General features: G+C 50.2%; 36 protein-coding genes, 5 tRNA genes and 1 rRNA gene. 16 read left to right on the forward strand and 26 right to left on the reverse strand.

From position 1 onward, the window contains the following. Positions 1–13: 13 nt before the first annotated feature. From ACFFJP_RS19545 to dnaQ, 7 genes are all read right to left on the reverse strand, one after another. Positions 14–90: transfer RNA gene (locus ACFFJP_RS19545), tRNA-Asp, on the reverse strand. A 42-nt stretch (positions 91–132) separates the two neighbouring features. Next, a tRNA-Asp gene (locus ACFFJP_RS19550) sits at positions 133–209 on the reverse strand. A 24-nt stretch (positions 210–233) separates the two neighbouring features. Then, a tRNA-Asp gene (locus ACFFJP_RS19555) sits at positions 234–310 on the reverse strand. Between the two features lie 17 nt (positions 311–327). Then, a tRNA-Asp gene (locus ACFFJP_RS19560) sits at positions 328–404 on the reverse strand. Between the two features lie 17 nt (positions 405–421). Beyond that, positions 422–498 (reverse strand) — tRNA-Asp (locus tag ACFFJP_RS19565). A 106-nt stretch (positions 499–604) separates the two neighbouring features. Further along, positions 605–2,101 (reverse strand): TIGR03503 family protein, encoded by a 1,497-nt coding sequence (locus tag ACFFJP_RS19570; protein WP_377248356.1) that lies wholly within the window; start codon positions 2,099–2,101, stop codon positions 605–607. Continuing rightward, positions 2,089–2,790 carry a DNA polymerase III subunit epsilon gene (gene dnaQ, locus ACFFJP_RS19575; protein ID WP_377248359.1) on the reverse strand — a complete coding sequence of 234 codons (702 nt, stop codon included), beginning with the start codon at positions 2,788–2,790 and terminating at the stop codon, positions 2,089–2,091. Before dnaQ ends, ACFFJP_RS19570 begins: the two co-directional genes overlap by 13 nt. A gap of 65 nt (positions 2,791–2,855) precedes the next feature. Between dnaQ and rnhA the strand changes: the two genes are divergently transcribed. Continuing rightward, the gene (gene rnhA, locus ACFFJP_RS19580) at positions 2,856–3,323 is read left to right on the forward strand and encodes a ribonuclease HI (RefSeq protein WP_377248362.1); all 468 of its coding nucleotides are present in this window, start codon (positions 2,856–2,858) and stop codon (positions 3,321–3,323) included. A gap of 52 nt (positions 3,324–3,375) precedes the next feature. Here the strand turns inward: rnhA and ACFFJP_RS19585 are convergent, their stop codons facing one another. Next, positions 3,376–3,591, reverse strand: coding sequence for a YgaP family membrane protein (locus tag ACFFJP_RS19585; RefSeq protein WP_377248365.1), 216 nt, complete (start codon positions 3,589–3,591; stop codon positions 3,376–3,378). 73 nt (positions 3,592–3,664) lie between these two features. Next, entirely contained in the window at positions 3,665–4,408 is a 744-nt protein-coding gene (locus tag ACFFJP_RS19590; RefSeq protein WP_377248368.1) for a sulfite exporter TauE/SafE family protein, read from the reverse strand. Positions 4,409–4,573: 165 nt separating this feature from the next. Between ACFFJP_RS19590 and ACFFJP_RS19595 the strand changes: the two genes are divergently transcribed. Further along, positions 4,574–5,338, forward strand: coding sequence for a glycosyltransferase family 25 protein (locus tag ACFFJP_RS19595; RefSeq protein WP_377248371.1), 765 nt, complete (start codon positions 4,574–4,576; stop codon positions 5,336–5,338). Between the two features lie 134 nt (positions 5,339–5,472). On the opposite strand, the gene ACFFJP_RS19600 is transcribed toward ACFFJP_RS19595, so the two are convergent. Further along, a complete protein-coding gene (locus ACFFJP_RS19600; protein ID WP_377248374.1) occupies positions 5,473–6,030 on the reverse strand; it encodes a glutathione peroxidase in 558 nt (185 codons plus the stop codon). 267 nt (positions 6,031–6,297) lie between these two features. Between ACFFJP_RS19600 and ACFFJP_RS19605 the strand changes: the two genes are divergently transcribed. Further along, the gene (locus ACFFJP_RS19605) at positions 6,298–6,501 is read left to right on the forward strand and encodes a PA3496 family putative envelope integrity protein (protein WP_208932464.1); all 204 of its coding nucleotides are present in this window, start codon (positions 6,298–6,300) and stop codon (positions 6,499–6,501) included. An 85-nt stretch (positions 6,502–6,586) separates the two neighbouring features. On the opposite strand, the gene ACFFJP_RS19610 is transcribed toward ACFFJP_RS19605, so the two are convergent. Genes ACFFJP_RS19610 through ACFFJP_RS19620 form a run of 3 tightly spaced genes read right to left on the reverse strand, consistent with a single transcriptional unit; the run spans position 6,587 to position 8,545 of the window. Beyond that, on the reverse strand, positions 6,587–7,387 hold the full coding sequence (locus tag ACFFJP_RS19610; protein ID WP_377248377.1) for a DUF4198 domain-containing protein: 801 nt from the start codon (positions 7,385–7,387) through the stop codon (positions 6,587–6,589). A 31-nt stretch (positions 7,388–7,418) separates the two neighbouring features. Beyond that, on the reverse strand, positions 7,419–7,913 hold the full coding sequence (locus ACFFJP_RS19615; RefSeq protein WP_377248380.1) for a DUF2271 domain-containing protein: 495 nt from the start codon (positions 7,911–7,913) through the stop codon (positions 7,419–7,421). Positions 7,914–7,945: 32 nt separating this feature from the next. Beyond that, positions 7,946–8,545, reverse strand: coding sequence for a PepSY-associated TM helix domain-containing protein (locus tag ACFFJP_RS19620; protein WP_377248383.1), 600 nt, complete (start codon positions 8,543–8,545; stop codon positions 7,946–7,948). 141 nt (positions 8,546–8,686) lie between these two features. Between ACFFJP_RS19620 and ACFFJP_RS19625 the strand changes: the two genes are divergently transcribed. Further along, positions 8,687–9,463 carry a polyphosphate kinase 2 family protein gene (locus ACFFJP_RS19625; RefSeq protein WP_377248386.1) on the forward strand — a complete coding sequence of 259 codons (777 nt, stop codon included), beginning with the start codon at positions 8,687–8,689 and terminating at the stop codon, positions 9,461–9,463. A 62-nt stretch (positions 9,464–9,525) separates the two neighbouring features. Here ACFFJP_RS19625 and ACFFJP_RS19630 read toward each other — a convergent pair whose 3' ends face one another. Beyond that, positions 9,526–9,879, reverse strand: coding sequence for a DUF2750 domain-containing protein (locus ACFFJP_RS19630; protein ID WP_377248389.1), 354 nt, complete (start codon positions 9,877–9,879; stop codon positions 9,526–9,528). Between ACFFJP_RS19630 and ACFFJP_RS19635 the strand changes: the two genes are divergently transcribed. The 3 genes from ACFFJP_RS19635 to ACFFJP_RS19645 all read left to right on the forward strand — a co-directional run bounded on the left by ACFFJP_RS19635 (position 9,878) and on the right by ACFFJP_RS19645 (position 17,037). Further along, positions 9,878–10,027, forward strand: coding sequence for a hypothetical protein (locus ACFFJP_RS19635; protein WP_377248392.1), 150 nt, complete (start codon positions 9,878–9,880; stop codon positions 10,025–10,027). The genes ACFFJP_RS19630 and ACFFJP_RS19635 overlap by 2 nt on opposite strands. A 42-nt stretch (positions 10,028–10,069) precedes the next feature. Beyond that, positions 10,070–11,731, forward strand: a complete 1,662-nt coding sequence (gene ettA, locus ACFFJP_RS19640) for an energy-dependent translational throttle protein EttA (RefSeq protein WP_377248395.1) — start codon at positions 10,070–10,072, stop codon at positions 11,729–11,731. Between the two features lie 275 nt (positions 11,732–12,006). Further along, positions 12,007–17,037: an Ig-like domain-containing protein gene (locus tag ACFFJP_RS19645; protein WP_377248398.1), complete on the forward strand. Its 5,031-nt coding sequence runs from the start codon at positions 12,007–12,009 to the stop codon at positions 17,035–17,037. Between the two features lie 225 nt (positions 17,038–17,262). On the opposite strand, the gene ACFFJP_RS19650 is transcribed toward ACFFJP_RS19645, so the two are convergent. The 3 genes from ACFFJP_RS19650 to ACFFJP_RS19660 form a co-directional block, all read right to left on the reverse strand. Then, complete coding sequence (locus ACFFJP_RS19650) at positions 17,263–18,009, reverse strand: substrate-binding periplasmic protein (RefSeq protein ID WP_377248401.1); 747 nt, start codon at positions 18,007–18,009, stop codon at positions 17,263–17,265. A 115-nt stretch (positions 18,010–18,124) separates the two neighbouring features. Continuing rightward, positions 18,125–19,315, reverse strand: coding sequence for an amino acid aminotransferase (locus ACFFJP_RS19655; RefSeq protein WP_377248404.1), 1,191 nt, complete (start codon positions 19,313–19,315; stop codon positions 18,125–18,127). 90 nt (positions 19,316–19,405) lie between these two features. Continuing rightward, positions 19,406–20,083 (reverse strand): GAF domain-containing protein, encoded by a 678-nt coding sequence (locus tag ACFFJP_RS19660; RefSeq protein WP_377248407.1) that lies wholly within the window; start codon positions 20,081–20,083, stop codon positions 19,406–19,408. 195 nt (positions 20,084–20,278) lie between these two features. Between ACFFJP_RS19660 and ACFFJP_RS19665 the strand changes: the two genes are divergently transcribed. Next, entirely contained in the window at positions 20,279–20,680 is a 402-nt protein-coding gene (locus tag ACFFJP_RS19665) for a translation initiation factor (RefSeq protein ID WP_377248410.1), read from the forward strand. 578 nt (positions 20,681–21,258) lie between these two features. On the opposite strand, the gene ACFFJP_RS19670 is transcribed toward ACFFJP_RS19665, so the two are convergent. The 3 genes from ACFFJP_RS19670 to ACFFJP_RS19680 are packed head-to-tail and all read right to left on the reverse strand — an operon-like array spanning position 21,259 to position 28,734. Then, the gene (locus tag ACFFJP_RS19670) at positions 21,259–22,557 is read right to left on the reverse strand and encodes an amidohydrolase family protein (protein WP_377248413.1); all 1,299 of its coding nucleotides are present in this window, start codon (positions 22,555–22,557) and stop codon (positions 21,259–21,261) included. Positions 22,558–22,572: 15 nt separating this feature from the next. After that, positions 22,573–25,713: an amidohydrolase family protein gene (locus ACFFJP_RS19675; RefSeq protein WP_377248416.1), complete on the reverse strand. Its 3,141-nt coding sequence runs from the start codon at positions 25,711–25,713 to the stop codon at positions 22,573–22,575. A 15-nt stretch (positions 25,714–25,728) separates the two neighbouring features. Beyond that, complete coding sequence (locus ACFFJP_RS19680; protein WP_377248419.1) at positions 25,729–28,734, reverse strand: bifunctional diguanylate cyclase/phosphodiesterase; 3,006 nt, start codon at positions 28,732–28,734, stop codon at positions 25,729–25,731. A gap of 139 nt (positions 28,735–28,873) precedes the next feature. Here ACFFJP_RS19680 and ACFFJP_RS19685 point away from each other — a divergent pair, with 139 nt between their 5' ends. Then, complete coding sequence (locus ACFFJP_RS19685; protein WP_377248422.1) at positions 28,874–29,329, forward strand: c-type cytochrome; 456 nt, start codon at positions 28,874–28,876, stop codon at positions 29,327–29,329. A 115-nt stretch (positions 29,330–29,444) separates the two neighbouring features. Here ACFFJP_RS19685 and ACFFJP_RS19690 read toward each other — a convergent pair whose 3' ends face one another. Continuing rightward, positions 29,445–30,137 (reverse strand): cytochrome b/b6 domain-containing protein, encoded by a 693-nt coding sequence (locus tag ACFFJP_RS19690; RefSeq protein WP_377248425.1) that lies wholly within the window; start codon positions 30,135–30,137, stop codon positions 29,445–29,447. A gap of 58 nt (positions 30,138–30,195) precedes the next feature. On the opposite strand from ACFFJP_RS19690, the gene ACFFJP_RS19695 reads away from it, so the two are divergent. Both ACFFJP_RS19695 and ACFFJP_RS19700 read left to right on the forward strand, forming a co-directional pair. Continuing rightward, positions 30,196–32,550 (forward strand): penicillin acylase family protein, encoded by a 2,355-nt coding sequence (locus ACFFJP_RS19695; RefSeq protein WP_377248428.1) that lies wholly within the window; start codon positions 30,196–30,198, stop codon positions 32,548–32,550. Positions 32,551–32,717: 167 nt separating this feature from the next. Further along, positions 32,718–33,878 carry a chorismate mutase gene (locus tag ACFFJP_RS19700; protein ID WP_377248431.1) on the forward strand — a complete coding sequence of 387 codons (1,161 nt, stop codon included), beginning with the start codon at positions 32,718–32,720 and terminating at the stop codon, positions 33,876–33,878. Positions 33,879–33,919: 41 nt separating this feature from the next. On the opposite strand, the gene ACFFJP_RS19705 is transcribed toward ACFFJP_RS19700, so the two are convergent. Beyond that, positions 33,920–35,326 carry an MBL fold metallo-hydrolase RNA specificity domain-containing protein gene (locus ACFFJP_RS19705; protein ID WP_377248434.1) on the reverse strand — a complete coding sequence of 469 codons (1,407 nt, stop codon included), beginning with the start codon at positions 35,324–35,326 and terminating at the stop codon, positions 33,920–33,922. Positions 35,327–35,454: 128 nt separating this feature from the next. On the opposite strand from ACFFJP_RS19705, the gene ACFFJP_RS19710 reads away from it, so the two are divergent. Together ACFFJP_RS19710 and ACFFJP_RS19715 are read left to right on the forward strand one after the other, a co-directional pair. After that, positions 35,455–36,339, forward strand: coding sequence for an LOG family protein (locus ACFFJP_RS19710; RefSeq protein WP_377248437.1), 885 nt, complete (start codon positions 35,455–35,457; stop codon positions 36,337–36,339). 131 nt (positions 36,340–36,470) lie between these two features. After that, positions 36,471–36,704, forward strand: coding sequence for a hypothetical protein (locus tag ACFFJP_RS19715; RefSeq protein WP_377248440.1), 234 nt, complete (start codon positions 36,471–36,473; stop codon positions 36,702–36,704). Between the two features lie 264 nt (positions 36,705–36,968). On the opposite strand, the gene ACFFJP_RS19720 is transcribed toward ACFFJP_RS19715, so the two are convergent. Further along, positions 36,969–38,564: an isocitrate lyase gene (locus tag ACFFJP_RS19720; RefSeq protein WP_377248443.1), complete on the reverse strand. Its 1,596-nt coding sequence runs from the start codon at positions 38,562–38,564 to the stop codon at positions 36,969–36,971. A gap of 204 nt (positions 38,565–38,768) precedes the next feature. Here ACFFJP_RS19720 and ACFFJP_RS19725 point away from each other — a divergent pair, with 204 nt between their 5' ends. After that, complete coding sequence (locus ACFFJP_RS19725) at positions 38,769–39,707, forward strand: LysR family transcriptional regulator (protein WP_377248446.1); 939 nt, start codon at positions 38,769–38,771, stop codon at positions 39,705–39,707. Positions 39,708–39,805: 98 nt separating this feature from the next. On the opposite strand, the gene aceB is transcribed toward ACFFJP_RS19725, so the two are convergent. Then, positions 39,806–41,398, reverse strand: coding sequence for a malate synthase A (gene aceB, locus ACFFJP_RS19730; protein WP_377248449.1), 1,593 nt, complete (start codon positions 41,396–41,398; stop codon positions 39,806–39,808). Positions 41,399–41,648: 250 nt separating this feature from the next. Here aceB and ACFFJP_RS19735 point away from each other — a divergent pair, with 250 nt between their 5' ends. Next, a complete protein-coding gene (locus tag ACFFJP_RS19735; RefSeq protein ID WP_377248452.1) occupies positions 41,649–42,269 on the forward strand; it encodes a DUF2726 domain-containing protein in 621 nt (206 codons plus the stop codon). 205 nt (positions 42,270–42,474) lie between these two features. Continuing rightward, complete coding sequence (locus ACFFJP_RS19740; RefSeq protein WP_377248455.1) at positions 42,475–42,666, forward strand: hypothetical protein; 192 nt, start codon at positions 42,475–42,477, stop codon at positions 42,664–42,666. Between the two features lie 251 nt (positions 42,667–42,917). On the opposite strand, the gene ACFFJP_RS19745 is transcribed toward ACFFJP_RS19740, so the two are convergent. Both ACFFJP_RS19745 and rrf read right to left on the reverse strand, forming a co-directional pair. Next, positions 42,918–43,553, reverse strand: coding sequence for a LasA N-terminal domain-containing protein (locus ACFFJP_RS19745; RefSeq protein ID WP_377248458.1), 636 nt, complete (start codon positions 43,551–43,553; stop codon positions 42,918–42,920). Positions 43,554–44,122: 569 nt separating this feature from the next. Further along, positions 44,123–44,224 (reverse strand): 5S ribosomal RNA (gene rrf / locus ACFFJP_RS19750); the annotation flags it as partial.

Genomic DNA, 44,224 nt, shown 5'->3' on the forward strand with positions numbered 1-44,224 from the left:
CAGCTCAGTAAAGTGGCGGAGCGGACGGGACTCGAACCCGCGACCCCCGGCGTGACAGGCCGGTATTCTAACCGACTGAACTACCGCTCCGCGCTGGAGTGAGCTACTGCTCAGGACTAACTGCTTCTGTAGTGGCGGAGCGGACGGGACTCGAACCCGCGACCCCCGGCGTGACAGGCCGGTATTCTAACCGACTGAACTACCGCTCCGTACAGAGAAGCTTCCGATGCAAGTGGCGGAGCGGACGGGACTCGAACCCGCGACCCCCGGCGTGACAGGCCGGTATTCTAACCGACTGAACTACCGCTCCGAAGAAGCATCGAAAAGTGGCGGAGCGGACGGGACTCGAACCCGCGACCCCCGGCGTGACAGGCCGGTATTCTAACCGACTGAACTACCGCTCCGAAGAAGCATCGAAAAGTGGCGGAGCGGACGGGACTCGAACCCGCGACCCCCGGCGTGACAGGCCGGTATTCTAACCGACTGAACTACCGCTCCAAGCCTTGCATTACAGCATATCAGTTGGGGATGCTGCGTTGCGGCGGGAATAATACGGTTCTGCCCCAGACCCGTCAACTTCTTTTTTGTCGGATCTGATTAAAGCTTAATCATCCGGTAACGAAAGGTCTAAAATATCATCAGAGGCTTTGTTTTTCGATGATTTTTTCACCGCTGCGGTACCATCAGCACCAGAGCTTTGTTCCATAGTTGCCATCTTCAAATCGTCAGTACCAGCTTTTTTCCGCTTCAGTAAGGCCGCCGGGTTCAGTTTAGCCAACAGCATGCTGACGGTTCTTTGCGCATTCGCGTTCATCGTCAGCACAATAGCGCCGCCACCGCCGATCAGGATCAACAAGTTCACACCAATCACCAAGCCGAGTGGAAACTCAGCCGGCGGCTCTGCCGGAGTTTCGGTTTCAGTTTTGGCTGTCCCGCTAGCATTCGCCATGGCTGCATCTGCTGGCTTTGCCGCTTCTGCAGCAGGCACTTCTGGTACCGCGATCTTCGGTCCAACCGCAGCAAAAGTGTATTCCGGAATACTAATGACAAATTCGCGGCCGGTTTTGGTTTTGCCAAACAGCATTTGCTCAACTCGATAGGTACCGACACCGGCATTGGCCACCCGCAGTGTCCGTTTATCCCCTTGTTGTTCACCGAGGGAAAAACTCTGCACTTCGCCATTCGGATAACGCAGCCGCCCCTGCACTATTAAAGAATCCGGATTGATCGGTCCTTCAGTGACCTGATAGGTCACCAGATGCGGTTCATCCGGCAACAGGCTCTCGACGACTTCGGTTTTGATTGGCGTGCGGATCACCAGCACCGGGTCCTGCATCAGCTCCCGTGTATACAAAGGTGTTTTCACCAGATACTTCGGCAACCATTCACCGGCCGGGACTTTGAGATTAAACTCGCCGGTAAAAATAGCGTCACGCGGCCTTTCATCATAATTTTTGCCATCATCAGCAAATGAAGTGAAATTCAGTACTGTGGTATTGGAATTGTCATAACCAGGTTTTTGCGTACTGAACAGCAAAACATCCAACTGCAGAATATCGCGAAAATCTTTGACGTTTACTGGCTTGCCGCCGTTGCTAAGTCTGGCAGTAACTTTAAAGATTTCGCCAACCATCAGGTCTGTTGGCAGTGTATCCACATCCAGACCAATCTCCGTCAGTACCATGATCCGGCTTTCCGGCAGGATCTCGCCAATAGCCTGCCAGGGGCCTGGTGTCGGCTTGGTCATTTTGATCAGGTCATAGGTTTTATCATCAAACCACTGCATGCCATTGTCTTTCGCCGTGCGCGCATAGACTTTGCTGCCATCCGGCCGCACTAATACCACTGAAGGCGCACCTTTTTTGCGGAAAAATACCAGCGTCACTTCGTCGACGGCAAAATCGATACGAAAGCGGTTACCGAGTAGCGGAATGCTATTCGTACCGGCGATATCCTTCAGCTCTGTGATCACTTGTTTTTCTGCGGGTGCAGCACCAGCCGGTGCTGCAACTGCTTCAGTTTTACTGGTTTGCGCCAGGGTTTGCGGTGCCAGCAACACTACACTGAGCAAGAATGGAGAAAACCACTTTAACTGCGCCACAAGCAAGACCCACCTTTTTTCTGCACTAAATCCAGTCGTTTTTCATGGGCAGCCACCTCGTCCACCGTCGCACTGACCACTTTTAACGCACCGCGACGCACCAAGCCGATCTGCTGCTGGTTGTTTTGTTCATTACCACTGTTATTGGCCAGATTCAGGCTGACCTGCCCCCCGGTCATCGCCAGATAAACATCTGCCAGGATCTCAGCATCAAGCAAGGCGCCGTGGAAAGTACGGTGACTGTTGATAATGTCGTAACGCCGGCACAAGGCGTCGAGGTTGTTTTTCTGACCCGGGTGTAAATCCCGCGCCAGCTTCAGCGTATCGAGGATCGCGCAGACGCTGTCGACCGGCGGCAATGGCGCAGCCAGTAACTTAAATTCGTGATTGATAAAGCCGACGTCAAACGCGGCATTGTGGATCACCAGCTCAGCGCCCTGAACGTAGTCAAAAAACTGCTGGGCGATGTCACGAAAACGCTGTTTGTCAGCGACAAATTCGTTGGTGATGCCGTGGATATTAATCGCTTCCTGCTCAATAAACCGGTCCGGGTTTAAATACACATGGAAGTTATTGCCAGTCAGGCGACGGTTGAACATCTCAACACAACCGATCTCAATGATGCGGTGCCCTTCCTGCGGGTTGATACCTGTGGTTTCGGTATCGAGGATGATCTGACGTTTTGCCATGAAGAATCGTTTTTCAGCGCTTTTTGCGCTAGAGTATACGCCGTTTTTAACGCTGGGAAGCCTTGATGCATAAAACTGTTGAAATCTACACCGATGGCTCCTGCCTCGGCAATCCGGGCCCTGGTGGATATGGTGTGGTGATGAAATACCAGCAGCATCTCAAAGAGTTATCCGGTGGTTTTATTGAGACCACCAATAACCGGATGGAACTGATGGCAGCCATTGCTGCTCTGGAAAGCCTCAAACGCCCTTGCTCAATTGATATCTCAACCGACAGTCAGTATGTTCGTCAAGGCATCACGCAATGGCTGGTGAACTGGAAGCGCAATAACTGGCGCACCGCCGCCAAAGAACCGGTCAAAAACAAAGATTTATGGCAAAGATTGGATGCCGCCTGCCAACCGCACGAGATCCGCTGGCATTGGGTCAAAGGTCATGCCGGCCATCCTGAAAACGAACGTTGTGATGTACTGGCGCGTGAAGCAGCAACCAGTCAGGCCACACAACCAGATCCGGGGTTCAGCCGGACCTGATTTACCTTTCCCAACAAGCCGGTTCAGACAAAGCCTGTCAGCACGCTGATACTCACCGCACTGAGCAGGCTTGTTGTGCTTCTGTTTGCATGCCTAACTTCTTCATCACCATCACCGCCGGACAAAAACCGGTAAAAGCGCTCTGAACCATGTTGGCACCAACAAAAACGGTCAGCCAGACAAAGTTCGGGTGAACAAAATACGTCAGTACGACAGATAGCAACACCATACTTCCCGCAAACACTAATAACGCTCTTTCGACAGTCATAACCACCTCCATTAAATTAATTAATTCTAATATAAACGATAAAACTTGTATTGTCTGTGCGTTAGCTTCGTGCTTACTGCCAATGCTGTAACAATAAGGCTATGGCCAGTACCGGTAAAAATAATGCGAAGCCGCGCCGGAATTTCTGCTGCGGTAAGTATTGCAGCACCATCAGACCAACCAGACTCCCCACCACACCAATCAAACCGAAACTGCCGACCAGCGATAGATCCGGCCTCAGCAAAGGTTGGCTCCACCACATACTGATAAAACCGCTGCAACTTTGCAAAAACACCAAAGCCAGACTGGTTGCGACTACCCGCTGAGATGGTAAATCACTGATCGCTAACAACAATGGCACCAGCAAAAAACCGCCGCCGACGCCAATCAGACCTGTGATCAAGCCTAAAGCAGTCCCTGCCAGCATCACCTGCCACTGCTGTTGCAACCGCACCTGCAGCGGTTGGCTGCGCCACATATTCAGGCTGGCAACGAGCATCAGGGTCGCGAGCACGATCAACTGCAACAGCGCCGGCAGCCATTGACTGGCATAACCGCCGGCTGCAGCGCCCATAATGCCGGGCAGAGCAAGCTGCGCCAGCAGTTTCCCTGCGACCTGACGGCGCCACAAATAAGGGGTCACTGCGCCAAGACTAATCAGTGCAACAATGCCAAGCGCGGTGCTGATTGCCAGCTTCTCCGGCATATCCAGCAAAAAGATCAGTACAGGTACCGTCAGAATAGAACCACCAGAGCCAAATAGCCCAAGCGTCAGCCCGATCAGCAAAGCTGCCAACAATGGCATTCCCCAGCTCATGGGCGCTCCTTATTTCTTTAAGTTCTATACTAATAACTAAATTCAATAGTAAGGCAGTGCTTTACAGAACTCAAGCCACGCAAAATAAGCGGGACGTAAATTACGTGGAGTGCGTGGTTTAATTTGCTTACACTAGCACTTTTGCATTTTGTCGCAGGACTATTCATGACCCAATCCGCTATCGATCAGATCCCCGTGTTTATCATCAACCTCGACAGCTCCCCTGAGCGTTATCAGCACGCAGAACAGCAACTGCAAGCTCTTGGCATCAGTGCACAGCGCTTTCGCGGGGTTTATGGCAAAGATCTGAGCACTACAGAAGTGGATGCCTGTTATGACAAAACTGCTAACCAACAGTATTTTCGCCGCTCTTTGTCTCCGGGCGAAATTGGCTGCTATTTATCACATCGCGGCGTCTGGCAGTTGATGGTTGATCAGAATATTGATGTCGCGATTGTGCTGGAAGATGACATTGATGTTGAAGCCCGGTTTGCCGCAGCACTGGGACAAATCAACAAGCTGGATGGTTGGGACCATATCAAATTGTCAGACGACCGGGACACGCCGGCCTTTAGCCGCAAAGCAGTCGGTGATGGTTTTGAACTGGTCAATTTTAAACGGGTTCCAAACTGTGCAACCGGTTATGCCATCAGCCAAAGTGGCGCCCGGAAAATGCTGCAACGCAACAAGTTTTTTCGCCCGGTCGACTTAGACCTGCAGTTCGGCGCCGAACTAGATCTACAGTTGTTTTCACTGCTGCCCTACACCATTTGGCCATCCAGCAAATTCGATAGCGTGATCAATCAAATCAGCGGCGGCACCCGCAAGGGCGACACCACAGCGCTGCGCAATCTGAAGTATCGCTTACAGGTCGTATGGCAGCGCTGGCGCTATCAGTCCGGTGACCTGGATCTGGTCAAATTCAAATAGCATGCTGTGGCTGGCCGACTGGTCACTCGTCAGATTTGAAATAGCTATTTCAGAACTTTTATGTGTGATAGCAATGCAATTGACCAGAAAAAAGCCCGCGATCGTTGCGGGCTTTTTCATCGATCATGGTAATACTACTGTGCCAGCATCTTTTCTACTTCAGCGATAAATGCCGGGTCATCCGGACTTACTTTACTGCCAAAATGTTTGACCGTGGTTTCGCCTTTACTCACCAGATACTTGTTAAAGTTCCAGCTTGGCTTTTCACCGGTTTTGGCGATCAGTGCTTTAAACACCGGGTTGGCATCGTCACCGCGCACCGGGCTGGTGGAGAACATTGGGAACTTCACACCATAGTTGATATAACAAACTTCCGCCGTCTTGGCTTCGTCGTTATGTTCCTGCATGAAATCGTCAGACGGGAAGCCTAATACCACCAGGCCTTTGCTGGCATATTTCTCAGACAGAGCCTGTAACGCTTTGAATTGCGGTGTAAAACCACATTTACTTGCGGTATTGACGATCAACAGTGTTTTGTCCTGATAGGACTCACATAAATCAACGGTTTCTTTCGTGCGCAGTTGCTGCATCGAGTGATTCAGCACGTCACCACATTGTGCCGCGGCCGCTTGACCACTGACCAGACTCAAACCAAATAAAGAAAACAACGACACTAATTTTAAAGCACGCATAAATCCTCCTTTTTTCTGATGATACGCTGAATCGCAAAAAAAGATCGTCACTGCGATCCGTCACTGTTTAAATTTCAACCGAACGATCCGGCAGATCTGAAGATGGATCCGACCAGCGCAAGCTGAACTGCGATAAAGAGCAACTACTTAGCGCATCGATTTAATATTTTTATTATGACGATAAAAATATATCTCTTTAGCAGTCTCTGAAATAGGACTAAAACGATGGCGGCTTGAAAAAAGAATAACCCAGGGAAGTCACAAAATATGGCCGAAATGATTGCAGGGGACTATGGCACTGCCGATGCGGGCGCCGACATCAAGCTGGCAAAGATCAGCAATAAAGATGCTAAAAACAAACATAAAACTGAAGCCAGACGTCGGATCGATGATCTGATGGAGCAAAAACGCTTACGGCAGATGTTGGATTTGGACGACGAAGACGAGCTGGAAATCGACCTGGTCGGTTAACCGGCAGAAACAGCGGCCTGTGTCTTCAGACCGCTGCTTAAAAAGAGGAGCTTGCTCCTCTTTTTTTATCTCGCAAATGAAGACGTTACGGTAACGCCGCTTCAAAACTCAGGGTAAAACCTTCCCGGATCTTATCCGCTTTCTCTGATTTCAGCGGCGCTTCAGTAGACGCTTCCAGCAGGTAACGACCCGCATTAGCAGGGGTGAAACTAAATTGACCCGCTTTATCTGTCACCAGATGCTGGCGCGCCGGATCATTGCGGTATAACTCACCATCAAAAGACAGGTCCGCTTTGATGCCTTCAACCGGTTTGCCATTGAGCGTCAAAGTCACGGTAACCGCTTCACCGGCGACGATATCTGCCGGGTGCCGGTCAAAACTGAATTCCAAGCCCTGGCCTGTCGTTTTCAGTACAGCGTCGGTTGGGGCGTTGACGGTGACAAACGCCAAGGCGCGATTGCGGCCTTGGGTAGTCACCACGTCAGTCGCATCTTTTGGCAGCTCTTTCGCTGCTTTTTGCTTGTCACCCATCAGACGTTTCTGCTCACCACCCACTTTGTAACTGGTGAAATAACGCGGCTGACCGCCCATTTCCAGTCGGTAGGTGCCGGCAACTGCCAGTTCAACATCGGCAATCGACTTACGTTTGCCCTGCACAGCCGCCGTTGGTTTCGCGATGGAGCCATCCGGTAATACCACTTTAAAGCCTTCTACGCCAACGCCTTTATCAGCCTGAAACGTCATATTGCTGGCAAACAGATCGACGGTGACAAAACCACCGGTTTTTGACTGGACATAGTGGCTTGGCAGCACATTCATCGTATGCGCCAGCGCTGTCGAGGCAGCGAATAATGAAGTCAACGTCAGTAAACGAACTGTTTTCATTGTGAATTTCCTTTGTTGTAAAGCGGTAGACTCAAGGCGCTTTGCGGCTGAGCTGCACCTGACCGATCTCGTTACCGGCGGCGACACTGACGGCAACGGCAGTGCCGTCCCAATTAAATTTCTGCTTCACCAGCTGACGGCCACCATGTTCACGTGCCGCTTCAATCACCAGCTGATATTCGCCGTTTGGTACTGCAACGCCCTGATCGTCTTTGCCGTCCCAACGCAGCTGATATTGGCCCGGGCCTTTAGTGGCGCCGGTACGGGCGTCGACCAGCGGCTGGTCCGCGCGACCAGTTTTACGCCAGAAACGGCGTAAATCTTTGATCCAATCCGGTTTTTCCCGCCAGATCTCAATCAGACGTACCGATTTTTCGCTACTGTCTTCCACCCATACCGCAACATAAGGCCGATGGTATTGGCCTTCACTGATCTTTGGCAGTTGCAGTGCGATCTCCAGTTCGCTGGCTGTTGCCGGTAAAACCAGACCGGACAGCAACACCAGCGCCAAGCTGACTTTTCTCATCAAATCCCCAACCTCTGTAAAAAGACAGCCTGTTAATGCAGGGCCGCCAGATAAACCAACAACATCACACCGGCGCCGGTCAGTGCACATTGCACACCCAGCCAACGTCGCGCCGGCTGGCGCCACAACAAATAAAAGCCGCTCAGCGCAAATACCAGACAAGCGATGGCGACCACATCAATCAGCCATTTCCACGCAGTGCCGGCATAACGGCCTTTATGCAAATCATTCAGCAGCGCCAGATAACCACCAAACTCAGCCGTCAGCTCCACGACCCCGCTGTCCAGCGCAATTTGGGCATTGGCAAAACCGGCGGGTTGTTTAAAGTCGAGCTCAAGTAGTTGCTCATCCGGGTCATAACTAAACGCAAACACGGCGCCTTGGATCTGATGTTCCGCCCGCAGCCAATCAGCGATTTGTTTAGCCTGTTCTGCCTGCTGCAGCTGATCAGCGCTGAATTCAAGGCCTGTCAGCGCGGCTGGTAATTGCAGCTGTCGGCTGTCGCTTTGTTTGCCAGCGTCAAGCTGCCAGTCCGGATGATTCAGCGTGATGCCGGTCAGGGCAAAAAATACAAACACCACCAGCACGGTCATCGAGACATAGATATGTAACCAACGCAGAACACGCGACAACAGCTTTCACTCCGTTTTTCAATTGGCTGAATGTTACTGAGATTCATTCTTATTTGCAATAGAGCAGCAATCAAACTGTTCCGGAAAAAAAATTCGATCTCTGCCACACTGCAAGCTGAGCTTTTTGACAAGGAAATCCAGATGTCGGGTAAAAAGAATTCGCGCCAGGATGCTGAACAACAACTGGCAGCCCTGCAGCATCAACTGGTGTTGTTGCAACAAGCAATGAGCCGCCAGCAACGCGGTGCTGTAGTGGTGCTGGAAGGACCGGATGCGGCCGGCAAAGGCGGGATCATCCGCCGGCTGGGCTGGTGTCTGGATCCGCGCTGGTTGCATGTCTGGCCGACGAATGCGCCCAATGAACCGGAACGCACCCAGCATTGGCTGCAGCGCTTTTGGCAACGGGTGCCACAACAAGGCCATTGGGCGGTGTTTGACCGGTCCTGGTATGGCCGGGTGTTAGTCGAACGGGTGGAACAGCTGGCAACGCCGGAGGTTTGGCTGCGTGCGTACGATCAAATCAATGCCTTTGAACAGACTTTGCAGCAAGAAGGCTTTGTGCTGGTGAAAATTTGGCTGGATATCAGCGCGGAAACCCAACTCAAACGTTTTACCGAACGCTATCAGGATCCGGCAAAACAATGGAAGCTGACCGCAGAAGACATCCGTAACCGCGCGCGCTGGGAAGATTATGTGCTGGCCCGTGACGAAATGTTTACCCGTACTTCGACACGACACGCGCCCTGGCAGCTGATAGATGCCAATGATAAAGATCAGGCTCGTCTGGCGGTATTTCAGTTATTACAGCAAGAATTCAGTAAAAACCTGAGTATGACGCCACCCCTACTACCGGCAGCAGTCACGACTTTTTTTGCCGGCACCAGCCCCCACAGCGACGCTTCAGATCACAACGCATAAACTGCAATGGCCAGAAACGACAAAACCCGGTCAGGACCGGGTTTTCGCAAAACAACTGGCAATTATTGCAGCTGTGACAACGCTTCGAGAATTTCGCGTGGTTCCACTTCCGGGCCATTTAACTCGCTGTCCCAGTTCGTGCCGATCAACACGCCGTCGTCGTACATTTCTTTTAACCAGCCGTCACAGAAAATATCCAGCGGGATGGCTTCAGGTTTGTATTCTGCCCATTCTTCATTGCAATGAGCCTGAGCTGCAGCTTCATTTGACCAGAACGGCATCACGTCGGTGTCTTCAAATTCTACTGATTCCACGACCAGTAAATCTTCGCCATGTGCCAGTACCCAAACTTGTGCTTCTGAGCGCGCTTCGGCGATAAAGCCCTGAAATACCGGATCGTGTGCATATTCAGCCATGATTGAAGTCCTGTGTTGTGTTACCGAAACGGGAATGTCCGGCAGTGCTTTTTCGATTATCCCAGAAGCTGCGCTGCTTGGCATCGGATTTTTTTCACTGCATGGTGATTTTGTCTGGGTGCAAGGTTCCCGCCGGAGAAAAAAATGACGTACAATTCGCAACATTCTTCCTGAAGGGACAGCTCCAACCATGGCTCAGTACATTTATTCAATGTATCGGATGTCGAAGGTGGTTCCACCTAAGCGTACGATTTTAAAAGACATTTCATTATCGTTTTTCCCAGGCGCCAAAATCGGCGTGTTGGGTCTCAACGGTTCAGGTAAATCTTCGCTGCTGCGTATTATGGCCGGCGTTGATACCGAGTTTGACGGCGAAGCCAAACCATTAGCCGGCATCAACATTGGTTACCTGCCACAGGAGCCGGTGCTCGATATGAGCAAAACCGTGCGTGAAGTGGTGGAAGAAGCCGTCGCCGACGTGAAAAACGCTTTCAGCCGGCTTGATGCCGTGTACGCGGCTTATGCTGACGAGAACGCAGATTTTGATGCCCTGGCCCGTGAGCAAGGCGAACTGGAAGCGATTATTCAGGCCAAAGACGGTCACAACCTCGACAATATTTTAGAACGCGCCGCCGACGCACTGCGTCTGCCGCCATGGGATGCCGAAATCAAAGTGTTATCCGGTGGTGAACGCCGCCGTGTCGCCATTTGCCGCCTGTTACTGGAAAAACCAGACATGTTGCTGCTGGACGAACCAACCAACCACTTAGATGCTGAATCTGTCGCCTGGCTGGAGCGCTTCCTGCACGATTACACCGGTACCGTCGTCGCCATCACGCACGACCGTTATTTCCTCGACAACGTCGCCGGCTGGATCTTAGAACTGGACCGCGGCGAAGGTATTCCATGGCAAGGCAACTACTCCAGCTGGCTGGAACAAAAAGATGCCCGTCTGCAGCTGGAAGAGAAAACCGAAAACGCCCGCCAGCGTTCCATCAAGCAAGAACTGGAATGGGTGCGCACCAATCCAAAAGGCCGCCATGCCAAATCCAAGGCGCGGATGGCGCGTTTTGAAGAACTGCAAAGCCAGGACTTCCAGAAACGCAACGAAACCAACGAGTTATTCATTCCGCCAGGACCTCGTTTAGGCGACAAAGTGCTGGAAGTGAAAAATCTGCGCAAATCTTATGGCGACCGCGTGTTGATTGACGATTTAAGCTTTAGCGTGCCAAAAGGCGCCATCGTCGGCATTATCGGTGCCAACGGTGCCGGTAAATCGACGCTGTTCCGCATGATCAGCGGCGCAGAACAACCGGATGCCGGCACTATTGAAGTCGGTGAAACGGTGCAGCTGGCGAGTGTCGACCAGTTCCGCGACAGCATGAACCCGAAAAATACCGTCTGGCAGGAAATTTCTAACGGCCAGGACATGCTGCAGATCGGTAGCTTCACGATCCCAAGCCGGGCTTATGTCGGCCGTTTTAACTTCAAAGGCAACGATCAGCAGAAGTTTATCGGCGAACTGTCCGGTGGTGAGCGTAACCGTGTGCACTTAGCGGCACTGCTTAAAGCCGGCGGCAATATGTTGCTGCTCGATGAACCAACCAACGATTTGGACGTGGAAACACTGCGCGCTTTAGAAAATGCTATCCTGGATTTCCCGGGCTGCGCCATGGTGATCTCGCACGACCGCTGGTTCCTTGACCGCATCGCCACGCATATCCTCGATTACCGTGACGAAGGCAAAGTGAATTTCTTCGAAGGCAACTATTCCGACTACGAGACCTGGTTGAAAGCAACTTACGGCGCCCAAGCTGCCGAACCGCACCGGATCAAGTACAAGAAGATTTAAACAGCACAGATTGGTTAACGTTAAAAATCCCTGCTTCGGCAGGGATTTTTTTGTCTCAGTTATTTGGGAGTTACTGTTTAAACTACAGCACAAGCCATATAAACATATTTAACTCACCTTAATTACAAATAAATCAACTATTTTACTTATCACCCCGTAAAAGGTACTATCGGGTTCGATTTTATATTTCGAGCTTCGCTTCACGCCAGCATGTAACGCAACTCAGAAAAACAAATCGTGCATCCAGTTTGTCGCCAGCAGATTAAGGACGATTAATGCTAAAACTATGGATACCACTGTCGCTATTGTGGTTAATTTTTGCCGTGCCACTGCAAGCCCAACAGGTAATTGACCCGCTTGAAAAAAATGTGAATGCTCAAGTCAAAGCAGTCTCGTCTCTCGTAACCGTCAACAATGAAGTGTATTTTGTTGCCGAGTTAACCGGGTCAATCGCATCGACAGCGCTGATGAAGTTTAATCCTACTAGCCAGCAGTTTAATAAAGTTGCCGATATCCCTGAAGAAATGCAACTACTGCCAGGGAAGCGAGTTTATCTGCAGGACGATGTAGAAGGAATATTACCAATACGCAATCAGTTATTCATGCCAAATTTCCGGCAATGGTTTGACCCTTCATCCAATACTTTTAAAAGCACCTTTGCTGCACAACCTCCGTCTTTTAAAGCGCAATGTAAACTGCAATGGAACCAAGATTTATTACTGGTATGCAGTGATTATCAGGATTTTGAACTGCAGCAGCAGTTTTACCGCTTCAATAAAACCGATTCGTTATTTTACCCAACTGAGGAAATATACGAGACGTCTTCTCATTCGTTTAAAGGCAAAGAATTGTTATGCAATGCAGATGTATGCGGTGATTTAACATTCTTAACCAGCTATCAGAATCAGCCGAACGCCAAGCTGCATATTGAGCAAGAATACTTGTATTGGGTGCAACCCAATGGGGATGTGATCATGCAGTCACGAAAAAATGGCGACCGGCAAAAACTGGATACCAGCGCTCTGCTCAGCGAGCAGCTAAACCAAGAAAGCTACATCGCATTCGCCAAGGATTATGTTCTGTATCAAACAGGACTGCCATATGGCCCTATTACAATCAAACGATTGCATCTACCCTCACAACGGATCGATCTGATAGATATTACAGCCACAACCGCCAGTCTTTTTGGGGTGGAAGGCAAAACCTTTGGGCCTGATGGCAACTTCCTGCTTTGGAAGCGATGGTCTGGCAATGGTTTAGTTCTTGCGAGCTGGCGGTTGTCTCCTCAGGACGTCAAAATTGCAGTTGTACAACAACCGGTGTCTGTCGGCGGTTCATACAATGATAGTTATCAACCCGAAACGACTTTGCTCGGCGATGGTGCTTTCATCACTTCTGACACTTGCTACAAATGGAGCATTGGCGCCAGTTTATACAGCTCAATCAGCTGTGTGGTCTCGGATTCGCCTGGTTTTGTTTATGTCAGCAACCAACAACAAACTCCTGTAACACTGAAGTCTGTTACGAGCCGGCCGGCCACCCCAATTCGTCAACTGACCAGTTGGAATCAACAACTGTTTTGGCATGAAACCGACGAACAGCCACGCTTTAAGCGCTTACAACCGCGCACCGGAAAAATTGATATTGTCGCTACAGATAAAAGCGGCCGCCTGTTAGCGGGGAACTCGGCGTTATGGTTGTACAGTGAAAATCATTTTTACCGCTTTGACCCAACCACCAACCGTTTTGACAGCAACGGTATCGCTGGCGCCACAGGACCAGAACCTGTAACTGAAGAGATGGGCATGCTGGTTGACGATGATTTTTATTATTTCGTCAATAATCCACTGTTTAGCGAGAGCAGCAGTTTAAATCGTTTTAATTTAAGCTCTGGCCAGCAGCAAACATTGAAATTATTTGCAGATATAGACAACGTTCGGATCTTGGGGATTAATCAAGGTAAAATATATCTGTCATTTAACACTGGGTCGTATTGGAGTTACAGTGATTTAAAAGGTGGGATCCTGGATTTAACCACGCTAACCATCGAGCAAAACGATGCATTCGCTGGCTATTCAGCCTCAAGCGGTATGATCAATTATAGCCATCACTTGACCAAAGTATTTATGCATCAGCAACAACTATTCGGTTTTTCGTCCCAAACCTCTTTCAGCGATCTTGGTACCGGCTCCAGCATGATTCTGTCAAAGCTCGACTTGAAACAGCAACTCCGCTTTGACCTCAATGAAAGTTCAGACCATAGCGGTCGAGCAATTATTATCAACAATACCATTTTAGCCAGCTCAGGAGAGCAATTCAGTGCCGACGGCACATGGATTGGACAACCGCTCAACGAGCGCTTCCATCAAGCCCTCACTTTTACCGACAGTACATATCTGCTGGGTGACGGCCTGCAAAAGCTACAATCGAGAAATGGTGTTTTACAGTCGCAACCGATATCCCTTGGCGCAACCACTGTAGTTAACTCCACAGCAACGATGGCCGAAGTTGCTGGCAAACTATATCTGGTGGCAACAGATGGCGCGCAAGGCGAACGCATCCGCCAGATCCAGTTGGACAATCGGGCTCCGGTGGCAGTTGATGATACCGCCAGCACGAACAATACCACTACAATCTCAATTGAGGTGCTGAAAAATGACAGCGACCCGGACTTAGACAATCTAGCTGTTGTTGAAGCCAAAGCAACCCATGGCGCAGTCACTATTCAGGCTAATCAGCAACTCAGCTACCAGCCAAAAGCGGGTTATGTCGGCAGCGATGAAATCAATTACAGCATCGAAGATAGCCGTGGTGGCCGTGCCAATGCAAAAGTGCTAATCAACGTCAGTGCAACGCCAATCGTCACGCCGGAAAAGCCAGAACCACCAGCCACCCCAGAAAGTGGCAAATCAGGCGGCACGCTGTCAGTCACTTGGTTATACCTGTTCAGCGCTTTTGTCGTACTGCGGAAACTGCGCCTGCGGGCAAAGCGCGCACTGACACGCCGCGATGTTTTTAACCAGTCCTCTGTGATGAGTCGGATAAATAGACAAGGTAAACCAATCATGCGGCAACTATTGTTTAGTTTTATCCTGATATACGCATGTGCCAATCCCTTGTTGGCGCAGCAGGTCATCGATCCGCAGGAAGAGAGTGTTCAACGATCGGTCTCGTCATTAAGCCAACATATCTTTGTACTCGACAAGCAGGTTTATTTTATTGCGGCGCTAGAACAAGATGCGTATGCCATTTTGAAACTGGAACCGGACACGAACCAGATTACCAAGGTAATAGATTTACCACAAAGTCTTCTGCGGATAGCTTCAAGCACAAATCAGTTGGAAAATTTGGATTTGAAGAAAATTGGCCAGCGCTTACTCATTAATAATCGAACATGGTTTGAACCAGCCACTGCTGCATTTAGCAGTGTGTTTGCGTCCTCTGCTCCAGCTCCCGAGTATGGGTGTAGTTTATCATTGGAAGAAACTTTAGTTCTTAGATGCGGCAACAACAAAGGGTATCGTCTAAATACAGAGGACATGAAGTTTCATCCAGACAACACCAATCCAACACAAACAAATTCTTTCGACTATGAAAAAGATGGACTTTTTTGCCAACTGAACGAAAAACCATATCGTTGTACTGAATGGCCGTCAATGCTGACCTATGATGTGCCTGATGACGTCTATTTTTGGTCTCCTATTTCAGTACAACAAAACTACATTTTCGTTAAAACGAAAGATAGTGTGGTGATGCAACATCGATATAGTGACGAACAGACAACGTTAAATATCGCCGCATTGCGCAACGAACGGTCCTATTCCATTGAGGCATTCTCACCGGAATACATTTTATTCTCAACCTACTCTCTAACTGGGGCCTCTCAATTAAAACGCTTACATATTCCAACTCAACGGATTGACCTGATTGATACCAGTTTGATTCGTACCAAGCAGCATGGTGTCTCTTTACTTACCACTCTCACCCTAAGCAACAATGGAACTTTTCTGCTACAAAACTATACAAAAAGCACGTTTAAATTGGCCCCATCACAGACGAAACCAGAAATTATTGAATTGGTCACTGATCAACGAGTGGATAGATACTTACAGCCGACAATGTGGGTACAGCTGCCCAGCGTGAACAACACGGAAGCTGATATCATCACAATTGCCGATAGCTGCATACGTTCTACGAGTTTCTTTTCGTATCAGTCCTGTCGTAAAAGTGTTCCAAGGCTAAACCGGATAAATGCAGAGCAAACCATTGATATTCCTGTCAGTTCTGTCAAATCCCGTCCAGTGACACCGATCCGGCAACTGACTGGTTGGAATCAACAATTATTCTGGTACGAGCACAATGGCCAGTGGCTGATTAAACGCTATCAGCCTCAGACTGGGCGTACCGATATTGTTGATACTGATATGCTGCAACCATTCAAAGAGCAAAGTGATAGAAAGCTGCTGGCAGGAACGACTGCATTGTGGCAGGTTAAAAATAACGAGTTTTATCGTTTTAATGTTGAATCCAACAAGTTTGAAGCTAATGGCACCCAAGGAGCGATGGCACAAACTAGCCAAGGAGTGCTAATAGACAATGACTTTTACTATTTTGTGCTACTTCCCTCTCCGAAAAACCCGCAGGCATTCAGCAGCAGTTTTCGTAAATTCAGTCTGATCACAGGCCAATATCAAGAACTCAAACTGTTTGATAACATACAAATCAGACGAATTTTAAATGTGAGCCAAGGCAAATTCTATCTGACATTCAGAGTTCCACCGCCTTATCCGCATCGCGGAGGGATCTTGCATCTAAACGATTTAACCATCGAATTAAATAGTGCCTTGGCTTTTGGTGAGTTATTGAACGTCTTCGAATTCCAGCAGCAGCTGTTTGGGCTCGGTTATTTCCATGGCAATCTGCAGCTGGCACAACTCAATCTAGCAAGTGAGTCGATCAAGATCCTGAGTAGTACTTTTGGAGACTTAGCCAACTCGAAAGCAATAGTGCTTGGCTCAACCATACTCACCTATGGAGGGCGCGCTTTTAACACCATTAATGGAGAAATTTCGTCTCTAAATTTCACATTCCATCAAGCACTGTCCACCCAACAAAATGTGTATTTACTCGGCGAACAAATATACAAAATCCGCTCTTTGGATGGTCTGATTCAGACAGAGCAAATAAAGCTGCCTGAAGGTGTATTTATCGATCCAACGTCATCAATGGCAGAATTGGATGGAAGACTGTATGTAGTGACTAAAGATGCAAAGAATGGCGAACGCATCCGTCAAATATCACCTTAAGACCTTGGAAGTGACGGCATTTCGTATTCGGTATAACTTCACTGCTTTACCAGAACGGTGAAGTAACCTTTTTTTTGCGGCAGTTGCTCAGAATAAAAAATCCCCGTTTTTACGGGGATTTTTTATTTAGGCTGACAGTGAGGTGCGTCATTAAGACAAATTACCGGTCGCTTGTTTTAACCAGGTTAACACCAGTTCCCTAACCCTGCGGCAGCACCGACTCCATCACTTTTTCAGTTCTAGCGAACTTTCTACCTGCTGATATGCGGCACGTAAACGTTGCACCAACTTCGGATCAGAGCCCTTTTTCAGTGCGATCCAGGTCCGTTGTTCCAATTCTTTTGGGAAAATCACAAATTCAACGTCACTGTGCGCCAGATTGTATTTAACCAGCATGTCGTCAATCGCCTGCGGGTCGTCAATCATCAACTCCAGCTTACCGTTTACCAGCATACGCCAGGTTTCGATGACATCCGGTTGCAGTTCCAACTTATTCGGTGGTTGCTTCGCTACGTCTCTGAGCCACTCCGCAGAGAAGTCATCGCGCTGCGCACCAATTACATAGCGTTTGATGTCCGCCAGCTGGCCGACCTTGATATCTTTGCGCTCACGCAGTTTTACAAAGCCAAACTTATAGCTGTTTACAATACCAATCCATTCGAATTGTGCTTCACGATCTGGTGTGCGCGCCATATTGTAAATCAACACATCCGGCGTTGTGGCGGCGATGCGAAATGCACGTGCCCAGGGATACACTTCGTAGACGGGGGTCAAACCGGCATGCTGCAGCATCGCCTCGACGACCGTAGTGGTCAGGCCGCCAACTTTGCCGTTGTCCAGCGTCTGATGTGGCGGCGACACTTCCAGCACCACTCGCAGCGGTTCAGCTGCGTGGGCTGATGCACTCAAACTAAAGCACAGCAGCATTGCTGATTTAGACCACAGCCAAGCCGGTCCAACTTTACATCGCACTGTCTGCACTCCTTTGTGCCGCTTTGCTTTACCTTAAACAGCCTGAAAAACAAAGGCAACCGTTAAGTTGCCTTTGTTGAGTTTTGCGAAAACGCGGTGACAGCGTGACTAAAAATTATTTCAGCACTGTTGCTACTGCTTTAGCAAAGTAATCAATATTACTGTGGTTCAGACCGGCAATGCTGACGCGGCTGGAACCGACCATGTAAATACTGAATTCTTTACGCAGCCGTTCGATTTGTTCCTTGTTGATGCCAAGGAAGCTGAACATACCATGTTGTTTGGTGATGAAGCTGAAGTCCTGCTGGACACCTTCAGCTTGCAGCTTGTCGATGATCAGCTGACGATAGTCGTTGATACGGTTGCGCATCACCGCCAGTTCCTGATGCCATAACGCAGTCAGTTCGGCGCTATCCAAAATATGGCTGACAATAATGGCACCGTGCGCCGGTGGCATCGAGTAGATACTGCGCACCACTGCTAACAGGTTGGTGCGTGCGGTTTCCAGCATTTTATTGCTGTCGACGACCACAGACACGGCACCGATCCGCTCGCGGTATAAACCGAAATTCTTCGAGCAAGACGTACACAGGATCAGCTCTTCCACTTCGTTGGCTAAATAACGCAAACCCTGAGTATCTTCATCGAGGCCTAAACCAAAGCCCTGATACGCCATATCGACTAACGGCGTAAAACCACGCTCTTTAGCCAGTGCAGTAAATTTCTGCCACTGAGCAAAGTTCAGGTCCATGCCGCTTGGGTTATGACAACAAGCGTGCACCAGCACCACATCACCGGCTGGCACTGTCGCGAGGTCAGCAAACATCGCGTCTTCTTTCAGGCCTTTGGTGTCGTAATCGTAGTAGGCGTATTCTTTAACTTTCAGACCTGCGGCCTGAAACATCGAAATGTGGTTAGCCCAGGTAGGGCTGGTGACCCAGATGGTCGCATCTGGATTGGCTTTTTTGATAAATTCAGCAGCGACACGCAGCGCACCGGTACCACCTGGGGTATGTGCAGTGGTGGTGCGACCTTCTAATAACACCTTATGCGGACCAAACGCCAGTTTTTCGATGTGAGCGTTGAAACTCAAGTCGCCGGCCATGCCGATATAAGTTTTGCTGTCTTCGAGATCGAGCCGCAGTTTTTCAGCTTTTTTTACGCATTCCAGCACAGCCGTATGGCCCGCTTCGTCTTTGTAGACACCGACACCGAGGTCAACTTTCAGTGGATTCGGATCTTCTTTGTAAGCGGCCATTAAACCCAAAATCGGATCTGTCGCTACCGGCTGTAAACGAGAAAACATAAAGTGCTCACCTGTTACTGTTGCTGATACTGTTAATAATTCTGTGGCTGAAGCATAACCTCAGCCTTATGGCCTTGTGGTCTGATGTTTTCAGGCCAAAAGCGCAGGCAAAGTCAGCGCCACTGCAATCAGCAGCGCCAGTTCTTTGCCATCAAATAAATTCTGCGTAAAGGCTTCGGAATCGATAATGCCAAGCACATCACCATTAGCGTCAACCAATGGCAGACAAGCTTCCGCCTGTACTTTCGGGTCACAGGTATAATACTCGCCACCCTGTGCCAGATAGGCTGCGACGTTGTTGATGATCCGGCCCTGCCCCGACAAACCCACGGTACTGTTATTGCTGATAGCGGCGAATTCAGCCGTCAGCGGAAATTCAGCCCGGCTTTCAGCACCAAAATAGGCCAGTTTGACTAACACCGTTTCACCCGCCGGATTATGCCTGCGCTGATATACCCCAAACCAGTGGCTGGCACTGTTGACCTGATAAAACTGCACAATGGCGGTTACTTTGGCCAGTAACTGTTGGTTAGCATCTGTTTGCCCGCCCAGAATGGGGGTTAAGTCATAGGGCTCATCCGCCAATTGACCAAACAACGAACAACTGCCGCCCTCGCCAAGCTCAGGCACCCGGAACTGCCATTTCACCTCAGCTGCCGGCGTTAATGTCGCCAGTTGCTGCTGGAAATCGGTCACTTGCTGATAAAAGTCAGCGGAAAAGGCATCTGCACTGAAGCCACAACGAGAAAGATAAGATTGAATAGGCATAGCCGTCCAGATTTCTAAAAAGTGCCGCCGCAGTCTACCAGAATAAGGGAAAAATCCAAGACCGTGCGGGGAAATTCAGCGTTTACGCCAGCAATTGCAACGGATGAAAACGGAAGCATTGCTGTGCGCCTTGTGTTGCATTATCTTGCCACGATTCCCGGCTGAACAACAGCACACCACAAGACGGAACTGATGATGAGTTCGAAAAAAATCTCGTTAGCCGACTGGCAACAACAATTAGGTGGCCAGTCCACGCCAAAACCGACCACGCCAACCGTTGATGGACTGGTCTACAGCACTGACAGCGGCCGCATTGACACGCCCAAAGCTGAAAAATCGACAGGCCAGACTTTTGCCGACGGCTTCTTACGCCTCAAACGCGAAACCAAAGGCCGCAGCGGCAAAGGTGTCATCACCATCGCCGGTATCGCAGAACCGGAAGAGAAACTCGCTGAAATTGCAGCGCTGCTGAAAAAGAAATGCGGCTGCGGTGGCGCCGTCAAAGACGGCATCATCGAAATTCAGGGCGATAAACGCGAAGTCATCCAGCAAGAACTCACCAAACTCGGCTACAAACACAAGTGGTCGGGGGGGTAAAGTTGGGGTTTTGGGATGCCAACAATTTGGCATCCCACCGACTTTACGGTGAGCTGGGAATCTCATGCAGCCAACAATTTGGCTGCATGCCCGGCGAACGCCCGAACCTCCGGTGAGGGCCGGGAGGAGCTCCGCGACGAGCCGGGTAAAGTCGGGGTTTTGGGATGCCAACAATTTGGCATCCCACCGACTTTACGCGAGGAGCTCCGCGACGAGCCGGGTAAAGTCGGGATTTCGGGATGCCAACAATTTGGCATCCCACCGACTTTACGCCAACGCCTCTGGCGTTGGCCGGAAGAAAACGGGGTTTCGAGACGCAAACTGATGGGCATCACACCCGGCTGATAACATTACGTAGGGTGTATAGAGCGCAGCGAAATACACCGCGAACAAAGCGCCACATCCAATACACGACGCATAAAGCTCCGGTTGCGGAAAAGCGCAATGTTGATCACAATTCCCGCCTATCAGTGCTATTCGCTCTGCGCATTGCCCCGGACACGCAACAACACCAATTCAAACCTAAAAACAGAAAAAGCGGCCGAAGCCGCTTTTCTCATCAAAACACCTCAACAAAATTAGCGGCTATAGCGCTGCTGGTACTTTTGATGTAGGTCTTTTTGTTTGTTGTTTAAATCAACTGCGCGGCCGTCAATCCACATCTGGCTGATTTTGCTGCTGCGATAATCCAGAATGTCGCCTTCTGACACCACAACAGTACCTGCTTTGCCGACTTCTAAAGAACCCAGCTTGTCATCAACACCGGCAATTTTCGCGGCATTTAATGTCACCGCAGCCAGCGCCTGTTCTTTATCAAGACCAAAAGCCACTGCTTGCCCGGCGCCAAACGCCAGGTTGCGGCTATCCCAGTAGCTGCCAATCGCCAGTGCGAAGGTCACGCCTGCTTTGGCCAGCTTTGCCGGTGTGGCGTAAGCGGTATCTACCGCTTCGTCATCCCGCTCCGGAATACCAAATGGCGAGCCAAAGATCACCGGCACTTTACGCGCCGCCAGCTCATCCGCCACCCGCCAGCTGTCGCGACCACCGACAATGGTCAGTTTCAACTGATATTTGTCAGCGAGCGCAATGGCCTGACGAATTTGCCGGGCATCTTCAGCATGAGCAAATACGGCTCTTTCGCCACTGAATACCGGGATCATCGCTTCCCAACGCGAATCCAGCGCTTTGATAGCACCGGCTTTTTTCGCATCAACATAGGCTTTGGCCTGCGCCATGGTGTCATACAGCTTTTGTAAATCTTCGGCGTTTTGTTTGGCCAGTTCTTCCGGTTTTTTCGGATTCCATGGTGAGCTCAGCACGCTGGCATTTGGCCAGTTGATATGCAGCGCGACCCCGGCTTTAACCGTCGCATCCTGCCAGCTCCAGGCATCCAGTTGCATCAGGCTGCTTTGGCCCATCAGCAGGCTACCGGCCGGGAACACCAGGCTATAACTGATGCCGTTCGAACGCACGGTCGGGATCACATCCGACTGCGCATCATAAGCCACTTGTGCCCGCACATCCGGGTTCGTGTCCGTAACTTCGCGGGTATCGTCGGTCGCGCGGACCGCTTCAATCTCGACCAGACCCAGCTGGTTAGCGAGTGCAATCAGACCCGGATAGACATGCTTACCCTGCAGTTCAACCACTGTACCGCCAGCAGGTGCCGCCAGATCTTTACCGATCGCAGCGATTTTACCGTCAACAATCAGCAGATCGGTGCTTTCCATTACACCATTGCTGACCGTGTGCAAGGTCGCATCGTTCAGTAGTACAGCTCCTTGCTGCGCCGCTGCCGGTACTATTGAGGTCGCCAGTGCTGGTGTGGCGAAAGCTGCTACGCAAAGCAGCGACAGGCTATTCATTTTAAAATTCATCTGAAGCTCCTTTGCTTAGTGTTGCTGATTGTGTTGATGAGCGTGTTGATGCGCGGCTGAGACACGGCCAAAAGCCAGATCCAGAAAATCGCCATTGTCTTCACAGTGCCAAATTGGCTCTGGCTTCTTCATCTCACCACCACTGCCCGCTTTAAGATCTTCCGGAGCTTTCAGCACTTTCTGGATCAGCTGTTGCTTCTCGCGTTCAATGCCGGCATTGAGAGTCATATCGACATTGCGGTCATAGTATTTGGTGCCGTCAATCCAGGTTTGCATGGCTTTGGCGTACACGGACAGCGGATGCTCTGACCACAACACAAAGTCTGCCTGCTTCCCTTCCGCGATAGAACCAACTTTCTGATCCACCTTCAGCTGGATGGCCGGGTTGATCGTAATCATTTTCAGCGCTTCCTCTTCCGACATGCCGCAGTATTTCACTGACTTGGCCGCTTCCTGATTCAGGCGACGTTGTAAATCCGGACTGTCCGAGTTCACCGACACCACCACGCCCTGATCAGCCATCAGACAAGTGTTGGTTGGGATCGCGTCTTTCACTTCCATTTTGTAGGCCCACCAGTCAGCAAAAGTCGAGGCGCTGGCGCCATGTGCCGCCATCTCTTTCGCTGTCTTGTAACCTTCGAGAATGTGCGTGAAAGTGGTGACTTTAAAGCCGGTTTCATCCGCCAGCTTAATCAGCATCAGAATTTCTGAAGCCACATAAGAGTGGGTGTGCACAAAGCGTTTGTTATCAAGGATCTCCACCAGCGTTTGCAAGCGGTAATCGACGCGTGGTGGTACCGTGCGTTTTTGCTCAGACGAAGATAAATCGTCATAAGCAGCCCAGGCTGCTTTGTATTCCTTAGCGGCCTGGAACGCATCACGAATAGTGGTTTCTACACCCACGCGGCTTTGCGGATAACGGCTGGTGTAATTATCACCCCAGTTCGATTGTTTGACGTTTTCACCGAGCGCGAATTTGATACTGGCAGGTGCCGCTTTGAATTTCAGCGCTTCTTGTGATACACCCCAGCGCAGCTGGATCACCTGTGCCTGACCGCCAATCGGGTTGGCACTACCATGCAGCAATTGCGCTGTGGTGGTACCACCGGCTAAACCGCGGTAGATGTTGATATCATCCGGATTTAACACGTCGCCGATATGGACTTCTGAAGTCACCGCATCAGAACCTTCATTGACACCGGATTCGATGGCGATATGCGAGTGTTCATCGATAATACCCGCGGTGACATGCATGCCGGTCGCATCAATTTCGACAAAACCAGAAGGCGTTTTTAAGTTTTTACCAATGTCGGTAAAGACACCATTGCGCACAATCACATCGGTGTTTTCCAGCTTACCGGCTTTATCGGACGTCCAGACCGTAGCATTTTTGATATGCACGTTTTGCCGTTGTGGTGAACTCATCAGTCCATACGCCTGATTCGGCAGACTAAGTTGCGACAGCAGACTGCTATCATCAGCTTTTTTCTCGTCGGCTTTGGCTACAGCAGCCTGACGGCTTAAGGTCAACGCCTGCTGACTGCCATCTGGTAATTGCAACGTTCCTTGCAGCAGATTGCCAGCCATCACACCGCTAAACAGCGCCACGCCGTCGCCAGCATCCAGATCTTTCAGGCTAAAACCAAACTGCACCTGCTGTTTATCGACACTGAGATTTTCCAGTTTGGCTTCTTTATCAGCGTCTTTGTCAGCTGATTTTGCCGCAGGAACAACTTTGCCTTCCACTTTGCCCAAAGCACCGCTTAAGTTCAGTGTTAAGGCTTTGCCATCAATATTCAGCGCGTAATCACCAGCAACATCGGCGTTTTGCAGCGGTTTAAACTGCGTCTCAACACCGCGGTTCCAGGTGGCGACGATTTCACCGTCTTTAAATAAGTCGCCCTTACTGACTACCAGGTCGGCCTGATAGCCGCTAGCAATGCGGCCAAGCTGGCCCGGCATGCCAATCAGTTCTGCCGGCACTGTGGTTAAAGCCGCCAGCGCTTTTTCTGTGCTCAGACCATATTTGATGGCCGTACGCACGTTGGGCCAGAACTTGGTTTTATCGTCCAGCTTATGAGTCGTCAGCGCAAAGTTCACCCCGGCTTTTTCCAGCGCCGCCGGGTTGGTTGGTGCGCGTTCCCAATGACGTAAGTCCGCCAGACTGACATCCAGCTGGTCATCGAGTTTGCCGACACTAGGCGCGGCCGGATATGCCACCGGGACAATCAGGTTGCGGCCGGTTTTCTTCACTTCAGCCGCGCGTACATACTCATAACCAGAAGCGACCAACGCGACTTTCGGCAGATTAAATTCTTTTAGTAAGCTGTCAGCGCGCAATAAATTGCGTTCATTGCTGATTTCAAACACCAGACCACTTTGATTTAACTGGCCGAGCGCCGCCAGAGCGGCGTTAAATGGAGCCGGTTCACGGAACAAACGCCAGTCCGTTTTACCATAAGCCTGCTGATACCACTGTGCATCCGCCAGTGTCTGCCGCACCAAGGCAATACTGCCCATCAGAGATGACGGGTAACTTTGTTTTGAACTGCCCGGATCAAAAGATAAAAAATGTTGACCATCGGCTTTTAAAATCAGCTCACCCGGCAAACCTTTGCCGGTGGATGCAAGCAGCGCCTGTCCACGGAAAATACCGTCCTGACGGGCTGACTGCACAACGGTAAAACCCTGCTGTTGATAGGCTTTGGCGTCATCAGCGTTAGGACTAAAGCTGTCGGCCCAGCGCTGTTCAGCATGAATCGCCGCGTTCACCGCATTACCGCCTTTACGGGCGTTCTGATACATCGGGCCATCACTGAGGCTGCCGTGCGATGTGGCGGCTGCTTTTTCCACACCATACTGGCTGTAAAGATCAATAAACCCTGGATACAAGTGGTAACCGGCGACATTAATTTGCTGGAATCCAGCGGGGATTTTTAAATCGGTGCCGACCGCGGTGATTTTGCCGCTTTGCACCAGTACGGTGGCGTTAGTCAGTGTTTTACCGGGTTCGGTGTGGACAACTGCACCGGTAAAGGCCAGCAACTGGGCGCTGTTATCACGAATGCCCTGCAATGGCTGCGTCGGATCGGCCCATGCTGGCGCAACAGCACAGACAACCGCTGCACTGAGCAGCGATAAACGAAGTGGCTTCATTCTGATGTTCCTGATTTAAGTTATTGTTTTTTCTGTATTCTGCATAGATTTTTGGCTGACAACGCTGAAATTCAGCCGGGATAATTCCTGCTCGGCCAAAGGCATACTGAAGTAATAACCCTGCACCAGATAACAAGCATTATTCAGCAGGAAATCCACTTGTTCAGCGGTTTCCACGCCTTCTGCAACGACCCGTAAATCCATTTTCTGCGCCATTGCAATAATGGCCGCGGTAATGTCCATGTCGTTTTTGTCATCAGGGATATCTTTGACAAAAGAGCGGTCAATTTTCAGTTCGTCCACAGGGAAGCGCTTGAGGTAACTCAGCGAAGAATAGCCTGTACCAAAGTCATCAATTGATAAAGCCAATCCGAGTCGTTTTAACTCGTTGAGCTGGGTAATTGCCGCATCGGTATCGCCCATCAACATACTTTCTGTGATTTCCAGGATCAGGTATTCAGCCAACGCCCCCGTGCGTTTGAGCACCCGTTCCACCAATCCAGGTAAATCCTGATCAGTAAACTGCCGGGCTGACAGGTTCACCGACACCGTGATCAGCTGCCCCCGCGCATGCTGGCGCGCCAGGAACCGGCAGGCTTCCCAAAGGATCCACTCACCGATTTGCACAATCAGGCCGGTTGATTCTGCCACCGGAATAAACTTCAGCGGCGGCACCATCGTATTGTCTGGCCTTAACCAACGTAGCAGCGTTTCATACCCTCTGACTTCATTGGTTCGAATATCAATTTTTGGCTGGTAATACAGCAGGAACTGCTGCTCGCGGATCGCTTCACGCAGCTGATTTTCAATATGCAGCCGATCATTGGCAGCGTCATTAAGTTCCTGACTAAAGAAATGATAAGTATTTTTGCCGCGCGCTTTGGCCTCATACATCGCCAAATCGGCATGTTTGAGCAACATTTCTTCTTCGTCCGCATCCTGCGGCGCGATAGTGATGCCAATACTGGCACTGATCGCGACATCGTGACCGGCCAGCCGCACCGGCTGAGCAAAGGCCTGCTGCAGATTTTCTGCGATCAATGCCGCCGATTTTTTATCGGAAATACCACTTAAAATCACCGCAAATTCGTCACCGCCAAGCCGCGCAATGGTGTCTTCTTCGCGCAAGCGGCTGATCAGCCGGCGCGCCACTTCTTTCAGTAATTCATCGCCGGCATCATGACCCAGCGTGTCGTTGATGCGTTTAAATTCATCCAAATCAAAGTACAGCAGGGCAAAGTGGTAATAACCACGTGCCGCCATTGCAATGGCTTTTCTGAGCTGGTCGCGGAAATAACTTCGGTTGGCAAGGCCGGTCAGCACGTCGTAATAAGCCAGTTGTTCCATTTTGCGCTGACTTTCTTTAATAAACGAAATGTCCTGCATCGCGCAGACGTAGTTGCTGACGTCGCCTTTGTCATCGCGAATGGGCGCGATGGCCAGACTGGCCCAGAATTGTTTGTTGGCTTGCTGCAATAACATGTCGCCGCGCCAGTGATGACGCTCCTGCAAGCTTTGCAGGATATCTTCGCCGACAAAACGCATCTCCTGCGCAAACAGCAAATGCAACGACTTGCCAAGGACCGACTCCGGCTCAGCGGCAATCATTTCCAGCAAGAAAGGGTTTACGTACTCAACCACCAGATTGCTGTCAGTCAGCACGATGCCCGAGCTGGAAAAAGCCACGGCTTTACTAAGCTTACGTGTCGCCCGCTCTGCTTCTTCTTTTTCCAGAATACGGGTATTGAGACCGGTGATCAGCTGCGTGATTTCATCCGACATTCGGGCAAAAGCCCGGTTCAGCAAGCCGATTTCGTCGGAGCGATCATCCAGTTCAATGCGCACACCGTCACTGTGTGACAGCCGTTGCACCGCGTTGGCCAGATTAGTCAGACGTTTGAGCACAAATTTATAGATAAAAAATTGCAGCGCCAGTGCGACAATCAGGGCCACTAACAAAAACAGCAACACCACTTTGTTGCGGTAATCCTGCAGTCCTTTGACCACGTCGGCTTTGGCGTGATACAGCATCACATGCCAATCCAGCCGATCGATCCGTGCCGTCGAGGTCACATAACTTTCGACCTCGCGACTGATCTGCGCCTGCGCAGTTGGCCGTTTCAGCACTTGTTGCATGAATTGATGTAACTCAGCCTGTTGCGGTTTCACCCCCTCCGCCAGTTGATTCATTTGCGGTTTGGCGATCTGCCGCTGCAGGCTGTTCTGCGCATCGAGTAATAAATTGCCTTTGCCATCAAACAACATCGCCTGACGACCCGGCTCCCACTGCGCGATTTGACCAAGATTGGCAAAAATGTCGTCCAGCACCAGATCCGTGCCGGTGATCCCAACAAATTCATCATTGATGTACACCGGGATCACCAGACTGGTCATCCATTTCTGCCAGATTGAATCGTAATAGAGAGGGGTCCAACGCGGTAACCGCGCCGGGTTCATCGCCGGTGTGGCAATATTAAAAAAGACATCTTGCTTAAAATCATGATCGGCCGGGATCTCCAACGCCCAATCGGCAGGCGCAATGCGGATGAAACCGTCTTTGGAAATAAAATAGAAATTAAAAAAATCTTCCAGCAACACTGGGGCTAATTGCTGCCAAAGCTGGCCTGTCTGCTGGAAATAACCATGTGGTTTGCTAACAAACTTCTGTTGCTGCTGAAATGCCGCAGACAGGTCATCTTTGCTGCGTAAACTGCCATCAGCGTAAGCTTCAGCCTGATGTTCTGCTGCAAATTGTTGTTGCTGAAAAAAACGCGTCACCACCTGATTCGCGCTGATGGCCTTTTTTTCTTTTTGCCAGAACTCGTTATCCAGTTGTCTGGCATAGCGAGTGGTAGTTTGCTCCAGTTCAGCATGTTCTTGATTAATCAACACATCCTGCTGCAGCGCCAACATGGCAAAAGCAATCACAGTGCTGGCCAGCACTGTCAGTAGAAACACTAGTGCCGAGAATTTAATACTGAGAGAATTGAGCCCAGTCGTCTTGTAGATGGATTCCTTCACGGGTTACGCCTGCTCGTTGAAAGTCCGATCACTGGACGTTGCGATAGCCTGATGGTAAAACACTATGAGACCAATTGTGTCCAAGTGCTGAAAACCATTAGCATTATTGCATGCAAATCCGACAAATGAGAATCGAACGATGAAAAAACTCCTGTGCACTGCCCTGTTAGCCACGCTGGCGTCTGCTGCTGTATCCGCCGCGACCGCTTTTACCGATGCCAAAGATGCGGTGGATTACCGCCAGTCCGCATTTACGCTGATCCGTCATAACACCGGCGATATCGGTGAGATGCTGCAAGGCAAAGTTCCTTTTGACGCCAAACGCGTCCAGCAACGTGCCGATGCACTGGCCGCTGTAGCACCACTGCCATGGCCAGCATTCAGTACGCCAGGTACTCAAGCCGGTGGTGGCGAAGCAAAAGCTGAGATCTGGGCCGACTTTAAAGATTTCACCGCCAAAGCAGATAAGTTCCAACTGGACGCCAAAGCACTGCAAACTGCAGCACAAAGCGGCGACCAGGCTAAAATCAAAGCAGCCTTTGCCACTTTCCGCGGCAACTGCAAAGCTTGCCACGACAAATACAAAGCAGACTAATCTGGCGGAATATCAGCACCGGAAATGGCTGCTGCAATATAGCTGTACCGTACTTGCTGTAGATAAAAAAACGGAGCCTGGGCTCCGTTTTCTATTGGAAATTATATCGCTTGAGTTACATCGCTTGAATAGTCTGCAGATCTGCCAAAAATTGTGGCCATACTGCACTACCCTGCCACCCCATCAGGCCACAAAACAGAATCACAACGAGCAGGAAGTATTTCACGCTGTTTAGCAGGCGCGGCGCTATGGTGTCTGCCGGCAGAGGCTTCCGGCCATGCCACATCGCGCCAATGACTTTGTCCCCGCTCAATTGATGCCACAGTGCAGCCAGCACATGCACAACCACCAAGCCCAGCATCAGATTAAACCCAAGCTCGTGCCAGCTACCGGCCAGACTGCTCAGCCAGTCCGGAACCAGGCTATACAGCGGTCCTTCTGTCATAACTTCGTCCGTAGTCATCAGACCTGAAGCAAACTGCAGTGCCACCAATAAAAATAGCGCCAGAATCATTAGCGCAGAAACCGGGTTATGCCCTGCGACCGGTGTTTTGTTTGTCAAATATTGCCGCAGTTGACGCGGCGCCGGCACAAAATGTCGAAACCGAGCCGTCTCACTGCCGATCAACCCCCAAATCAAACGGGCTCCCAACAACGATGCCAGCGTGTAGGCCAATAGCTGATGCAGGCCATACCATTCCTGCTCGGCGCTATACCAAAGCCCAGCCAGTAACACGACCTGGAACCAATGAAAAAGCCGGACCGCCAGGTCAAAAATCTGCACGGGTACGGATTGAATTTGTTGCATATAACACCTGATCTTCTGTGATAATCTGAGTTCTTCAAGTCAAAATGAGCGCATCTGCATGAAAATTATAAAAAATATGTTAGCAGTGTTAGTGCTGTTGCTCGCGATTGCCGCTGCAGCAGGCTATTGGATGGTGCACCAAAGTCTGCCGGTATATCAAGGGCAACTGACCGCAGCGGTAGAGCAACAGGTCGTTTCTGGTCGGGATGCGCAAGGATATCTGAGTATCCGGGCGCAGAGCCGGGGCGATGCCGCTTTTGCGCTTGGCTTTGCGCACGCACAGGAGCGTTATTTTCAGATGGACTTACTGCGACGGAACTCGGCTGGGGAACTAGCCGAGTTGTTTGGGACCGCAGCGCTTGATTTTGACAAGAAACAACGGATGCATCGTTTCCGTGATCGGGCCAACAGCATTGTCACCAGCTTGCCGAAAGTTCAGCGCGATGTGCTTGAGCGCTATGCCGCCGGCGTCAACGCTGGCTTGCAGCAATTAGGACTGCCACCTTTTGAATATCTGCTGTTGACTCAGCAACCACGCCCCTGGCAACCGGCAGATTCACTGCTTGTGATTTACAGTATGTTCCTGGATTTGCAGGGTGCATTGGGGAAAGACGAACTGGCACAGGGGGCGCTAAAAGCTGCAGTGCCACTGGAGTGGTATCAGTTTTTAACTCAGCACAGCAGTGACTGGCAAGCCGCCATCGATGGCTCAGAAGCCAAAGCGCTGCCACTGCCGCAAAGCCCGTTACCCGCCCTGTTAAAAGCCATTCCCGCGCAGGCCTGCCAGGACTGTGGTCTGACCGACAGTCGCGACATCGGTTCGAATAACTTTGCCGTCGCGGCCAGTGCCAGCAAAGATGGCCGCGCCATTCTCGCCGATGACATGCACTTAGGCATTCGGGTACCGGGTACCTGGTACAAGGCTCAAATGAGTTGGACTGAGGGCGACACCCAACACAGCATTGCCGGGGTCACGCTGCCTGGCACGCCGGCCGTCGTCGCCGGCAGTAATGGTCATATTGCCTGGGGTTTTACCAACAGTACCGCAGACTGGCACGATGTCATTGCCTTAGAGATGGATGACAGCGGCCAAAAATATCAGACGCCGGCCGGTTTACAGGAATTCAGCTACAACAACGAAGTAATTAAAGTCAAAGGCGAAGCCGACGTGGTGCTATTGGTCAAAGAAACTCAGTGGGGACCAGTAATGGCGGCACCTTTTGACAAATTTGCCTTGCGCTGGGTGGGCTATGACCGCGAAAGTCTGAACCTGAATCTGCTGGCGCTGGAGCAGGCGAAAAGCACTACTGATGCGCTGGCGCTGGCGCCTTCTATCGGTATTCCTGCGCAAAACCTGCTGGTGGCGGATGCCAAAGGCCAGATTGGCTGGACCATTATCGGCGCCATCCCCGCCCGTCAACTACAGGACTGGGACACGCCACAGAATTGGAGTGAAGGCAAAAACTACTGGTCGGGTTATTTGACAGCAAAAGACTATCCACAAATCTATGCGCCAAAAGACGGCCGGCTCTGGACCGCCAACGCCCGCTCTGTCGGCGGCGATGCTTTGGCGTTATTGGGAGACGGTGGTTATGACCTCGGCGCGCGTGGCAAACAAATCCGCGACCGTTTGTATGCACAGCCGCAGCACGACGAAAAATCCCTGCACGACATCCAGCTCGACCATGAAGCTTTATTCCTCAAACGCTGGCAGCAGCTGTTACTTGAGGTATTAAGCCCAGAGTTCGTTGCAGCGCAACAACTGAGCCAGTACCGTCAATGGATTGAAACGGACAGTCAAGCCGCCAGCCGTGATGCCATTGGCTACAGTCTACTGCGCGCCTTTCGCGATAAAACGCTGGAGCTGATGTTTGCCCCACTGGCCGGTCATCTGGAAGCACAGCAACTGCGTTTGCGCGATTTAAAAATGGTGCCGGAAACGCCGGCCTGGGCCATGCTGCAGGCCAGACGTGATGACACTTTGCCGGGCAGCTTCCAAAGCTGGGATGCATTGTTACAACAAGCGGTGCTGGATTCAGTCGCACTGTTAAAAACACAAACCGAGGGCGATCTCAGCAAAGCACGCTGGGGAACACTCAATAGTGCCGAAATTCAGCATCCACTGACCAAAGCACTGCCATTTCTCGGGCGCTGGCTGAATATGCCGGCCGATCCACTAGCCGGCGATCGTCATATGCCAAGGGTTCAGCTAAAAGTACACGGTCAGAGTGAACGCATGGTGGTGTCACCAGGCCACGAAGCTGACGGCATTCTGGTGATCCCGGCGGGTCAGTCTGGTCACCCACTGTCAGAATTTTACGCCGCTGACCATATCTATTGGCTCGGTGAAAAGCCGTTGGGCTTTTTGCCACAGGCGGAAAAATATTCACTGCAATTGCTGCCACAGCGTTGACTTTAGCCATCCAGACGGAATAAGGTATCGACTATGCAAAAAATTCTGACCACCCGCTTCTTTTTTAGCTTTACCACCCAAACCGGGAGGTAACTGGCTGCGCGTGTGTCAAACCAGTTTAAAACCTCCCAAACCGGGAGGTTTTTTCGTTTCAGGGGATAGGAAAAATGGCAATCGAACTAGATCAGATCCGTCACGACATCAGTGACACCGACCAGCAACTGCTGGGATTACTGGCGAAACGCCGTGCATTAGCGTTAGCCGTGGCGGAAGCCAAACTGGCGCAAAACAAACCGATCCGCGACCAAAAACGCGAAGAAGAGCTGCTGTTATCGTTGATTGGTAAAGGCAAAGACTTAGGTCTCGACGCACAATACGTCACCCGCTTGTATCACGTGATTATTGAAGATTCCGTGTTGCAGCAACAAGCCAAAGTGCAGGGCCAACTTAATGGCGAAAACGGCCCGGTGTGCCGCGTTGCGTTTCTGGGGCGTCAGGGCTCTTACAGCTATTGGGCCACCCAAAAGTACTTCACCCGCCGCGCAGAAAAACTGATTGAAATTGGCTGCGACAGCTTCAACGAAATCGTGCAGGCGGTCGAAACTGGCCATGCAGATTACGCCGTGTTGCCGATTGAAAACACTTCAAGCGGCAGTATCAATGAAGTGTTTGACTTGCTGCAGCATACCCGGTTGTCGATTGTCGGCGAGCTGACCCATCCGATTAAACATTGCCTGCTGGGTCTGCCGGGTACTGATTTGAGTAAAATCAAACAGATCTGCGCCCATCCACAGGTTATTGCCCAGTGCAGCCAGTATTTGCAAACACTGAGCAGTATCAAAATTGAATATTGCGACGCGTCCAGCGACGCCTTTAATCGCGTGCGCCAGGCGCAGGATCTGTCCGTGGTTGCCATCGGCGGCGAAGAAGGCGGCAAACTTTATGGCCTCGAAGTTTTAGGTCGGGATTTGGCCAATCAGAAGGACAACGTCAGCCGCTTTATCGTCGTGGCGCGTAAGCCTATCAATGTGGCAAAAGCCATCCCGGCTAAAACGACCTTTATCATGTATACCGGTCAGCAGCCAGGCGCGTTAGTTGACGCGCTGACCGTGCTGAAACAACATGGCATCAGTATGGGCAAACTGGAATCGCGGCCGATTCCGGGCAACCCGTGGGAAGAGATGTTTTATGTCGACGTCTTTGCCAATCTGGATGACTACGCGATGAAACGGGCACTCGATGAACTGAATCGCATCACGCGCTTTGTCAAAGTATTGGGCTGTTATCCAAGCGAGGACGTTGCGCCAACGGTCGTGACCAGCGCCTGAAAATAGTGAGCGACCGGCCTGTCCGGGCCGGTCGTGCAGCTCTACAGCAGGATCTGTTGCGCCATCTGCGCAATTTCAGTCTTGATCCCTATCTCCCGCATTTTTGCCGCCAACGCATCTTGCGCCTGTGGTTCACCATGCACCAGATAAAACTGCGGCTGACCACCAATGTGTTGTGCCCAGGCGAGTAACTGACTTTGTCCGGCATGGGCCGAGAAGCCGCCAATGGTATGGATCGCCGCCCGCACCACTATTGGTTGCCCCAGAATCTTCACGCGGGTTTCACCGTCAATCAACCGTCGTCCCAGCGTGCCTTTCGCCTGAAATCCGACAAAAATCAGGTGATTCACGTTATTCCATAAATTGTGCTTAAAGTGGTGCAAAATTCGTCCACCGTTACACATGCCACTGCCGGCAATAATAATGGCGCCCTGATTGATCCGGTTCAGCGCCATGGACTCTTCCACATCTTTGGTCAAATGCAGGATCGGCAAAAAGGATTTCAGATCTTTTGCACCATAGCGGGCAAACAGCTGGGTATCTTTGTGATCAAACTCTTTGATCAGCTTGTCGTAGATCTGGGTGATTTCTATCGCCATCGGGCTGTCGAGCACCACCATGCGTTGTTGCAGCCGCCCCTGGTGATACAACAAACCCAGGTAATACAAAATTTCCTGTGAGCGTCCAAGCGCAAAGGCCGGGATAAACACATTGCCACCGCCTTTGTAAGCAGCATCAAGCGCTGCGGCAAATTCTTCCAGTGTGTTATCGAGACATTGATGATCGCGGTCGCCGTAGGTGCTCTCCATCAGCACTACATCCGCGCTGTCGATCTGAGCTGGATCATGCATCAGTACGGTCGCGGGATTGCCGAGGTCGCCGGAAAACACCAGATGGCGCATCGCTTTGTGGCCTTTGATCCAGAGTTCGACGATGGCCGACCCCAGAATATGACCAGCATCGTGCAGTCGTAACGTCAGACCTTCCAGCACATCAATATCCTGCTGATAAGGCAAAGGTTCCAGACATTCCGTTACAGCGATAACGTCTTTGAGGCTCATCAGCGGTTCCTGTGCAGGTTTACCCTGACGAGCCCTTTGTTTGTTTTGCCATTCCAGATCTTTGCTATACAGCTGAAAGGCATCTTTTAATAAAATAGGCAGAAGGCCAGCGGTCCCCTCGCTACAGAAAATTTTGCCCTGAAAACCACGGGCCACTAACAGGGTAAGCAAACCGCTATGATCAATATGTGCATGCGACAAAACCACCGCATCAATGTCTTTGGGTCTGAACTGAAAACGAAACTTTTGTAAATCTGTGACCTGATCACCACCCTGTACCATGCCACAATCGAGCAGCACATTTTTACCGTTCCATTGCAATAGATAACAAGAACCGGTGACTTGGCGGGCAGCACCTAAAAACGTTAATCGGGCATCGAGTGGCATGACAGCTTCCTTCTGGATTGACGTTTTGAACTTACACCAAAAACGGGCAGGACATGTTAGGCTAGATCAAACAATTGATTTGTGACACTTCATTCGGGCCGGAATGGGCAAACAGACAGGAATTTCTTATGAAAACAAAGAATCCATTGGATGAACGCCACCTCGGTTCGGCGAGTGAAGCCCTGACGCAAGCTTTGGAACTACAGGATCATCCGTCTTACCGGCTGTCATTTGCCGACAGCGAATTCCTGATGCAGGACGAACTACGGCCAGTTCGGTTGCAGCTGGAGTATCTGAAACCACAGTTGGTGCTGGAGCAACATAAAGTCAAGGCAACTGTCGTGGTATTCGGCAGTGCCCGCTTTCTGTCGCCAGAACAAGCGGCTTTGCAGCTGGCTGCGGCGCAGCAACAATGCACTCTGGCACCTGACGACAGCAACAACGAACAGCTGGTGCAGCAAGCCAAACGACAAGTCCGCAATAGCCGTTATTATGTTGAAGCACAGCGATTTGCTGAGTTAGTGACACGGCATAGCCAGCAATGTCCGAAATCGGCATTGATGATTATCAGCGGTGGCGGTCCCGGCGTGATGGAAGCAGCCAATCGCGGCGCTTATCAGGCTGGTGGCAAAAGTATTGGCCTGAACATCGTCTTGCCCCACGAGCAAAGACCAAACCCATATATCACGCCGGAATTCTGTTTTCAGTTTCACTATTTTGCGATCCGGAAAATGCACTTTCTGCAACGCGCTCGCGCTCTAGTCGCCTTTCCGGGTGGCTTTGGCACCCTCGATGAGTTGTTTGAGACACTGACATTGCTGCAAACCGGCAAAGCCAGCCAAGTACCGGTGGTACTGTTTGACGAACAGTTCTGGCGGAGACTGATTAACTTTGACTTGCTGGTTGAAGAAGGCCTGATTAGTCCGCAAGACTTGGCATTGATCCGTTTTGTCGACACGGCTGAAGCGGCTTGGCAGGTCATTTGTGATAACTATCAGCTGCCCCCCGCTTGAAAGAATACTAACTGACCATATTTTAAGCACTTAACACGGCGGCATTCAATTTTCTGTCATCTCTGGCCGATAGACTGCGCTGCATCAGGACATCACCTGACCGTAGTTTGCAGTGGAGCGGAGACGTACAGATGTATGATAAACGGATGTTAAAGCTGTTATTGTGTGAACGCCTGGCGCTGGCGCAGGTCCCTTTTAGCCGGCACGGCAATCAAATCCGCACAGCGCGGGCTTCAGTCGAATTTCAGGAACACTCGCTGGTGTTGGTGAAAACCGGCAAAGTTGAACGTCATCTGCCTTACCACAAAGTGCGTCTCAGTCAGTTGTTGTTGAATCTACAGCCGCAAGCTGAGTTCAGCGCCTGAGCAGGACACCGCCCCGCTCTGGACATAAAAATTGCCCGAAGCAATCTTTAACAACGCAAAGCGTTGGCTTGACAGTTGAGCGCTATGGACGACGCGAATCACCGAAAATTGCTCATGCATTTTCGGTGTACCGTACTTCCTGTACATAAAAAAGGCAGCCAATCTTTGGCTGCCAACAGTCGATTCACCCGACCACGTAAAACTCGTTTCAGCAATGTCCGGCAACCTGTCTACAGTTGCCGGCTGGTCATGAATCAGTGCCCCTCAGAACTGATTCATGGTGTTATCTTTACCAGCTGCCTTTAACGCAGCTTCACCGGCAAAGTACTCTTTGTGGTCATCGCCAATATCTGACCCTGACATATTCTGGTGTTTTACGCAGGCGATACCCTGACGGATCTCCTGACGTTGAACGCCTTTGACATACCCCAGCATCCCGGCTGCACCGAAGTACTCTTTGGCGAGATTGTCGGTCGACAAGGCTGCGGTGTGATAAGTCGGCAGCGTGATCAAGTGATGGAAGATACCAGCACGTTTGGCGCCGTCCGCCTGGAAAGTTCTGATCCGCTCATCGGCTTCCTGAGCCAGCGTAGTTGCGTCGTAATCCATACTCATCAACTTAGCACGGTCATAGGCAGAAACATCTTTGCCCTCCGCCGACCAGGCATCAAATACCTGCTGACGGAAATTCAGCGTCCAGTTAAACGACGGACTGTTGTTATAAACCAGCTTGGCATTTGGCACGACAGCCCGGATCCGGTCGACCATCTCGGCGATTTGGCCAACGTGTGGTTTTTCCGTTTCAATCCACAACAAGTCTGCGCCATGCTGCAGCGACGTAATACAGTCCAGTACCACTCGATCAACGCCAGAACCAGCTTTGAACTGGAACAGGCCACTGGCCAGCCGTTTTGGCTTCAGCAGTTTGCCATTGGCTTTGACGACTACATCACCATTTTGAATGTCGTCTGCGCTCTGGATGTATTCGCCATCCAAAAAGCTGTTGTATAAATCGCCCAGGTCACCCGGCTCGTTGGTCACGGCGATTTGTTTGGTCAAACCGGCTCCCAATGAATCCGTGCGTGCCACGATAATGCCGTTTTCGATACCCAGTTCGAGGAAGGCGTACCGAACGGCGTTAATCTTCGCGAGGAAATCAGCGTGCGGCACTGTGACTTTACCGTCCTGGTGACCGCATTGTTTTTCATCAGACACCTGGTTTTCAATCTGTATCGCGCAGGCGCCGGCTTCGATCATTTTCTTCGCCAGCAAGTAAGTCGCCTCAGCATTACCAAAACCGGCGTCGATGTCTGCGATGATGGGTACAACATGAGTTTCAAAATTGTCGATCTTCGCCAGGATCTCCGCTACTTTGCTTTGCTGGTCTGCGGCACGGGCAGCATCCAGTTCGCGAAACAAACCACCTAACTCTCGGGCATCCGCTTGTTTTAAAAATGTATAGAGTTCTTCAATCAAGGCCGGTACCGCAGTTTTTTCATGCATCGACTGATCAGGCTGTGGCCCAAACTCAGAACGCAGCGCGGCAATCATCCAGCCCGACAGGTACAGATAGCGTTTTTTCGTGCTGCCAAAATGTTTCTTGATAGCAATCAGTTTCTGCTGACCGATAAAGCCATGCCAGCAACCCAGTGATTGGGTGTAGCTTGCGCTGTCTGCATCATATTCGGCCATGTCATGGCGCATGATATCTGCGGTGTACTGAGCGATATCCAGACCGCTGTTAAATCTGTTCTGCAGTTGCATCCGTGTCGCATATTCAGCGCTGATTGCATTCCACGCACTGCCATTGGCTTTGACACTTTGTTCCAGTTGCTGGACTTTCTGTAAGTAGGCTGACATCACTGCATCCTCATCGGGTTCTGGCTATTGGGTTTGTTCCTTTAGCAGCTCTGCAAGACTTGTTTGTGCCTTGCGCTGTTGCATTTCACTATAGGTTTCAATAAACCGATTCATCCAGTTGATTTTTCTGATGCCCATCATTCATTATATGAATATGCAAACGACAGTATCTGCCGTCAATACGGCCATTTCTCGGGGGATTTGATGAATATCAGCAAAATCGACTTAAACCTGCTGGTCTACCTGGATATGTTGCTTAGGGAGAAAAATGTCACCCGGGCCGCCAATCAGTTAAATATTACCCAGCCTGCAATGAGCAACGGTTTAAAACGCCTGCGCGACCTGCTCAACGACCCAATATTAGTGCGCACTTCCGAAGGAATGGTACCAACCGAACGCGCCAAGGAACTTGCGCCTGTGGTTCGTGGTGTTCTGTTGACGTTGGAAGAAACACTGCAGCCAAATAAAGAGTTTGAACCTACCCACAGCCATCGGGTATTTCGCATTATGGCTAGTGATTATGCGGCTTCGACACTGATCCCGGCCCTGCTGAAACGTTTGCGGGCACAAGCGCCAGGCACCTCTCTGGATATCATGACTCCGTCCGATGTAACCTTTCATGATGTGGAAAACGGTAAAGTCGATATGGCAATTAACCGTTTTGATCAACTACCGCAGTCGTTCCACCAAAAAACTATCTGGAAAGATGCCTTCGCTTGCCTAGTGCACAAACAAAACCCGATTTTGCAGAACTTCAATTTAGATACCTATTTGAAAGGACAGCATATCTGGGTCAGTAAAACTGGTTTTGGTGTCGGGGTGGGGATGGATCCGGCGGATGTGCAGAAGCTTGGTTGGGTGGATGAAGCGTTGGCGAAATTTGGTAAACAGCGCAATATCAGCGTATTTACCCGCAACTATCATGTTGCTATGCACCTTGCTGTTGAGACTGATTTAATTGCGACCTTGCCTTACCGCGCAGCGATGTTGTACCGGAACGATACGAGCATGCAGGTACTGGATCCGCCATTCCCTATTCCATCGATTGAACTGAAGATGATTTGGAGCCCGTTGTTGCATCAGGATGCCAGCCATATCTGGTTGCGGCGGCTCATCGTCGAAATTGCGGACGAATTGAGCTAGAACATCAATACATATAGCTTTGTGTAGCGGATTTCTGTGTTTAAGTCATTTCATAGATAAAAAAGAGGGGCGGTTGGGATGCCCCTCTTTGCTTCGGGTTACACTAAAAGCTCATACGCTGGCAGGGTTAGGAAGTCCACCAACTCATCAGCTGTGGTGATACTTAGCAATAAAGCCGCGGCTTTGTCAAAGGATTGTTGTTGCCACAGCTCTTCCCCAACTTCAGCCCTTACCACTACACTCTCTTCGTTTAGCATGGTACTGAACAAATCTTTAGTAATTAATTGGCCGTTTGACAATGACTTACCATGTTTAATCCATTGCCAGATTGAGGTTCTGGAAATTTCAGCAGTCGCAGCATCTTCCATCAAACCGTAGATGGGAACGCAGCCTTTGCCGCTGATCCAGGCGGCAATATATTGCAGCGCCACCCGAATATTAGTCCGCATTCCGGCTTCAGTTCGCTCCCCTTCGCTGGGTTGCAGCAAATCGGCCGCAGTGATCGGTGCATCCTGCTCACGGAGGACATGTAACTGATTCGGCTTATCACCCAGCTTGGCATCGAATACTGCATTGGCGGTGGCCGCCAGGCCCGGATGTGCCACCCAGGTGCCATCATGGCCATTATTAGCCTCTAGTGACTTATCCGCCGTCACTTTTTGCAAAATTGCCGCATTAGCAGCCGGATCTTTAGCAGGGATAAATGCTGCCATCCCGCCCATCGCCAGCGCGCCACGTTGATGACAGGTTTTAATGAGCAGTCTTGAGTAAGCACTTAAAAACGGCTGATTCATAGTAACTACTTGCCGATCTGGCAGAACTCGGTCAGGATGATTTTTTAAGGTCTTGATATAGCTAAAGATATAATCCCAACGCCCGCAGTTCAGTGCCACTATATGATCTTTCAGACTATATAAAATTTCATCCATTTCAAACACGGCTGGCAAAGTCTCAATCAGCACTGTGGCACGGATAAAGCCAACTGGCTGCTGGAAACGAGCTTCAGTAAACCGGAACACCTTATCCCACCAAGCTGCTTCTTTATGGCTTTGCAGTTTTGGCAGGTAATAATAGACTCCCGTCCCTTTTTGTTTCCGAACCTGATAGTTGTGGAAAAAATACAGGGCGAAATCAACCAATGAACCTGGCACCTGGGCGCCATCAACCTGAAGATGACGCTCCCATAGGTGCAAGCCACGTACCCTTGCAATCAACAACGCAGGATTGTCACGCAGCGCATATTGCTTCCCGGACTGCGGATCGCTGTAATGAATAGTCCCCAAATTGGCATCACGCAGGTTAATCTGCCCTTCGATAACGCCATTCCAACTCGGAGCCTGCGAATCTTCAAAGTCCGCCATAAAAACTTTTACATCGGCATTTAATGCATTGATGATCATTTTACGGTCGACCGGGCCAGTGATCTCAGTACGGCGATCCTGCAAATCTGCTGGGATCGTTGCTACTTGCCAGTCGCTTTGTCGTATATGAGCCGTTTCAGGCAGAAAGTCTGGCAAACCGCCTTTATCATAGCCTGCCTGCACTTGCTGACGTCGCGCCAGCAGCTGCAGCAGTTCAGGTCTGAACTCCCGAACCAGATCAGTCACAAAGCTACAAGCGGCTTCTGTCAGAATTTGCTGATATTCCGCATTAAGCGGACCTTTAATGGTCAATCCGGCGCAAATGGTCATCGATGTTTCCTCTGGAGTTGGCTTACCCGAGCGCAATGGCGCACTTATATCCGATAGAACGGGCAAACTGTTGTTGCTGCACTATAGGCCGATTTAACGCATCACAGCCATTAATGCTAACAATGGCTGGCATCACTAAATATTATGATACAACGCATTGCATAGCTCACTTTCTGGCATGACTTCTGCTTCACATCAGCACGGTACTTCGCCGTTTCTGCTGAACGTCAAAATTTTGTCTGAGGTGACTATGGAACTGATCATTTTGTTGCTGGTAGCGCTGGCTGTGTTAGCTGCGTTAGTTGTAAACCGGTTTATTCATCATGGAAATCCATTTCCATTTCATAAGAAGACGCAGTTATTTACACATATCGAGCGTTCATTTTTGCACTTGTTAGAACGCGCAGTTGGCGGCCAGTACAAAATTATTAATCGGGTAAAGCTGGCTGATATCCTTGAGTTAAAAGACAACGCAGACAACAAAACCCGGCGCGCAGCTGCACTCAAACTCAATGCCAAATACTTAGACTATGTGTTGTGCAATACCGACGATATGTCGATTGTCGCAGTGATTGATCTGGTCAACAATGCGAACAAAGACGGGCACAAAGCCGTACCAGACTGGTTTGTCAGCGGTGCGCTCGAAGCGAGTGGCATTCCTTATATCCGCATGAAAATTAAAGCTGGCTACACAGTGGCCGATATACAACAAGGGCTCGCTGCGAAGCTCGGAAATATACCGATGGCAGCTCCCCCTGTCGTCAAAGGCACAGTGAAAAAAGGGCCGACCCGCCCAGTCAGACCTCTGACACCGGCACTGCCTACACAGACGTTAAAACCGAATACCACGGCATTGGTCCAGATAGGCTGACCAATACCAACAGAACCTTGACGCTTTGGAAATATCATAAGTCACTCCTAGCGAAAAGCCCCCGGCCCCGTTTGCTGCAACAAACGGGGCTTTTTTATAGTTGTTTTTGCCTTATCTGAAGTTATTTGTAAATGTTCATGGTTTTAGTTCAAGCTAGTAGTATTGATGCCGATAACGCTTAAGATGTAACGGCATGGGAGGAACTATGACTGAAAGCATCGGTAGCCTGGCTGTAAGTCAAAGCTACGAAATGTTGGGTGCAGCATTAGCAAAAACTCAGCAGAAACAAGAAGCTCAGATGACAATGCAATTGCTACAAAGCGCAACAGTCGCAGCGCCAACGGCCACCGTATCTCCGGTTGGTAATCTGGGCAAAAATATCGATGTAATGGTTTGATAACAGCGGATCTGTGTAAGCAGATCCGCTTTTTATTTAGCAGTATCTGTTCATAATCTTTGTTGCCTGTGAGAATATAATTAGTCACGTCGATGTTAACTCTTACAAGATACAGAGTCCGCTCATTCTGGACTGCATTTAAAATGCCTGCTACAGCGGCGGCGATAATCATCCAATATCACCGATACCAGTAAAGCTCTTCTACACTTGCTCTGACAACTCTAAGTTTACTATGCGTCGGTAAGCATTAATTATCTGGCAATTGCGAATAAGGATCTGACCAAGTTCTGACGAAACTGCCACCCCCGAAGTAAAAGGTCCTGCTGAAGACCGAAATCACTACTGTGTAGATATGTCATCGGCCTGTATTCAACCATAAACATATCGCGGTAAAGGATCTGGAAATCAAAACGTTTGTCATCCTGAAGTAAGCGTTTTGGTGTACCTTTTGGTAGCTCGACATTAAACAAATACGCCATTTTTTCGTGTGCAGGCAGGTAGCCGGAATAAGAACGATTCTTTAATTCACGTAATTTTTTGGCTACATCAACCAATTGTGCAATAAAACCAAACTTTTCTGACAACTCGCCAAATGGTTTTACCCAAGGTTTACGTAACTTGGTCTGCTGGCGAATCAACCCTGATTGTTGCTCAATTAGTGCAATTAGTAGCGATGTGCATACGCCGGTCTGCTTCACTACAAAATCGATGTCCACTGCGTACTCAAGCATATGAGGTGAGAAGTGCTTCAAAAAAGACGCTGAGCTAGGTTGTTCAGGATTTTCACATCGATATAAAAAGGCATCATTAAAACGATTCTCATCGCTGAGCACAGTAAAAGTAGTAACTAAAATTAGACAAATTGCGTACCGAAACGTCCATTTCATGATAATTTCCTCAGTGGTTAGAATTAGCTCCGGAAATTTAGAACATGGAGGCGAATGGCGTAATACAATTTTCTTGTTATCATATTTTTATCATTTAAAGATCATTATTTTCCCTTGAACAGGGCCGCACTGTTGTATAGCAAATACTAATTTGGAAACAAAAATATCAATCTTGTCGATTTGTTTAGTCAATTTAACAAAATATCCTCTGTCCTCTTCTTCAATTTCATTCTGTCTAGTGGTCCATTTTCAACTCCTAGGCCCATAGAGCCTAAATTTGTTAACTGCTTTCGCCTAATTCGGAGCCTCAGAAGCTCAGAGCGTTCAATCGCTGTGTGAAAGCCAGCAGAGCAAAACAGTTGGTTTCCTGCAATTCACCACCGCGGCTTCGTGGGAGTCTGCACCCTCGCGGTGCTTCGGGTGTGCTCAGCCGCTGTGTGACAGCCAGAAGAACGCAACATTGGTTGCGTTCTTAAATCCCGATTTCGCTGTACTACTCTACGCGCAGTAAACCGCTAGGTTCTAAATACAAAAACCCCGCTCTCTGAGCGGGGTTTTGTGTATTGGGAGCCTGGCGGTGTACTACTCTCGCATGGCAACTGCCACACTACCATCGTCGCAGCTGCGTTTCACTTCTGAGTTCGGAATGGATTCAGGTGGTTCCACAGCGC

The organism is Rheinheimera tilapiae, from assembly GCF_042432165.1.
GTDB lineage: Bacteria > Pseudomonadota > Gammaproteobacteria > Enterobacterales > Alteromonadaceae > Pararheinheimera > Pararheinheimera tilapiae.

Coding starts and splice junctions, on each gene's coding strand:
- dnaQ (WP_377248359.1), bottom strand. CDS start 2,790: ATGGCAAAACGTCAGATCATCCTCGATACCGAAACCACAGGTATCAAC.
- rnhA (WP_377248362.1), top strand. CDS start 2,856: ATGCATAAAACTGTTGAAATCTACACCGATGGCTCCTGCCTCGGCAAT.
- ACFFJP_RS19585 (WP_377248365.1), bottom strand. CDS start 3,591: ATGACTGTCGAAAGAGCGTTATTAGTGTTTGCGGGAAGTATGGTGTTG.
- ACFFJP_RS19590 (WP_377248368.1), bottom strand. CDS start 4,408: ATGAGCTGGGGAATGCCATTGTTGGCAGCTTTGCTGATCGGGCTGACG.
- ACFFJP_RS19595 (WP_377248371.1), top strand. CDS start 4,574: ATGACCCAATCCGCTATCGATCAGATCCCCGTGTTTATCATCAACCTC.
- ACFFJP_RS19600 (WP_377248374.1), bottom strand. CDS start 6,030: ATGCGTGCTTTAAAATTAGTGTCGTTGTTTTCTTTATTTGGTTTGAGT.
- ACFFJP_RS19605 (WP_208932464.1), top strand. CDS start 6,298: ATGGCCGAAATGATTGCAGGGGACTATGGCACTGCCGATGCGGGCGCC.
- ACFFJP_RS19610 (WP_377248377.1), bottom strand. CDS start 7,387: ATGAAAACAGTTCGTTTACTGACGTTGACTTCATTATTCGCTGCCTCG.
- ACFFJP_RS19615 (WP_377248380.1), bottom strand. CDS start 7,913: ATGAGAAAAGTCAGCTTGGCGCTGGTGTTGCTGTCCGGTCTGGTTTTA.
- ACFFJP_RS19625 (WP_377248386.1), top strand. CDS start 8,687: ATGTCGGGTAAAAAGAATTCGCGCCAGGATGCTGAACAACAACTGGCA.
- ACFFJP_RS19635 (WP_377248392.1), top strand. CDS start 9,878: ATGATTGAAGTCCTGTGTTGTGTTACCGAAACGGGAATGTCCGGCAGT.
- ACFFJP_RS19630 (WP_377248389.1), bottom strand. CDS start 9,879: ATGGCTGAATATGCACACGATCCGGTATTTCAGGGCTTTATCGCCGAA.
- ettA (WP_377248395.1), top strand. CDS start 10,070: ATGGCTCAGTACATTTATTCAATGTATCGGATGTCGAAGGTGGTTCCA.
- ACFFJP_RS19645 (WP_377248398.1), top strand. CDS start 12,007: ATGCTAAAACTATGGATACCACTGTCGCTATTGTGGTTAATTTTTGCC.
- ACFFJP_RS19655 (WP_377248404.1), bottom strand. CDS start 19,315: ATGTTTTCTCGTTTACAGCCGGTAGCGACAGATCCGATTTTGGGTTTA.
- ACFFJP_RS19660 (WP_377248407.1), bottom strand. CDS start 20,083: ATGCCTATTCAATCTTATCTTTCTCGTTGTGGCTTCAGTGCAGATGCC.
- ACFFJP_RS19665 (WP_377248410.1), top strand. CDS start 20,279: ATGAGTTCGAAAAAAATCTCGTTAGCCGACTGGCAACAACAATTAGGT.
- ACFFJP_RS19670 (WP_377248413.1), bottom strand. CDS start 22,557: ATGAATTTTAAAATGAATAGCCTGTCGCTGCTTTGCGTAGCAGCTTTC.
- ACFFJP_RS19675 (WP_377248416.1), bottom strand. CDS start 25,713: ATGAAGCCACTTCGTTTATCGCTGCTCAGTGCAGCGGTTGTCTGTGCT.
- ACFFJP_RS19685 (WP_377248422.1), top strand. CDS start 28,874: ATGAAAAAACTCCTGTGCACTGCCCTGTTAGCCACGCTGGCGTCTGCT.
- ACFFJP_RS19690 (WP_377248425.1), bottom strand. CDS start 30,137: ATGCAACAAATTCAATCCGTACCCGTGCAGATTTTTGACCTGGCGGTC.
- ACFFJP_RS19695 (WP_377248428.1), top strand. CDS start 30,196: ATGAAAATTATAAAAAATATGTTAGCAGTGTTAGTGCTGTTGCTCGCG.
- ACFFJP_RS19700 (WP_377248431.1), top strand. CDS start 32,718: ATGGCAATCGAACTAGATCAGATCCGTCACGACATCAGTGACACCGAC.
- ACFFJP_RS19705 (WP_377248434.1), bottom strand. CDS start 35,326: ATGCCACTCGATGCCCGATTAACGTTTTTAGGTGCTGCCCGCCAAGTC.
- ACFFJP_RS19710 (WP_377248437.1), top strand. CDS start 35,455: ATGAAAACAAAGAATCCATTGGATGAACGCCACCTCGGTTCGGCGAGT.
- ACFFJP_RS19715 (WP_377248440.1), top strand. CDS start 36,471: ATGTATGATAAACGGATGTTAAAGCTGTTATTGTGTGAACGCCTGGCG.
- ACFFJP_RS19720 (WP_377248443.1), bottom strand. CDS start 38,564: ATGTCAGCCTACTTACAGAAAGTCCAGCAACTGGAACAAAGTGTCAAA.
- ACFFJP_RS19725 (WP_377248446.1), top strand. CDS start 38,769: ATGAATATCAGCAAAATCGACTTAAACCTGCTGGTCTACCTGGATATG.
- aceB (WP_377248449.1), bottom strand. CDS start 41,398: ATGACCATTTGCGCCGGATTGACCATTAAAGGTCCGCTTAATGCGGAA.
- ACFFJP_RS19735 (WP_377248452.1), top strand. CDS start 41,649: ATGGAACTGATCATTTTGTTGCTGGTAGCGCTGGCTGTGTTAGCTGCG.
- ACFFJP_RS19740 (WP_377248455.1), top strand. CDS start 42,475: ATGACTGAAAGCATCGGTAGCCTGGCTGTAAGTCAAAGCTACGAAATG.
- ACFFJP_RS19745 (WP_377248458.1), bottom strand. CDS start 43,553: ATGAAATGGACGTTTCGGTACGCAATTTGTCTAATTTTAGTTACTACT.